The organism is Microbacterium sp. SZ1, assembly GCF_002362255.1.
GTDB lineage: Bacteria > Actinomycetota > Actinomycetes > Actinomycetales > Microbacteriaceae > Microbacterium.
On record NZ_LPVV01000004.1, the window covers coordinates 1 to 55,256 of the forward strand.

Sequence of the window (55,256 nt, forward strand, 5' to 3'; positions counted from 1 at the left end):
GCGCGCGGGGCGGGCAGGCGCGGCGCGCGGCGCGCCGGGGCGTCAGACCTGTACGACGTGGGGCGGCGGAGGCGGGGGCAGCTCCCGCCGGGGCACGCCGTGCGCCTCGCGGTGCAGACGCTCCATGCGGCTGTCGAGCTCGGCGGCGGCCTCCGCGGCATCCGTCAGACTCTCGACCAGGTGCGAGGGCACCTGGTTCGAGAACTTGTAGTAGATCTTGTGCTCGAGGCTGGCCCAGAAGTCCATGGCGATGGTGCGGAACTGCACCTCGACCGGCACCGAGAGCGCGCCGGTCGAGAGGAACACCGGCACCTCGATGATCGCGTGCAGGCTCTTGTATCCGTTGTCCTTGGGCTGAGCGATGTAGTCCTTGACCGTGCGGACTGTCACGTCGTCCTGGGCGGTGAGCAGGTCGAACAGGCGGTACACGTCGGCGACGAAGCTGCAGGTCACGCGCACCCCGGCGATGTCGGTGATCTCCGCCCTGATGCGCTCGAAGTCGGGCTCCTCGATGCCCTTGCGGGCGATCTTCTCGACGATGCTGTCGGGCGTCTTCAAACGGCTCTTGACGTGCTCGATCGGGTTGTACGAGTGGTGGTGCGTGAACTCGTCGCGGAGGATGCCGATCTTCGTCTCGACCTCCCGCATCCCGAACTCGTACTCCCGCAGGAAGCGCTGGAATTCGTCGCGGAGCTCCCGAGTCTGCTGAATCGCGTCGTCGGTGACCTGGAGGGACGTCATGGCTCCGACGTTACGCGTTCGTGATCGGAATGGGCTGTGGATCTTCCATGGCGCGTGTCGCGCAGACGTGACCCGTCGCGCACCCTTGACCCCGTCGCGAGGCCGGTCTAGAACGGAGCACATGACGAGCGCAGGCGAGAAGTGGACAGAGGCGTACATCGAGGCGTGGCGGTCGAACGATCCCGAGCAGATCGGCGCGCTCTTCGCCGTCGACGCGCGGTATCTGACCAGTCCGGACGCGGAGCCGCGGGTCGGGCGAGAGGCGATCGTGGCCGGCTGGCTCGACGACCTCGACGATCCGGGCACCTGGTCGTTCGAGTGGTGGATCGTCCGGGAGGATGCCGACTTCGTCGCCGTCGAAGGCCGCACGAAGTATCCCTCGGAGCGCGACTACCTCAACCTCTGGATCGTGCGATTGGATGCCGAGGGCAGGGCGACCGAGTTCACGGAGTGGTTCATGCCGCGTTCGCACGAGGACTGATCACGCGACGGGGACTGATCACGCGATCACGCGACGGGGACTGATCGCGCCACGGGCGTGAGGATTCCGTTAGGGCGGCACGACGTGCCGTAGGGATTCCGTGAGGATGGCGTGAGCGAAGCGTCAGCGGGCGTAGAGTCGCCCGACGTGTCAGATGAATCACGCGAGACCACGGACGCTCCTCCGCTCGCCAAACGCATCCTCATCGGCGAACCGCTGACGAGTCAGCAGGTCGACGATCAGCTGCTGCCCAAGAAGATGGCGCTGCCGATCTTCGCGTCGGATGCGCTGAGCTCGGTGGCCTACGCGCCGCAGGAACTCGTGATGATCCTGCTCATCGGCGGTCTGACCTTCCTCTCCTTCACGCCGCTCGTCGCGACCGCCGTCGTCGTGCTGCTCATCGTCGTGGTCCTCAGCTACCGGCAGCTCATCAAGGCGTACCCGTCGGGCGGAGGGGACTACGAGGTCGCGTCGAAGAACCTCGGCGAGATCCCGGGCGTCGTCGTCGCGGCCGCCCTGCTGGTCGACTATGTCCTCACGGTCGCCGTGTCGGTCTCATCGGGCGTCGACAACATCATCTCCGCCGTTCCGGGTCTCGACCCGCTCCGCGTCGAGCTCGCCGTCGGCTTCGTGATTCTCATCATCATCGTGAACCTGCGCGGGGTGCGCGAGGCCTCGCTCGTGTTCGCGATCCCCACCTACGTGTTCATCGGCTCGGTCGGCTTCATGATCGTGACCGGGCTGATCCGCACGGTCCTCGGCGATGCGCCCGTGGCGTCGAGCGCCGAGTTCGCCGTGCACTCCGAGGACCTCGGCCAGGCCGCGGTCATCCTCCTGATCCTGCGCGCGTTCTCGAGCGGATGCTCCGCTCTCACCGGCGTCGAGGCCGTGTCGAACGGCGTCCCGGCCTTCCGCACCCCGAAGATCCGCAACGCGCAGACCACTCTCGTGCTCATGGGGTCGATCGCGGCGTGCCTGTTCGCCGGGCTCACCGCGCTCGCGCTGATCGCCGGCGTGCACTACGCCGAGAACCCCTGCGACCTCGTCGGCTTCGACTGCTCGAACCCGCAGCCGAGCCTGATGGCGCAGATCGCCTCGGCGACGTTCGGCGGCGGCAGCATCCTGTTCTTCATCATCCAGGCGGCGACCGCCTGCGTGCTGCTGCTCGCGGCCAACACCGCGTTCAACGGCTTCCCGCTGCTCGGGTCGGTGCTCGCGCGCGACGGCTACGCGCCGAAGTCGCTGAACACCCGCGGCGATCGGCTCGTGTTCTCGAACGGCATGATCGTGCTCGGCATCGCCGCGATCGCCGTGCTCGTGGTGTTCCAGGCGCGGCTGACGACCCTCATCCAGCTGTACATCATCGGCGTGTTCGTGTCGTTCTCGCTCGGGCAGATCGGCATGGTCCGGCACTGGCGGCGCGTGCTGCGCGGGCCCGTGGAGAGCTCGAAGGATGCCGGAGTCGACGGCGCCTCGGCATCCGATCGCCGCTCGGCGAAGGTCGGACTCGTCATCAACTCCGCGGGCGCGACGCTGACGGTGCTCGTGCTCGTGATCGTGACGATCACGAAGTTCACGCACGGCGCTTACCTCGTGTTCTTCGCGATCCCGATCCTGGCGTTCCTCATGATGGGCGTGAAGCGGTACTACCGCGACGTGGAGCACGAGATCGCGATCGATGACACGACGAAGTTCGGGGCGACCGGCGACCTCGCGATCGTGCTGGTCAACCGCCTGCAGAAGCCCGTCGCGAAGGCCGTCGACTACGCGGTGGCCGCGAAGCACGACAAGACCATCGGACTGCACGTCGCCGTGGCATCCGACGACGTCGCCGAGCTGCAGCGCGAATGGCGCGACCACCTCGTGCCGATCCCGCTCGTGATCGTCGAGTCGCCCTACCGCGCCTTCGCGCAGCCGGTGGCGCAGTTCATCAAGCAGTACCGCGCGAAGCACGGCGCCTCGGTCGTGACCGTGTACCTGCCGCAGTACATCGTCGGGCACTGGTGGGAGACGTTCCTGCACAACCGCCGTGCCCGCCGCATGGCCAACCAGCTGATGCTCGTGCACGGGGTGACGATCACGCTCGTGCCGTGGCTGCTCGACTCGTCGGAGCTCATCTACGGACGCCGGTCACGCCCGCTTCCCGGACAGGAGCGCGCCGGTCGCCCCGTCGTCGTGAGCGGGCGTCGCGCGCACCGGCCGGAGGGCCCGCCCGAGGCGTGAGCGTGCGGGGCGCCGGGGCCTCGCGCGCCGAGACCCACCGCCCCCGGCGAAGCCCACCTTCCGCGACGTCGTTCGCGGTGGGTCTGGACGCGCGCGGTGGGTCTGGGCGCCGGGACCCCGCGCGCAGCACCCGCGTGCCTAGGCTGAGGGCATGAGCACGCCCGACGTCTGGCCCGTCCGCACCGAGCGACTGCAGGTGCGTCCGATGACCGAAGCCGACGTCGACGCGATGTGGGAGTGGCGGCGCCTGCCCGAGGTGAACCGCTGGTTGGGACTCGCGCCCGACACGATCGCGGCGTTCCGCGAGCGCTATCGCGACCCCGACCGGCTCGCGGCCATGTACCTGATCGAGCTCCTCCCGGGAGACGACAGCGACCCCCGACCGATCGGCGACGTGATGATCAGGATCGGCGACGGGTGGGCGCAGCTCGAGGTCGCCGATCAGGCGAAGGGCGTCGAGGCCGAGCTCGGCTGGGTGCTCGATCCGGCGTACACGGGTCGGGGCTATGCGACCGAGGCGATCCGCGCCGTGATCGACACCTGCTTCGGACCGCTCGGACTGCGACGCGTGCACGCCGGATGCTTCGCCGACAACGAGCCGTCGTGGCGCCTCATGGAGCGGCTCGGCATGCGGCGCGAGGAGTTCAGTCGCAAGACGGCCCTGCACCGGTCGGGCGAATGGCTCGACGGCCTGAACTACGGCATCCTCGCGGAGGAGTGGGCGGCGCGCTGAGCGCCGGACTCAGCCGGCGACGAGCGCGAGCACGAGAGTCGCGACCACCACGGTCGGCACGGCCACGGCCGCGCCCCACAGCATCAGGGTGCGCCAACGGATCTCGACGCCGAGCGACACGACGCGGTGGTGCCACAGCAGTGTGGCGAGCGACGCCCACGGCGTGATGAGCGGCCCGAGGTTGACGCCGATCAACAGCGCCATGAGCGCGACGGGATCGGATGCCGCGGGTTCGAGGATCAGGTACGCGGGCAGGTTGTTGACGCCGTTGGCGGCGAGCGCTCCGGCTGAGGCGAGTCCGAGCAGTCGACCAACACCATGTCCGTCGGTCGCGAGGGCGGAGAGGACGTCGAGGATGCCGTTCGCGTGCGCCGTCTCCACCAGCACGAACAGGGCGGTCGCGAGCCCGATCGCCTGCCACGGCACGAGCGACAGACGCAGCACGTGGCGCCGACGCACCGCGAACAGCACGACGAGCAGCACCGCGGCGACCGTCGCCGGGATCCACACGTCGTGCGTGAGCGCCAGCAGCGGCATGAGGAGCATCAGGATGCCGGCGGCTCCCCAGAACAGCACCCGGTCGGACGGGGCTGCGGCCGACGGCATCCGATACCCGCCGAACAGCGTGCGGCGGTGCACGATCGTGAGCAGGGCGACCGGCCCGACGATGCCGACGAGCGTCGGCGCCCAGCTGAGCGCGAGGAAGGATGCCGGTGACTCACCGATCGCCGGAGCCGCGAGCAGGTTCGTGAGGTTCGAGACGGGCAACGCGAGGGATGCCGTGTTCGCGAGCCACACGGTCGCGAGGGCGAAGGGCAGCGGCGAGACGCCGATGCTCTGCGCCAGCACGACGACCACCGGCGTCACGATGACCGCGGTCGTGTCGAGCGACAGGAACACCGTGCTCACGACCGCGAGCAGCACGACCGAGGCCCAGAGGGCGACGACGCGTCCGCGTCCCGCGCGGGCGAGGCGCTGCGCGACGACGTCGAACACCGCGGCATCGCGCGCCAGTTCGGCGACGATCGTGATCGCCACGACGAACCCGAGGACGGGTGTGATGCGGGCGCCGAGAGCCCCGGCATCCGATGCGGGCAGGATGCCGGTGACGAGGCAGATCAGCGCGACCGCGACGAGCACCAGGACGATGATGGTGCCCGGTCCCAGCCGGCGTCGTGTCGCGCTCACTTCGTGAGTGTACGGCCGGGAACGGCGGATGGCGTCGTGCGGCCGTGCACTCCGGGTGCCGATGCCGCCGCGGCCGACGGCCGGAGTCTAGGATTCAAGGGCGGGACCGGGGATTCCTCGGGGAGGCGCGCGCACGCACGACCGAGCCCGATCCGCGCCGATGACCGGGAGGGCGAATGGCGGCATCCGGCACGCGCGGCAGGCTCCGCGTCCTGCTCGGCGCAGCCCCGGGGGTGGGCAAGACGTTCGAGATGCTCGCCGAGGGGCGACGGATGCTCGATGAGGGCCGCGACGTCGTGATCGCGCTCGTCGAGACCCACGAGCGCGCTGCGACGAGGGCGCTGACCTCCGGCATCCCCGAGGTCCCCCGCCGCACCGCCCTGCACCGCGGGATGCCGGTGTCGGAGATGGATGTGGATGCGGTGCTCGCGCGGCATCCCGAGATCGCGCTCGTCGACGAGCTCGCCCACACGAACGCGCCGGAGTCGACGAACGCGAAGCGGTGGCAGGACGTCGAGGCGCTCCTGGATGCCGGGATCGACGTCGTCACGACCCTGAACGTGCAGCACATAGAGTCGCTGGGCGCCGTCGTGAAGAAGATCACCGGCGTCGCGCAGCAGGAGACCGTGCCGGATGCCGTGGTGCGGGCGGCGGACGAGATCGAGGTCGTCGATCTCGCCCCGGAGTCGCTGCGCGACCGTCTCTCCGCCGGCCTGGTCTACCCGGCCGAGCGGGTCGACGCCGCACTGTCGAATTACTTCCGCCTCGGAAACCTCACGGCGCTCCGCGAACTCGCACTGCTGTGGCTCGCCGACGAGGTCGACTCGGCGCTGCGCAGCTACCGCGCCGATCAGGGGATCGAGGGCACCTGGCAGGCGCGGGAGCGCGTGGTCGTGGCGCTCACCGGCGGCCCCGAGGGCGAGACGCTGCTGCGGCGGGGAGCGCGGATCGCCGCCCGCGCCGCCGGCGGCGAACTGCTCGCGGTGCACGTCGCCGCGCAGGACGGACTGCGTGACGCGACGCCGGGCGCGCTCTCGGCGCAGCGCTCGCTCGTCGAGTCGCTCGGCGGGACGTTCCACCAGATGGTCGGCGACGACATCCCCGGCACCCTCGTCGAATTCGCGCAGAGCGTCGACGCGACGCAGCTCGTGATCGGCGTCAGCCGACGGGGCCGCATCGCCGCCGCGCTGACCGGACCGGGTATCGGCGCCGAGGTGATCCGCCGCTCCGGCGACATCGACGTGCACATCGTCACCCACGCCGCGGCCGGCAACCGGGTGCGCCTTCCGCGCATCACCGGCGGCGCGCTGGGCTGGCGCCGACAGGTGCTCGGATTCGCCGTCGCCCTCATCGTCGGTCCCCTTCTGTCATGGGTGATGTTCACGCTCCGCAGCCCCGAGTCGATCACGGCCGAGGTGCTCGCCTATCAGCTGCTCGTCGTGGTCGTGGCGCTCGTGGGCGGCCTTGGGCCGGCCGTCTTCGCCGCTGTGCTCTCGGGCATCACCCTCGATCTGCTCTTCGTCGCGCCGCTGTTCACCATCACGATCGCGCACCCGCTGCACGTGCTCGCCCTGGCGCTGTACGTGCTGATCGCCGTGCTCGTCAGCATCATCGTCGACCAGGCCGCCCGACGTGCCCGCACCGCGCAGCGCGCCGCCGCCGAAGCCGAGCTGCTCGCCGCGGTCGCGGGCAACGTGCTGCGCGGCGACAACGCCGTGCTCGCCCTCGTCAGCCGCACGCGCGAGGCGTTCGGGCTCGCGGGCGTGCGGCTCCTGACGCCCGACGGCGAGGTGCTCGCGAGCGACGGCGAACCGGTACCCGACGGCCGCGTCACCCGCGTCGAGGTGCGCGGTGCATCGCCCGCGGTCCTCGAGCTCAGCGGAGACCCCCTCGATACCCCGGCCCGGCGACTGCTCGACGCGATCGTCGCGCAGCTCGCGGCGGCGATCGAGCACACCGACCTGCGGGCGACCGCGCGGGAGGCCGTGGCCCTCGCCGAGACCGATCAGGTGCGCACGGCGCTGCTGTCGGCGGTGAGCCACGACCTGCGGCGCCCGCTCGCCTCGGCCGTCGCCGCGATCGGCGGGCTCCGCGGGGCGCACGCGCTGTCGGCATCCGATCGCGAGGAGCTGCTGGCGACGGCCGACGAGAGTCTCGCGACGCTGTCGACCCTGGTCACCGATCTGCTCGACGTGAGCCGGGTGCAGGCGGGTGTGCTGGCGGTGTCGGCGCTGCCGATCGACGTGGCGGGACCCGTGCTCGCGGCGCTCGACGAGCTCGGCCTCGGTCCGAGCGACGTCGAACTGGCACTCGACTCGGAGCTTCCCCCGGTGACCGCCGACCCCGTGCTGCTGCAGCGCGTGCTCGTGAACGTGATCGCGAACGCGCGCCGCCATGCGCCGGACGGCAGCCGCGTGCTCGTGTCGACGAGCGCCATCGACGACCGAGCCGAGATCCGGGTCATCGACCGCGGCGCCGGCATTCCGGCCGAGAAACGGGATGCGATCTTCCAGCCGTTCCAACGCCTCGGCGACACCGACAACACCACCGGACTCGGCCTCGGGCTCGCCCTGTCGCGCGGATTCGCCGAGGGCATGGGCGGTAGCCTGACACCGGAGGACACCCCGGGCGGTGGACTCACGATGGTGATCTCGCTGCCGCTCGTCGGCGCCGACACGGAGGGCACGGAGTGAAGCTGCTCATCGCCGACGACGACCCGCAGATGGTGCGGGCGCTGCGCATCACACTGGCTGCGCACGGCTACGAGGTGGTGGTCGCGTCCGACGGCGCCGCGGCGGTGGCGACGGCCGCGCAGGCGCACCCCGACCTGATCATGCTCGACCTCGGGATGCCGCAGCTCGACGGCATCGAGGTCATCCAGGCCCTGCGGGGGTGGACGAGCGTGCCCATCATCGTCGTCTCCGGACGCACCGGCTCAGCCGACAAGGTCGAGGCACTGGATGCCGGCGCCGACGACTTCGTCACCAAGCCGTTCCAGGTCGACGAGCTCCTCGCGCGTCTCCGCGCGCTGTCACGGCGAGCGGCGCCGGCCGGGGAGTCCACCGTCGGATTCGGGGACGTGGTCGTCGACCTCGCCACGAAGACGGTCACGCGCTCGGGTGCGCGCGTGCACCTCACACCGACCGAATGGCGGATGCTGGAGCACCTCGCCCGGCACCCCGGCGCCCTCGTCACCCGGCAGGACCTGCTCAAGGAGATCTGGGGCAGCGAGCAGGTCGCCGACTCAGGGTACCTGCGGCTGTACATGTCGCAGCTGCGCAAGAAGCTCGAGCGCGAGCCCGGGTCGCCCGAGCACCTGCTGACCGAGTCGGGGATGGGCTACCGGCTCGTGCTCTGAGCGGGTCTCGCGTCGCTGCGGCTGCGCCTTCTGCGGCTGCAACTTCTGCGGCCTCAACCTTTTGCGGCCTCAACTTCGGCGGCCTCAACTTCTGCGGCCTTGGGCAACTTCTGCGGCCATGAAGCGGCGCGGAGGCCGCAGAAAGTGACTCTGGCCGTGAAAGTTCCTGCGCCGCGGTCGGCGGAGGCAGGGGCAGCGGACGCCTGCGCGAGTCAGACGGAGACGGATGCCGCGCGGCGGCGCCGCAGGACCCCGACGACCCCGGCGACGACCAGCGCCACGGCGACGACGATCCCGGCGATCGCGGTGACCGTGCTGTCGGGTTCGCCGGTGAGGCGCCCGACCGCGAGCCAGGAGAGCCCCCAGGCGGTGGCGAGCGCCGGGGCGATCCGCTTCAGCACGAGCGCGCTCGCGACGCCGATCACGAGCACGACGGCGAGCACGGCGACGGCCCAGACCTCGGCCTGCTCCGCCCAGTCGGCGGGAGCGATCTGCGTGAGCCAGGCCGCGGTGTTCGCGACGGTCGCGATCGTGACCCAGCCGAAGTGCAGCCCGTTGGCGCCGTCGACGACGATCCGCTCGGGCCAGGTGCGGGGGCTGCGCCGGTTGAGCAGCACCATGACGCGGGCGAGCGCCGCGAGGAGCAGCGCGATGACGAGAACCGTCAGAGGAAGGGTGAGGAACTGCGCCGTCACGAGCCACAGGCCGTTGAGCACCATGGTCGCCGCGATCCACCAGCCGGTCTCGCGCTGACGCTCGTTGTCACGCTGCGCTGGGAGAGCCTGCCACACCGTGTAGGCGATGAGCCCGAGGTAGATGAGCGACCAGATCGAGAACGCCGGTCCGGCGGGGGCGAGATACGACCCGGATGCCGAGAGCGCACCGTCCTGCAGCTCGTCGACGGACGTGCCTCCGACGGCACCCGACCCGACGGTTGCGGCGATCAGCATGAACACGGCTGCGGCGATGGTTGCGGCCTGACGGACGACGTCCTTCGAGCGGGATTCCATGCTGGCACGGTACGCGCCTGGGCGGCGGCCGCCCAGACCCTTGACTCTCGCTTGGCTAACGTCTAGCCTGGCTAGCTAAATGCGGGTGTGAAAGCCGACGCATGCTCTGCAGGAGATCGCTCGCAACGAAGGACGCGCACGCGGCATCCGTCCTTCGTTACAAGAGATCTCCTTTGTTACGGGTGGGCCCCCGCGGCGCGGGTGAGGCCCGCGGCGTGGGTGAGGCCCGCGGCGTGGGTGAGGGCCGCGGCGTGCGTGAGGCCCGCCGCGCGGGCGAGGGCCGCCGGGCAGACCGCATTACGGAGCCGGTCAGCGGACGGCGGCGTCGATCAGCACCTCAGCGGCATCCCGAGCCTGCGCCGCCACGGATGACTCACCGGAGATCGCGGCCGTGCTCTGCGCGCCCTCCGCCAGGATCGACAGCTGCGCAGCGAGGGAGGCGGGCGCCCCGGCATCCGTCACCAGTCCCGTCATGTAGCGCTGGAACGACGCCTTATGCTCGCGCACGAGCTCTGCGACCTCGGGGTTCGTGCCGCCGAGCTCTCCGAAGGCGTTGATGAACGCGCAGCCGCGGAAGTCGTCGGTGCAGAACCAGTCCTCGAGGTAGCCGTAGACGGCGAGCAATCGGTCGCGCGGCGCGCTCCCGGCATCCGCCACTGCGCCCGTGAGTCCCGACTCCCACTCTCCGTGCTTTCGAGCGAGGACGGCCGTGACGATGTCGGCCTTGGCCGGGAAGAGGGAGTAGAGGCGGCGCAGCGACACGCCGGACGCCGCGCGCAATTCGTCCATGCCCACGGCCGCGTATCCCTTGCGGTAGTAGAGCTCCTCCGCGGCGGAGAGGATGCGCTCACGAGCCTCTTCTTCGGTCATGTCCAAGAGTTTACTTGACATGAGAACGAACGTTCTCTAGATTGAACACATCGAGCGAGAACGATCGTTCTCACCGGAACCGAAAGGATCAGGATCATGGGTTACATCACCGTCGGAAACGAGAACAGCACTCCGATCGAGCTCTACTACGAGGACCAGGGTTCGGGTCAGCCCGTCGTCCTGATCCACGGGTACCCGCTCGACGGCCACAGCTGGGAGCGCCAGACCCGCGAGCTGCTCGACCAGGGCTACCGCGTCATCACGTACGACCGCCGGGGCTTCGGCGGCTCGTCGAAGGTGAACGCCGGCTACGACTACGACACCTTCGCCGCCGACCTCAACACCGTGCTCGAGACGCTCGACCTGCGCGATGTCGTACTCGTCGGCTTCTCGATGGGCACCGGCGAGCTCGCCCGCTACGTCGCGAAGTACGGACACGAACGCGTCGCGAAGCTCGCCTTCCTCGCCTCGCTCGAGCCGTTCCTCGTGCAGCGCGACGACAACCCCGAGGGCGTTCCGCAGGACGTGTTCGACGGCATCGCCGCGGCCGCCAAGGGCGACCGCTTCGCGTGGTTCACGCAGTTCTACAACGACTTCTACAACCTCGACGAGAACCTCGGCTCGCGCATCAGCCAGGAGGCCGTCACGGGCAGCTGGAACGTCGCGATCGGCAGCGCTCCCGTCGCCGCGTACGCCGTGGTGCCTGCGTGGATCGAGGACTTCCGCGGCGACGTCGAGGCCGTGGCCGCCGCCGGCAAGCCCACGCTGATCCTGCACGGCACGAAGGACAACATCCTGCCGATCGACGCCACCGCTCGCCGGTTCCACCAGGCCGTTCCCGAGGCCGAGTACGTCGAGGTCGAGGGCGCGCCCCACGGCCTCCTCTGGACCCACGCCGACGAGGTCAACGCCGCGCTGAAGAGCTTCCTCGCGAAGTAACCCCCGCTATACCCAGGTCGTTGAGCGAGGGGCCCAGCGCCCAGACGGAACGCGGTGAGCGTCACACGACGCTCACCGCGTTTAGTCTTGCGCCGCTCGCTCAACGACCCGCGGCGGCCCGAGCACCGTTCAGTTGGCACCTGATGCGGGAATCTCGCGGGAATTGCGGCATGAGGTGCCAAGTGAGCGTGGCGGACGCCGACGATCCGGGCGCGGGCCGCGGCCGCGGGCCGCGGGCGCGGACCCGCGGGGCGTCAGCCGCGCATGGCGACGCCGCGACGCCAGTAGCCCATGAAGGCCACCTGCCCGCGGTCGATCCCGAGGTCCTTCACCAGGTGCCGGCGCAGCGTGGTGACCACGCCGCTCTCCCCGGCGATCCAGAAATAGCGCTCGGGCGGAGCATTCGCCACCGCGATGTCCTCCCCGAGTCCGGAGTAGTCGGGCGTCTCCCACAGCAGGTCTTCGGATTCGATGTCGGTCACGTCGACGTCGTCACCGGCATCCGCGTCTCCGAGGTATTCGAGCACCGCCGGGATCAGCTGCAGCCCGTGGGCCTGCTCGCCCGTGCGGGGCAGCCACCGCACCTCGACGCCCGCCGGCGCCGCGATCGGAAGCACGTCGTCCGCCGAGGGCACCTCGATGAACGCGCACCCACGCAGGTCGCGCGGGGCGTCTTCGAGGATACGCGCGATCGCCGGCGCCGCTGTCTCGTCGCCGGCCAGCACGACGGATGCCGCGGTGCCCGGCTCGAACTCCGCTCCCCCGTGGGCGGAGGCGGGGATGCCGCGGCGCGGCCCCACGATGAAAAGCTCCTGCCCGACGGCCGCCGCGTCGGCCCAGCGAGAAGCGGGGCCGGAGAGCCCGGGTGCGAGATGCAGCACGAAGTCGACGTCGAGCTCGGTGCCGGCGTCCGTCACCCGCAGCTCTCGCACCGAGTAAGTGCGCATCGAACCGCGCTCGTCCTCGGGCACGGCGAGGTACGACGCCCACCAGTTGTCGGTCTCGCGGTCGAGGTCGGGCAGGATGCCGGAAGCCGGAGGGAAGACGATCTTGATGCGCGAGTCGAACACGTCGCCGGGGGTGCCGAACTCGAACAGCTCGTCGCCGCCGAACGTGACGCGCACGAAGTTCGGCGAGACGCGGGCGACCGCGCGCACCTCGGCGCGCGCCAGCACGTAGGTGGGGCGCTCGGTGGTGGTCTCAGCGGACATGGTGCCTCCCGATCGGGGTGACCATCGGCTTTCCTGATACCGGGTCTGTGGTGATCTGATTCGCGAGGCCGAAGACCTCTGCGACGTGCTCGGCCGTGACGACCTCCTGCGGCGTGCCCGTCACGTGCACGCGTCCGTCCTTCATCGCCACGAGCTCGTCGGAGTACCGCGCCGCGAGGTTCAGGTCGTGCAGCACCATGACGATCGTCGTGCCGCGCGAGACGCTGAGGTCGGTGAGCAGATCGAGCACCTCGACCTGGTGCGCGACGTCGAGGAACGTGGTCGGCTCGTCGAGCAGCAGGATGTCGGTCTCCTGCGCGAGGGCCATCGCGATCCACACGCGCTGACGCTGCCCGCCGGAGAGCTCGTCGACGCTGCGGTCGGCGAGGTCGGCGGTTCCGGTCACCTCGAGCGCGTCGGCGACCACCTCGTAGTCATGGGTGCTCCACCGCGACAGCATCTTCTGATGCGGATGCCGGCCGCGACCCACCAGGTCGGCCACCGCGATGCCCTCCGGCGCCGTCGGCGACTGCGGGAGCAGACCGAGGATGCGCGCGACCTCCTTCGTGGGTCGCGTGTGCACCGAGGTGCCGTCGAGCACGATCTGCCCCTCCGAGGGCGAGAGCAGCCGGGCGAGCGAGCGGAGCAGCGTCGACTTGCCGCATCCGTTCGCTCCGACGATCGTCGTGATCCTGCCCGGCGCGATCTGCAGGTCGAGCCCGTCGATGACCGTGCGGTCGCCGTAGGAGAGGGTGACGGACTCCGCCGCCAGGGTGTGCGCTTCGGTCACAGAGAGCCTCCCGAGCGGTTGGTGCGGACGAGCAGGTAGATGAGGTACGGGGCGCCGAGCACGCCGGTGATGACGCCGACCGGGTAGCGCTCGCCGAACGCGAACTGGCCGAGCAGGTCGCTGCCGAGCACCAGCACTGCTCCGACGAACGCGCTGGGCACGAGCAGGTTCGCGCCGGGGCCGGTGATGCGGGCGGCGATCGGGCCGGCCATGAACGCGACGAACGCGATGGGCCCGGTAGCGGCGGTGGCGAACGCGAGCAGGGCCACGGCGCCGAGGATGCAGAGCACGCGCGTCGTGTTCACCCGCACGCCGAGCCCGGACGCCGAGTCGTCGCCGAGCTGCATCGCGCCGAGCGCACGGCCCTGGGCCAGCAGCAGCGGCACGATCACGATCGCCGCGATCGCGAGGGGGGCGACGCGCTCCCAGGAGGCGCTGTTGAGGCTGCCGGTGAGCCACTGCATCGCGGTCTGGATGTCCCACGATGCGGCCCGCGACAGCACGTACGAGATGACGCTCTGCAGCATGAGCGAGACGCCGATGCCGATGAGGATCAGCCGCGTTCCGGCGAATCCGCCGCGGATCGACAGCAGGTAGATGGCTCCGGCCGTGAGCAGCGCTCCGCCGAGTGCCATGAGCGAGACGAGCGGACCGTCGAGCGACAGCACGATGATGCCGATCACGGCGGCCGCGCCCGCGCCGTTCGAGATGCCGATGATGTCGGGGGAGGCGAGCGGATTGCGCAGCAGCGTCTGGAACGAGACGCCGGCCATGCCGAACGCGATGCCGGCGAGGATCGCCAGTACCGCCCGGGGCAGACGAAGCTCCCCGACCGTGAACGAGGCCCCGGGCACGGTCTCACCGAGGATGACGCGCACCACGGCGTCGAGCGGATAGAACGTGTTGCCGACCATGAGTGCGACCGTGAACAGCGCGAGCAGCAGGACGCCGAGCACGATCGTCGCGACCCCGTGCCGGCGGTGGCGTGCGCGGCGGCCTGCGATGATCGCGGCGACGCGGTCGTGCGTCGAGGTCTGCGTGGGAGCGGTGCGGTCCATGGTGCTCACAGCTCACGCACCTTCTGGCGACGCACGATCCAGATGAAGAACGGCGCCCCGATGACCGCGGTGATGATGCCCACCTGGATCTCCTCCGACGACGGCGAGATGACTCGGCCCACGATGTCGCTCGCGAGCAGGAGCGCGGAACCGGCCACCGCCGAGAACGGCAGCAGCCAGCGGTGGTCGGTGCCGATCAGCATCCGGCATACGTGGGGGATGACGAGCCCGATGAATCCGATCGGACCGGCGATCGCGGTCGCCGCGCCGGCGAGGATGACGGCGCCGAGGGCCGACACGAGCCGCGTGCGGAAGACGTGCTCGCCGAGTCCCTTGGCCATGTCGTCGCCGAGTGCCAGCGAGTTCATACCGCGCGCGCTCGCGATGCAGATCAGTGCACCGAGTGCGAGGACGGGTGCCGTCAGCGCGATGCGCGGCCACTCGGCACCGCCGACTCCGCCGATCTGCCACGACTGGAAGGCCTGCAGCAGGTCGACGCGCGGCAGCATGACGGCGCTGATGAGAGAGGCGAAGGCGGCCGACGTCGCGGCACCGGCGAGGGCGAGCTTGAGCGGGGTCGCCCCGCCGCGGCCGAGCGAGCCCACCGTGTACACGAACGCGGCCGCCAGCGCGGCGCCCGTGATCGCGAGCGCCATCTGTCCGTACGGGTTGGTCAGGCCGAGGAACGCGAGCCCCAGCACGACGGCGAAGGAGGCGCCGTTGGAGACCCCCAGGATGCCGGGGTCGGCGACGGGATTCCGGGTGACCGCCTGCATGGTCGCCCCCGAGAGCGCGAGGGCTGCTCCGACGAGAAGGGCGAGCACCGTGCGCGGGATGCGCTTGACGACGGCCGCCTCGGCGATCGTGTCGGCGTGTCCCGAGAACGCTGCGCCGATGTCGTCGAGCGTGACGGCTGCCACCCCGAAGCTGACTGACAGCGCGCACAGCACGAGTAGCACCCCCGCGCCCACGAGAAGCCAGAGGGTACGCACCCACGCCGGGCGTCGCAGGTCTGCGATGCCCGGCGCGGGAGCGGTGACAGCGGTCACGGGTCAGAGCGGGTGGTGCCGGCGATCACTGCGCGAGCGGCGCAGCCATGGCCTCGAAGTACTTGTCGATGCCCCACGGGATGGAGAGCGGCGTCGGGTTCGCCGATGCGGCGAGCGGGGTGGAGTCCGGAAGCACGGCCACGCGGCCCTCGGCGATCGCGGGGATCTTCGAGAGGAGCGGGTCGCCCTGCAGCAGGGCGAGCGTCGAGTCGTCGCCGTAGGTGATGATGAGATCGACGTCGTCGAACTTCGCCGCGTCCTCGGCGCTGACCTGCAGGTAGAACTGGTCGGTGTCGGCATCGGCCTCGAGCAGCGAGGAGAGCGGCATCCCGAGCTCGTTCAGGTAACCGACGCGCGGGTCGATCGGGGTGTAGTACCCGATCTGGCTGAGGTCGGTCGGGTCGACGAAGAAGAACATCGCCTTCTTGTCCTTGAGGTCGCCCTGAGCCTCGAGGGCCGTTGTCGCCTCGGAGTTCAGCTCTTCGACGAGCGCCTCGCCCTCGTCTTCGAGGCCGAGGGCCTTCGAGTTCATCTCGATCATCTCGTCGACGGTCGTGCCCCAGGGGATGTCGGGGTACGCGACGACGGGAGCGATCTTGGAGAGGGTGTCGTACTCCTCCTGCGTCAGCGCGGAGTACGAGGCGAGGATGACGTCGGGCTGCGTGTCGGCGACGGCCTCGAAGTCGATGCCGTCGGACTCGTCGAACAGCACCGGGGTCTCGCCGCCGAGCTCGTCGAGCTTCTCCTCGACCCACGGCAGGATGCCGTTGTCGTCGTCGTCGCCCCACGTGGCCTTGCTCATGCCGACCGGCACGATGCCGAGGGCCAGCGGCACCTCGTGGTTCGCCCAGGCCACCGTCGCCACGCGCTCGGGCTTCTCGGTGATCGTGGTCTCGCCGTAGACGTGCTCGATCGTGACCGGGAAGGCGCCGTCGTCGGCCGGGTTGCTCCCGGCGGAGTCGGAGTCGCCACCGGACGGGGTGGAGCAGGCGGCGAGGCCCACGGCGAGCGCCGCGGCGACACCGGCGGCGAGGAGACGGGAGGTGCGCACGGGCGTTCCCTTCGGTTGGAGATGGAGGGTACGGCGCACGGAGGGGCGCCAGGGCTTTGGTAAGCCTGGCCTAATCTAACAGAAAGTAAGGCGACCCTCATCTCGGGCCGAGGCGCGAGGGATGCAGAAAGCCGGTCGGATCCGTGAGGATCCGACCGGCTTCAGGAAGTCAGCGCGTGCTCAGAGAGCGCGGATGTTCGCCGCCTGCATGCCCTTGGGGCCACGCTCAGCGTCGAATTCGACCTTCTGGTTCTCGCGGAGCTCCTTGAAACCGGAGCCGGCGATAGCCGAGTAGTGAGCGAAGAGGTCTTCCGAACCGTCATCAGGAGCGATGAAGCCGAAGCCCTTCTCCGCGTTGAACCATTTCACAGTGCCAGTGGCCATGTGTTTTCTACTTTCTGTTGATACGGCCGCTGAAGCGACCTGTGCCGCCCCGGATCATCCGGCGCGCACACTCCGTCAACGTATCACGGCGGGCTGACGAACGGTCGGGGCGTTCTCGCGGTGGAGCACGGCGGCCTCGGTGCGACTCGCCACCCCGAGCTTGCGGAGGACGGCCGACACGTGCACGCTCACCGTCTTGACGCTGATGAACAGGCGCTCGGCGATCTGGCGGTTGCTGAGCCCTTCGGTGATGAGTTCGAGCACCTGGAGCTCGCGCGCGGTGAGCGCCTCGGTGTCGCCGGACTCGATGCTCCGACCCTGTGGGCCGTCGGCCACGCGGAGCCCGGCGGCTCGTGCGAACTCGGCGACCGCGTGCTCGAGAGGCACGTGTCCGAGATCTTCGGCCGTGCGCCCGGCGGCGTCGAGGACGGATGCCGCGGTCGTTCGGTCTCCGATGTCGACGAGCATCCGGGCGAGTTCGAGACGGGTCATGACACGCACGGTCACCGGCACGTCGTCGCCGTCGGCGAGATCGACGGCGGCCTGAAGCGCGGGGAGCGAGGGATCGAGGAACGCCGAGAGGATGCCCCACCAGGCGTCGTCGAGGAGTTGCTCGGGCTGGCTGAGCCAGGCGTCACGCACCTCGAACACCGCGTCGTCGACCGCTTCTCCGGTCGCCCGGAGCTCGGCGATGAGCCACCCCGCCTCGAGCATCAGGCGACGCTCGTGCAGCAGTCGCGGGCCGTCGTCGCGCAGCATCGCTCGTACCTCGTCGAGCGCAGTCCGCAGGTCTCCCCCGGCCTCGGCGACCGAGAGGCGCATCATGATCTCGTCGTACCAGATCTGCCGCTCGTCGACCCCGGCCTCCGCGAACACGGGATGCCACTCACGGACGATCTCGGCGGCCTCGACATGGCGGCCGCGCCACGAGAGCACGCGCACCCGCGTCATGGTGGAGTAGGCGTGGAAGATGCGCAGCGTCGCCTGCGCGAGCTCGCGCGCCAGCATCCCCTCGACACGCTCGATCTCACCCATCTCCAGCAGCGGCACCGCCATGTTCTGCGTCATGATCGCCCCCGTGGTGCGCTCGACGCCGTACTCTCGGGCTCGCTCCATTCCCTCCTCGGCGACGCGCACCGCGTCGTGGTAGCGCCCGAGCAGACCCAGCAGGTCGGAGTAATTGACGCGGTACCTCAGCTCCGCGTTCGTCGTGTTCGCGCGGGCCAGCGCCAGTGCGTACTGCTCGTGCGCTTCGGCGACCCTGCCCAGATGAGCGAGGGAGGCGCCACGGATGTTCGCCGCGATCGACGTCTCCTCAGCCGACCCCACCGCCTTTCCCCGCCCCTCCGCCTCGGTCGCGATCTCGATCGCTTCGTCGAGACGCCCCGCGACCATGTACCGGCTGCCGAGCTGATTGAGGATCGAGGCATGCAGTCGGTCGTCGCTGACGCGCCCGTCGAGCACGGCGAGCGAGTCCTGCAGCAGCGGCACCGCCCCGTTCCGCCCGAGGTTCATCGTGTAGTACGCCTTGTCTCGGAGCAGCCGCGCGTGCGTGCGCGGGTCGACGGTCGCGGGGTCGACCTCCGACAGGGCGAGGTTGACCACGCTGAGCGCGCGCTCCCCATCGCCGGCGTTGCGCAGCACCGAGCCCAGCGATCGCAGGAACTCCAGGCGCGGGACGCCGACGAGCACCTCGGCGTCGGGCACCTGTGCCCAGAGGTCGAGGACGAGCTCACCGAACCGCGCGGCACTCGCGAACGCGAACCGCGCCTTGGCATCGCTCATCGCCGTCATGGCCGCCGCCAGTGCCCGCCGTGGGTCCTGCGCGAGCTGCCAGTGGTACGCGAGAGCCGCTGTCTCGCCGCTCTCCGCGCCGGCACCCTGCTGCTCCATGAGCTCGGCGTACGAGCGGTGCAGTCGGGCGCGCTCTCCGGGGAGCAGGTCGTCGTGCACGGCCTCGCGCAGCAGCGCATGACGGAAGCGGTACTCGTCGTCCACGACGACCAGGATGCCGCTCTGCGTCGCCTCCCGGATCGCGTCGTCGAGCCTCCCGTCGGCGAGGCCGGCGAGCGCGGCGATGGTCGGATGACTCAGCGCGCGATCGGCACCCGAGGCCACCTGCACCACGCGCCGTGCCTCGTCGCCGAGACGGTCGAACCGGGCGAGCAGCAGGTCGCGCAGGGTGCCGGGAAGCGGACCGGCCGAGCATCCCGCGATCTCCTCGATGAAGAACGGCACCCCCTCCGCCCGCGACTGGATGCGCTCGATCGCGGTGTCGCTCAGCGGCCGACCCGTGATCGCCTCGGCGAGCTCGCGCGCCGCATCGGTGCCGAGGCGGTCGACCTGCACGCGGTCGAGCAGACGCGCCCGCGTCGACTCGCCGATGAAGGAGCTCACCGCATCGCCGCGACGGACGTCGTCGCTGCGGCACGACAGCAGCAGCATGATGCGTCCGCGCGACAGGGTGCGCAGCAGGAAGGCGAGGATCGCGAGCGTCGAGTCGTCGGCCCAGTGCAGGTCTTCGACGATCAGCACCTGCGGGTTGCGCTCGGCCGCGACCTCGATGAGCGCGGCGATCGCATCGCGCACCCTGTCGGGGCTCGTCTGACTGCGCTCAGTGGGGGTCAGCTCGGGCAGCAGCATCCCGAGCGCCTCGGCCCCGACGCCCAGCTGCGCGCGAACGCTCTCGGCGCCCAGCTGCGACACGATCGAGCGCAGGATGCCGACGAGCGGCCCGAACGGCGTGCGCGACGCCCCGAGGTCGAGGCACCATCCGACGTGCACGTCGGCGCGGTTCGCGACGTCGGCGGCGAACTCGCGCAGTAGACGCGACTTGCCGATGCCCGCTTCGCCCTCGACGAGCAGCGCCACCGGTGTGCCCTCGAGCGAGCGTTCGAATGCCGCGCGCACGACCTGCGATTCGGCCTCGCGGCCGACCATCGCGGTGCTCGGAGCAGCGGGGGGCATGGACTCATCGTGCCACTCCCCTCCGACATCCGGCAGGGCCGCTGCCGTCGGCAGAGGATCGGTCGCAGTCACCGCGCGGGGGCGGTTTCGCAGGGCGTCGCGCAACGGCCGGCGACAGCATCCCGCGCGCCCTCGCGAGATGCGGCGGAGCCGCGCAGCATCCGCCCCATCAACCGCCGCAGCGGGCCCGCAGGCCGGGGGACGATCTGATCGGCGTGCTCCGCGAGGAACCGGCGGCGCTCGGCGGCGCGCTCCAGCTCCCGCCGGTCGAACTCGGTGACCTGGTAGCTGAGGTAGGGGTGCTCGAACATGACATCTCCTCGGTTGGGATGTCCCTACACTCCGCTCTGAGGCGACCCTCCGGCATCGGGAGGATGCCCTATCTTCGCGGCATCCGATCCCTACACGGCTGGCCCTGCCGCGCGTACGCGACGAGGCCCGGAGGCAGCATCCGCTGCCTCCGGGCCTCGTCAGGAGAACGCGTGTGTCAGGCGTCCACGTCGCCGCGCCAGGCGCCGGTCTCGGCTCCGCGCTTCTCGATGAACTCCTTGAAGTTCTTGAGGTCCTTCTTCACGGCGTGCGACCCGGCGCCGACGAGAGAACCGACCTTCTCGAGCAGGCCCTCCGGCTCCCAGTCGATCTGCACGGTGACGCGCGTCGTCAGGTCCTCCAGCTTGTGGAACGTCACGACGCCGGCGTGCTCGGTGTCGCCGCCCGTGCTCTTCCACGCGACGCGCTCGTCGGGGTGCTGCTCGGTGATCTCGGCGTCGAACTCGCGCGTCGCGCCGCCGACGTTCACCTTCCAGCGATTGTGCGTGTCGTCGATCTGCACGATCGACTCGACCTCGTCGAGGAACTCCGGGAAGCTCTCGAACTGGGTCCACTGGTTGTAGGCGACGTCGACGGGGACGTGAACGTCGATGGTCTCGATGATCTGCGCCATGTGATGCTCCTCACTGATTCGACTTGTGTTCCGTTGCTCTATTCGACGCCCCCGAGCGTTCGGATGCGAAGGGGTTGACAGGGTACGGGGCGAGAGCGCAAGGGGGCCGGATGCCGTTGCCGCCGCGAGTAGCGTTGCAGCATGCGCATCCCCGCCGCGATCCGCGCCTCGAAGCGCTCCCCGTTGCTGCAGGTGGTCAAGTCCGCCGCTGCGACGATCGCGGCCTGGCTGCTCGCGGGGTGGGTCGTGCCGGGACAGCTGCCGGTGTTCGCCGCCATCGCGGCCCTGCTCGTCGTGCAGCCGAGCATCAACCAGTCGCTGTCGAAGGCGCTCGAACGCAGCATCGGAGTGATCGTCGGGGTCGTGATCGCCGTCGCCCTCGGTCTGCTGCTGGGCTCCCCCAGCTGGATCGTGCTGCTCGCGATCGTGGTCGCCATGCTCGTCGCGTGGGTCTTCCGCGCGACGCCGGGCACCGGCAACCAGGTCGCGATCTCGGCGATGCTCGTGCTGGCACTCGGATCGACCCCTGACTACGCTCTCGCGCGGATCTTCGAGACCCTCATCGGGGTGGCCATCGGCATCGTCGTGAACGCCCTCATCGTCCCGCCGGTGCTCGTCGCCCCCGCGAAGCGCGACCTCGGACTGCTCGGCGGAGAACTCGCCGCGAGCCTGGACCGCCTCGCCGATGCGCTCCCTCAGCCGCAGTCAGCCGCACAGCTGCAGGAACTCATGCTCGAGGTGCGGCTGCTGCGGCCGATGCGCGACGCCGCGGAGGCGTCGATCGCCGCAGGCGAGGAGTCGCTGACCCTCAACCCGCGCCGTTCGACGCACCGGGTCGACCTCGCCGAGATGCGGGCTCTGCTCGACAAGCTCACACCGATCGTCACGCAGACCATCGGCATGACGCGCGCGTACTTCGACCACTACGACGACTCGATCGGCGAGGAGCCCGCTGTGGCTGCGATCGCCGACCAGCTGCGGCGCGCAGGACACGACGTGCGCCTCGCGGTGCAGATCGCCGACGTCGCGCGGGAACCAGAGGCCCTCACTTCGACGATTCCCGCGCTCACGGCGCCCCTCGTCATCCGTCCACCGTCGTCGGCGCACTGGATCCTCATCGGCTCGCTGATGGAGGACCTGCGCCGCATCCGCGGAGAGCTCGTCGACGAGGACTGAGCGCGGATCAGTCCCGCTCGGCCTCGATGTCGCTGCTGTGCCGACCGTCGTCATCGCCGTCAGACGGAAGCTCTCGCGGCGGGTCGCTCTTGTTGTCCTCGGTGCCGAGGTTGTCGTTCTCCTCCGCGCCGGGCGACGGCTCGGAGCTGATGTCGGTGCGGTCGGTGTCGATGCCGTCGGTGTCGTTCTCGGTGCCCATGTTCGGTCCTCTCGGTCGGGTCGATGTTCAGTGCGACATTATCGGGGCCGCCGCAAGGGGGCAGCGGTCTTGACAAGCCCCGCTGCGCGGCCTCGCGCCCTACCCTGGGAGCATGTCGGAGATGACCGTCGACGCCGCCCTCGCCGAACTCGCGGCGCTCGAAGACCCGAAGATGCGCGCCGCGAACGAGAAGCGCGGCGACGACCACGGCATGAACCTCAGCCGTCTGCGCGCCCTCGCGAAGCGCATCAAGACCGATCACGCGCTCGCGCGCGAGCTGTGGGCCACCGGAGACACGGGCTCCCGGCTGCTCGCCCTGCTGCTCTGCACCCCGAAGGCCTTCAGCGCCGACGAGCTCGACGCGATGCTGCGCGAGACCCGGGCGCCCAAGGTGAACGACTGGTTCGTCAACTACGTCGCCAAGAAGACGCCCTTCGCCGAGGAGATGCGGGAGCGCTGGTTCGACGACGCCGACCCGACGGTGGCCGCGGCGGCCTGGGCGCTCACGACCGTGCGAGTGCAGAAGGATGCCGCAGGGCTGGACCTGCCGCACCTGCTGGACCTCATCGAGCGGGATCTCGCCGGCGCCGCACCTCGCCTGCAGTGGTCGATGAACGAGACGCTCGCGAACATCGGCATCTTCCATCCGGAGCTCCGGGCCCGGGCGCGAGACATCGGCGTACGGCTGCAGGTGCTCGCCGACTACCCGACCGCGCCCGGATGCACGTCGCCGTTCGCACCCATCTGGATCGACGAGATCGTCCGGCGGCGCGAGGGCTGAGCATCCTCGCGCGCCGAGCCACCCCCTTCTGCGCGAGCCACCCCCTTCTGCGCGAGCCACCCCCTCCTGGAACGTCCGCAAAGGGGTGGGCGGGATCGAAAGGGGTGGGTCGGCGCGAAGACGTCGGGCGAAAGGGGGCCGGTCGGCGCGAATACGCTGGGCTGATGAGCACGCACATCGCCGCAGAGCCCGGTCAGATCGCCCCCGTCGTCCTCTTTCCCGGCGACCCGCTGCGGGCGAAGTGGATCGCCGAGACCTTCCTCGACGACGCCGAGCTCTACTCGGAGACCCGCGGGATGCTGGGATACACCGGTACCTGGGAGGGACACCGCGTCTCGGTGCAGGGGTCGGGCATGGGGCAGCCGTCGATGGCGATCTACGCGAACGAGCTGTTCGACTCCTACGGCGTCGAGACCATCGTTCGCGTCGGCTCGTGCGGAGCCCTGACCGAGAAGCTCGCGGTGCGCGACATCGTCATCGCGAACGGCGCGTGCACCGACTCCGGGATCAACCGGGTGCGGTTCCACGGCCTCGACTACGCGCCCGTCGCCGACTTCGGCCTGCTGCGCGCGGCGGTCGAGGCGAGCGAGTCCGAGCCGATCGACTCCGCCGTGCACGTCGGCCTGCTCTTCTCGAGCGACCAGTTCTACAGCACCCGCCCTGAGCTCACGGAGCCCTTCGTGAAGCACGGGGTGCTCGGCGTCGAGATGGAGGCCGCCGGCCTGTACACGCTCGCCGCGTACTACGAGCGCCGCGCTCTCGCGATCTGCACGGTCTCCGACCACATCGTGACGGGCGAGGAGACCACCGCTCAGGAGCGGGAGCAGACATTCGGCGACATGATCCGCATCGCGCTGCGCGCCGCGACCTCGGCCTGAGGCCGCGCCTCTCGGACTTCGCAGGAGATCTCTCAACGAAGGACGGATGCCGGCATCCTGTCCTTCGTTGCGTGAGATCTCCTTCGCAACGGTCGAAGAGAACGCACCGGCCGCGGGATGAAAGGATCGGAGGATGCTCCTCGACCCGACGACCCTGACCGACGGCTCCGACGCGGATGCCGTCTACACGGCGTTCGTCGACTGGGTCGAGTCGACGGGCATCAGCCTCTACCCCGCGCAGGACGAGGCGCTGATCGAGATCGTCTCGGGCAACAACCTGATCCTCTCGACGCCCACCGGCACCGGCAAGTCGCTCGTCGCGGTCGGCGCGCACTACGCCGCCCTCGTCACCGGTCGCCGCTCCTTCTACACCGCCCCCATCAAGGCGCTGGTGAGCGAGAAGTTCTTCGCGCTCGTCGACGTGTTCGGCGCCGCCAACGTCGGCATGATCACCGGTGACTCGTCGGTGAACCCTGATGCTCCGATCATCTGCTGCACGGCCGAGATCCTTGCGAACCTCGCGCTGCGGCAGGGACCGGATGCCGCGGTGCAGCAGGTCGTCATGGATGAATTCCACTTCTACGCCGACCCCGACCGCGGGTGGGCGTGGCAGGTTCCGCTGCTCGAGCTGCCGCAGGCGCAGTTCATCCTCATGTCGGCGACCCTCGGCGATGTCACGCAGCTCGCGTCCGACCTCACCCGGCGGACCGGCCGCGAGACGGCATCCGTCACCGGCGTCGAGCGACCGGTGCCCCTGCACTTCTTCTACGAGACGACGCCGATCCACGAGACCATCGACGACCTGCTGAACACCGGGCAGGCGCCGATCTACGTCGTGCACTTCTCGCAGGCGGCGGCGATGGAGCGCGCGCAGGCCCTGTCGAGCACGAAGGTCGCCAGTCGCGAGCAGCGCGACGAGATCGCCGCGCTCATCGGCGGATTCCGCTTCACCACCGCGTTCGGCAAGACGCTCTCGCGCTTCCTCCGGGCGGGCATCGGCGTGCACCACGCGGGGATGCTGCCGAAGTACCGTCGCCTCGTCGAACAGCTCGCGCAGCGCGGCCTGCTGCGCGTGATCTGCGGCACCGACACCCTCGGCGTCGGCATCAACGTGCCGATCCGCACAGTGCTGCTCACGGCGCTGACGAAGTTCGACGGCAGCAGGATGCGACAGCTCAACGCGCGGGAGTTCCACCAGATCGCCGGGCGCGCCGGTCGCGCAGGATACGACACCGCCGGTACGGTCGTCGCCCAGGCCCCGGAGCACGAGACCGAGAACATCGCCGCGATCAAGAAGGCCGGCGACGACCCGAAGAAGAAGCGCAAGATCATCCGCAAGAAGGCCCCAGACGGATTCGTGTCATGGGGCGAGCCGTCGTTCCGCAAACTGATCGACGCGGAGCCCGAGACGCTGACCTCGCATATGCAGATCACCAGCGCCATGATGCTCAACGTGATCGCCCGCGGCGGCGACGTGTTCGCGAATATGCGCGCGCTGGTATACGACAATCACGAACCGCGGAAGAGGCAGCGGGAGCTCGCCCGGCGCGCGATCGGCATCTACCGCACACTCCTCGAGTCCGGGGTCGTGGAGCGGACGGACGCCGGCGACATCCGCCTCACCGTCGACCTGCAGCCGAACTTCGCGCTCAACCAGCCGCTGTCGCCGTTCGCCCTCGCGGCGTTCGAGCTGCTCGACCCTGACCCCGCCGCGGGCACCGGCACCGGCTCGTACGCACTCGACATGATCTCGATCGTCGAGGCGACCCTCGACGATCCGCGGGCGGTGCTGAGCCAGCAGGAGTTCCTCGCCCGCGGCGAAGCCGTCGCCGCGATGAAGCGCGAGGGCATCGAGTACGAAGAGCGCATGGAACTGCTCGAAGAGGTGACGTACCCGAAGCCGCTGGAGGAGCTGCTGACGGCCGCGTTCGAGACGTACAGCGCGGCGCAGCCGTGGATCCGCGATTTCGAACTGAATCCGAAGTCCGTGGTACGCGACATGTATGAGCGAGCCATGTCGTTCGGGGAATACGTCGCCGAGTACAAGATCGCCCGATCCGAGGGCGTCGTGCTGCGCTACCTCTCCGACGCCTACCGCGCCGCTTCGCAGACCATCCCCGAAGAGCTCAAGGACGAGGATCTGCGCGACCTCATCGAATGGCTCGGCGAGCTCGTCCGCCAGGTCGACTCGAGCCTGCTCGACGAGTGGGAGGAGCTCGTGGCCGGCGTCCCGCAGGACCACGACGACGAGCCGATCGTGCCGCCCGCGCCCAAGCGCCTCACCGCGAACGTCCGCGCCTTCCGCATCCTCGTGCGCAACGAGCTGTTCCGCCGGGTGCAGCTCGCCGCGCGGGAGGACGTCGCGGCGCTCGCCGAGCTCGACCCGTCGTTCGGCGCCGACGCGTGGTCCGATGCGCTGGACGCGTACTTCACCGAGCACGACGAGATCCTCACCGGACCGAACGCCCGCAGCTCGCAGCTGGTCCTCCTCACCGAGGGCGCGACCGAATGGACCGTGCGTCAGATCATCGACGATCCCGCCGGCGATCACGACTGGGGCATCTCGGCCACTGTCGACCTCGCGGCCTCCGACGAGGAGGGTGCCGCGGTGATCACCGTGACGACCGTAGACAGGCTGTAGTCCCCCCGCCGGGGTGACGACCGGTCAGCCGAAGGACTCGACGCCGCCCCATCCGCCGACCCAGGCCTCGACCCGCGGATCGGCTCGCAGCGCATGGATGCCGTCGGCCGGCATCCGAACGGTCTCGAACCCCTCTTCCGTTCCCCAGCGCGTCGCGCGCCGCGTCGCGCGACGGGAGCGCAGAGACCCGAGCGACGAGCCGTCCTCGGCGAGGAGCTCGACCGACCCGATCCGCCCCGCCCCGAGGCGCGTGACGAGATCCACGATCCACGCGGCCTTCAGGACGACGACGGGGCGAGGCATCTCCCAGACGACCCGGGCGTCGACGTCACCCGCCGAGACAAGCACGCGGGGGTCGTCGGCGAGCTCAGCCGGCACGTCGTCCAGGAGCAGCCGCGCACGAGGGAAGGCCGCGAACACGGAGTCCGCGGCGATGAACAGCGCCGCGGCCGAGTGCTCCCCCGGCAGTCGAACCGCGAGATCCGCGGCTTCGGACCACAGCGCGCGCGGCGAGGAGCCGGGCACCGGGATCGACGACTGCAGCCGGAGCGTCTGGGCGTTGGCGCGCTCCATCCCCGAGCCATCGCGGTCAGCCCACTCCGGGCCGTCGTGCCAGGCCACGGCATCCGGCACGTGCGCGAGCACCGCGCCAGCCTGCCACATGCGGTGCGCCCACTCCCAGTCCTCGCCGCCGTACGTCGTGAACGTCTCGTCGAATCCGCCGACCTCGTCGAACAGCCGCCGCGAACAGCCCATGACCGCGCCGATCACGAACCGGTACGAGCGGTCGTCGGCGTCGAGCAGGTCGCGGCTCCGCGCGTACTCCTCGGCCAGCCACGCGGGTTCGGCCAGCTCTCCTCCCGCAGCGGCTTCCACCACAGGCACGTCCGGCGAGATGCCCGTGAAGTCGGCGTGACGGCGCCGCCCCACCACGACCGCCTCCGTCAGCAGAGCGGGCAGGCGGGTGAGCGCACGCACGTATCCGGGTTCCGGCGCGGTATCGGCATCGAGGAAGCACAGCACCTCCCCGTTGCTCGCCCGAACGCCGAGATTGCGCACGGCGGCGAGCCGGAAGCCGCGATCCTCCTGCCGCACGAGGACCACGCCCTCGGGCACGTCGATCTCACCGGGCGAGCCGTCGTCCGCCACGACGATCTCGAGGAGCTCGCGCGGATAGTCCTGCGCGGCGAGCGCATGCAGGGTGCGAGCGAGCTCACGGGGCTGGTCGTAGTGCGCGACGATGACCGAGACGCGCGGCAGTGGATCGGGCACGACGCCGTCCACTGCATCCCACCCGTTGCCCACGACGTACGGAGTCGTCACGATCCCAGCCCATCCCACAGGCGCAGGTACGCGTCCGCGGCATCCGCCCGCGAGTGCGGCAGCCGAGCGAGTCCGTGCCAGGTCGTGTCGGGATCAGCCGCCGCCCCGCGCAGAGCGTCGGCGAGGCCGGTTTCGTCGACCGCGTCAAGGGTTCCCGGGCGCAGAGCGGCCATCTCGTCGATGTAGCGGTTGCGCACGGCCACCGGACGCCGCCCCCATCCGATCCACGAGGCCAGGGAACCGGATGCCGAGATGTGCCGATGCGCGATCACCGGCACCGTCACCGCCCGCCCGCGACGGGCGATCTCGTCGTCGTCCAGCCACCCGGTGACCTCGACGTCGACACCGAGGCCGGCGGCGCGCCGGACGAAGGTCTCGAGCTCGCTCGCGTGCCCGTCGGAAGCGCGCCCCAGCACGGTGAGCCTCCGGATGCCGGCCGCGGCCGCGGCATCCGCCGCCTCGTCATGTCCCTTCCCCGGGTAGAAGTAGCCGAGGACGCCGACCGATCCGTCGGGACGCGGCCGCTCGGCATCCCTCCCGAGTTCGACGGGCAACGGGATGGCGGATGCCGGCCCCGTCCACACGTCCTCCTCGCGGAGCAGCGCCAGCTCGTGCTCGCTGTTCACGACGACCGCCTGGGCGGCAGCCGCGACGAGAGCGTACGCGGCCCGACGCCGCGGACGGTTCTGCTCGCCGTCGGATTCCTGCGGCACGTCATGCAGGGTGACGCTCAGACGCAACCGGGTCGTGAGATCGGCGAACGTCCGCGAGGCCTCCTCGGGGGAGTCGCCCCAGAGCCGGTCGGTGAAGTGCGCGTGCACGGCGGTGCCGTCGGGCACGTGCGCGAGTCCGGCCGGATCGACCGTCCGCACATCTGCGAGGGTGCCGATCGCGGACGCCATGTCGCGGGCGTAGACGGCGACGCCGTGCTCGCCGGGGTGGACGAGCAGCAGAGGCGCGCGGCTCATGCGGCGCGCCAGACCGCGAGCAAAGGCGCGAGTCGGTCGACCGCCGCCGCGACGAACTCAGGGTGGGCGGCGTACCAGGCGGTGTGCGCCTCGCGCACCTCCGCGTCGTCGAGCGCCTCCCCCTCGACGAGCCACTCCGCCCGCGGCTCGTCGGGCAGATCCCATGCCTCGACGACCTCGGGGGCGAGCGGAGCCCGCACGGCGTCGAGCAGCGGCCGCCCTGGATCGACGTGCCCGTCGGTGTCGCCCAGCGCGTCGAGCACCCGCGCTCCGAGCGGGAGCCAGACCGCGTTCCCCGGGTGGTTCACGGTGCGCGCGTGATCGGCGGTGACCGTGTCGAAGAGGTCGGACACCCGGACGTCGGCGGTCGCTTCGCGGGTGCGGAGGATGTCGATCGAGGATCGACCGATCGCGCGCACCGCCTCCGGCGAGATCGACGAGGACACCGGGATGCCGGCGGCCACCGCGAGGGTGCGGATGTCGTGATAGGCCACGACGGGCGGTTCCTCCTCGACGCCGGGGACCCGGATCGCCGCCTGGAACGGATGCAGTCCCGCGAACCGCACGGGAGGCACCGTGAGCACCCTCGCCGACGTCGCCGCGGTGACCTGCCGTGTGCCGAGAGGGAGGTCGTGATAGTCGTCGCGGACCGGCTGCGTGACGACGGTGTGCGCTGCGGGAGCGAGCTCGTGCAGACGTCGAGCGTCCTCCTCGGTCATCTCGTGCACCGGGGGGACGCGGATGAAGCGTCGCTGCGGGGTGTCCATCACGAGCCGCAGTGATTCGGCCTGGCAGTTGCCCAGCACGACGCCGAAACTCTCGGGGAGCGGGGCGAGACCGTAGAACTCCCCGTAGTGCCGACGGCGTCCTAGCATCGCCGCCCCGGCGGGCGCAACGGTCGTGACGTCAGGGGAAGGGTGGTTCATGCTTCGAACGTATACCTCCTCCTTTCCCTCCCTGACCCCGTTGCATTTCGGCGCTTCCGCCCCTGCGATTTGTGAATTCAGAGCGCTCAGACATGCAAGGAAGACTCCCATCGCTACAGCCTCAGCGCCCATTCGGGTCGCCTCCATCCCGTCCGCCCACCCCTACATCCACGCGATCACCGACCCGCATCGGGTCGCGCTGCTGCCCGACCCTCCGGTACCGGGTGCCCCGCCCGAGCAGTGGTGGCCGCCGGTCGCGATGACCGCGCCGTGGCTCAGCGAGAACGCCGCCGAGTACGACGTGCTGCACGTGCACTTCGGACTGGAGTCGTTCTCACCGGACGACCTCCGAGCGGGCCTCGATGCGGCTCGGCGGGCCGGGCACCCCGTGGTCTTCACAGTGCACGATCTCGACAATCCGCAGATCGTCGACCAGGAGCCGTACCGCGCTCTGCTCGACGTGATCGTCCCCGCAGCCGACCGGCTCGTGACGCTCACGCCGTCCGCGGCGGCGGAGATCGAGCGACGATGGGGTCGCGAGAGCTCGGTGCTCGCCCACCCGACGCTCCTCGACGAGGCTGCGGCGCCGGAGCGAGAGACCGAGCCCGACGCCGACGCCGACGCCGACGCCGACGCCGACGACACGGTGCGCGTCGGCATCCATCTGCGCGATCTGCGTCCGAACATCGACGCGGAGAGCGCGGTGCGCGCGGCGGTGGACGCGGCGCGGATGTGGGAAGGAGCCGGTCGACGGGTCGCGGTCGAGGTGCTGCTGAACGAGCGGGTGCGCGACGACCGCCTCGCCGACCGCGTCGTCGCCGCGGCCGCTGGGCAGACCGCCGTGCGGGTGCGACGCACCCCGTACCTCGACGATGCCGAGATCCAGGCGTGGCTCAGCGGGCTGGACCTGTTCGTCCTGCCCTACCGTCACGGAACGCACTCCGGGTGGGTGGAGCTCTGCTACGACCTGGGCGTGCGCGTGGCCGGCACCGACGTCGGACACATCCGCTCACAGCATCCGTCCGAGTTCCGGGTCGTCGATCTCGGCGATCCGCGTACGCTGGCGGACGCCCTGACCTGGGCGGGTGATGCGCGGCATCCTTCCTCCGTCGTCGGCGACCATCTCGCGAACCGCCGGGCCGAGCGGAGCGAAGAGCGACGGGCTGTCCGCGAGGCGCACGCCCGCCTCTACTCCGACGTCATCGCCGGGGTACCGGCGTGAGCGCGGGACAGCGGTTGCGGGTGCTGGTTGTCGCGCCCGAACGGCACGCGCTCCGCCAGCCGCACGCCGGCGGCCTCGAGGCGGTCGTGTGGAACCGGGTGCGATGGCTGCGGAGCCGCGGGCACCACGTCGATCTGTGCGCTGCCGAGGGGTCGGACTTCCTCGACTCCTCCGCTGATCTGCGTCTGCCGCGCCCCCGCTGGCATCACGCGCGCGACGTGTCGGACACCGAGAACCCCGCAGGACACCGCCGGCGAATGTCGGATGCTTTCGCCCGCGTCCGCGCACGCCTCACCGACCCGCTCGATCGCGTCGACGTCGTCGACAACCACAGCCTCCACGGCGATCCGATCCTGTGGAGCAGGGACGTGGGCGTGCCGGTCGTGACCACCCTGCACACACCGCCGCTCCCCGACATGGTGCACGCCTCACGCTCGCTTCCGCCGTCGGCACCGCACCGCTTCCTCGCGGTGAGCCAGTTCACGGCTCGCGCGTGGTCGGCGGAAGGGGTCGACGCGTTCGTCTTCCCGAACGGGGTCGACAGCGCCCAGTGGCAGCGAGGGCAGGGCGGCGACCACTGGGTCTGGTTCGGCCGCATCGTCCCCGAGAAGGCCCCGCACCTCGCGATCCGCGCGGCCCGTCTGGCCGGCGCCCGGATCCGGATCGCCGGTCGCATCGGCGACGCGGAGTACTTCGCGCGCGAGGTCGAACCGCTCCTCGGCGACGGAGTGGAGTACGTCGGTCCGCTGCGTCAGCCCGAGCTGTGCGCCCTCGTCGGCACCTCGTCGGTCGCGCTCGTGACCCCTGTGTGGTCTGAGCCCTTCGGACTGGTGCTGGCCGAGGCGCTGATGACGGGCACTCCCGTCGTCGCGTTCGACGAGGGCGGCGCGAGCGAGGTGCTGGCCGGTCTGCCCGGATGCTCCGTCGTCGCGCCCGGAGACGTCGCCGCGCTCGCGCAGGCAGCCGTCGCGCTCGCCCGCGGCTCGTCATCGAGTGAGCTTCGCGATCGGGTGCGGGCTGCCGCGACCGCCCGTCATTCGCTCGCGCGCCGTCACCGCGAGGTCGAACGCGTGCTGGCCGTGGCGGCGCAGAGTCCTTCCGTGATCGCCGAGGAGATCCGGCCCGTCGAAGAAGTGGAGGCGGTCGGCGCATGATCGGCTGGTACGTGCATCATCACGGGTGGGGACACGTGACGCGGATGCGGGCGATCCGCCGCCATCTCGGCGAGGAGGTCACCGTCTTCTCGTCCCTCCCCGCACCCGAAGCCCTCGACGAGGGAACGACATGGGTCCGCCTGCCTGAGGATGCCGACCCCGTGGTCGGATCCGACGGCCTGAGCCGCGAGGCGCACGAGCTCGGCGACGTCACGGCGGGCGGCGCCCTGCACTGGGCTCCCATCGGACACCCCGGCCATCAGGAGCGCCTCGCGATCATCGCCGACTGGATCGCCAGAAACCCGGTGTCGGTGTTCGTCGTCGACGTCAGCGTCGAGGTCACCGCGTTCGTCCGGCTGCTCGGTGTGCCGACGGTCGTGTTCGCGCAACCCGGCGACCGCACCGATTCCCCGCACCGCCTCGGCTACGACGTCGCGGATCGGATCGTGGCGCCGTGGGCGCCCGGCACGATCGACGCGGCGGAGCTGGCGAGCCGGGTCGATCGGGTGCGTCATGTCGGAGCGATCTCGCGGTACGACGGACGAGACCGAGACGGAATCGCGGATGACACGGCGCGGCGAGTGCTCTTCCTCAGCCGCACACTCGATCAGCCGGAGCTCGCGGCGACGGCCGACCTGCTGGCGGCGCGGGGCTGGGTCGTCGAGACGGCGGGCGCTCGGGGCGACGACCGGGTCGACGACGTCTGGCCGATGCTGTGCCGGGCGACCGTGGTGGTGAGCGCAGCCGGCCAGAACGGCGTGGCCGACCTCGCGGCCGTCGGAGCCCGTGCCGTCGTCCTCCCGCAGGACCGGCCCTTCGGCGAGCAGGAGCACACCGGGCGGGTGCTGCAGTCCGACGGCTACGCGTGGACGGGTCCGGCCGATTCGACGCCGGCGCAGATCGTCGAACTCGTCGAGCGGGCCGCCGCCTCGACACCGGACTGGACGGGCTGGGGCGTCGCGGGCGCCGCCGCGCGCGCCGCCAGGGCGATCGAGGAGGTCGCGTCATGACGGCGCGCATCGCCGTGATCACCCCGGCATCGGAGAACCGGCTCGCCCACCTGCACCGCCAGCGCCGGTTTCTCCGCGAGGTCTCGACACCGGAGCACGAGGTCGTGCGCATCGAGGCCTGGCTCGATGAATCCGAGCCGCCCGCGTTCGACGGCGCCGTGCACGTGCACCTGCCCCCGGGGCGCGACGGCATGCGGGTCGGGGCTGCGCGCAACGCCGCCGCCGAGGTGGCGCTCGCCGGCGGCGCCGACCTGCTCGTCTTCCTCGACGTCGACTGCCTGCCGGGGCCCGACCTCATCGACCGATACGTCGCCGCTTCGCTCACGCATCCCGATGGCCTGCTCTGCGGCCCCGTGACCTACCTGGAGAGCGTGCAGCGCCCGTCATCGCCCGACGAGCTCGGCGCTGCGACCAGACCTCACCCGGTGCGCCCGAACCCGGCGAGCGGGGCTCTCGAGACCGCCGGCTTCGCCGACTACGACCTGTTCTGGTCGCTGTCCTTCGCCGTGACGCCCGCCACCTGGGGGCGTCTCGGCGGGTTCGACGAGCGGTACGAGGGCTACGGCGCGGAGGACACGGACCTCGGACGTCGCGCGCGGTCGCTCGGCATCCCGCTCCACTGGGTCGGCGGAGCGCACGCGTACCACCAGTGGCACCCAGCCGGCGCTCCGCCGTGGCGTCACCTCGACGACATCCTGCGGAACGGCGCGCTGTTCGCCGAGCGCTGGGGCGAGTGGCCGATGGGCGGCTGGATCGAGGAGTTCGTCGCCGCGGGCGCCGTCGAGGAGTACGCGGGCGGGTACCGCCGCACGACGGTCTGACGACGGTCTGACGACGGTCTGACGACGGTCTCACGAATGGGATCTCGGGCTGTCCGGCTCGCGGCGGCCTGACGAAGGCAGACGAAGGGATCGGACGCGGTCGACGAGCAGCAGCGGGTCGAACAGCATCCCGAGCCCGGACCGCACGAGCAGTGCGTGCAGCGCGAGGCAGATCCCGACGACGGCGGCGGTGATCACGACGGGACCGACCGCCTCGACGACCGGGTTCGGCCGCCACCCCGCGGCCCGGACGCCAGCGTCGATGAGCGCGAGCGGGATCATGTGCAGCACGTAGATCGGCAGGGTTCGTCGGCCGATCCAGCGCAGCGGACGGGCGAGCGGCGCCGCACTCCGGTCGACGAGGGCGCAGGCCGTCACCCCGAGCGCCACCGCCACGATCGCGAGCACCGGCCACACCCCCGGCCACTGTCGCATGCCCAGCACCCCGACGACCGCCGCCAGCGCCACGTACAGCGCCCCCAGCGCCAGCAGGCGCACAGGACCGGATGCCGAGGCGAACCGCTCGACCGCATCGCGAAGTCGCACCCCGGCGAGGAAGAAGAACAGGTTCTGCGCGACCTGCCAGAGGTTGCCGAGATCGGGGATGAGTCCGGCCGCGGCCACCGCCGACACCGCGAAAGCCACCGTCAGCACCGCCGCGGTCGGCACGTCGCGGGTGAGCCGCGCCACGGCGAGGTAGGCGGCGAGCGCCAGTAGATACCAGAGGTTCGTCGGGCTGATGGTGAGCTGCGCGAGCAGCTCCCATCCGTTCGTCGCTCTCGCCGTGTCGAAGTCGGGGGTGAGCGCGAGCACGGCTGTCTGGATGAGCACCCAGATCACGTACACCGCGAGCAGCCGGCCCGCCCGGCGCCGCCACGACCCGTCGGCGGCCAGCACGGCCCGCCCCGCGAACATCCCGGAGATGAGGAAGAACAGCGGCATGCGCAGCGGCAGCAGCTGAGCGTTCACCGTCGCCCACACGTCGGTCACGGCGCCGGCCCCCGGCATACCCACCGCGTGCTTGGTGACGACGTGCCACAGCACGACGAGGATGATGCACACGCCCTTCGCGACGTCCGGCCAGCCGACCCGTGCGCTCACCGCCCCGGCACCTCGGCGGCGCGCACGAGGCGCTCCACCAGGTCGGGGTAGGCCACGTCGGCGGCGGCGAACATGCGTGGGACCTGGGATGCCGCGGTGAGGCCTGGCATCGTGTTGACCTCGTTCAGCACCGGCCCGTCGGCGGTGAGGAAGAAGTCCATGCGCGCGACGCCCGCGCACCCGAGAGCGTCGAACATCGTCAGCGCCGCCCGCGTCAGACTCGTGTGCTCCGCGGTCGTGAGCGCAGCGGGCACCGTGAACCGCGCCGTGCCGTCGTACTTCGTCGCGGTGTCGAAGAGCCCCTCCGTCTCGATCTCGAGCGGCGGCGCCGCCCACCGCACACCGCCCGCCTCACGGATCACGGCGACGTCGATCTCGCGCCCCCGCACGACCTCCTCGACGAGCACCCTCCGGTCGTAGCGCGCCGCCTCGCCCAGCGCCGTCGCGAGCTCTCCCTCCTCGCGCACGAGCCCGACCCCGTAGCTCGATCCGCTCGACACGGGCTTCACCACGACGGGACCCTCGAACTCGGCATCCCCCAGCGCGGCGGCGTCGACCACTCGGCCGCGCGCGATCCGGAGACCGGCAGCCTGCGCGACCAGCTTCGTCGCCCATTTGTCCATGCCGATGGCCCCCGCGCGCAAGCCGGAGCCGACCACCCGCACGCCCGCGAGGGCGCACAGCGCGGCGAGCGCTCCGTCCTCGCCGAGCGGACCGTGCACCGCGGGGAACACCACGTCAGCGGCACCGAGCAGCGGCAGCGCGGCGGCCAGCGAGCCCGCGGCATCCGCCCCCTCCGCAAGCCCGGGCACCTGCCACACCCCCTCCGGCGAGATCGTCACCTCGGTCACCGCGTGCCCACGCGACCGCAGCGCCTCCGCGACCGCCGCCGCCGAGGCGAGCGACACCGCGTGCTCGGCGTTCTGTCCCCCTCCGATCACGAGCACCCTCATGCGAGCCCCTCCTGCTCGCGCGCGCACTGCAGGAGATCACGCGTTTCGAAGGAGGAGAAGCCCGTATCCGTCCTTCGATACGCGAGATCTCCTGCAATACCGCGCCGCACCCGCGTCCCCACCCCCGTGATGATGGTGTGCGGGATCGTCCCCGCCCACCGCGCCCACTCCTGCACACTCGGCACGGCTCCGCCCTCCGGCCCGAACACCACCGCGGTCGCACCGCGCGGAACGCGACGATCACCCGTGTCGACGACGATCTGGTCCATCGACACCCGCCCGACGAGCGGACAGCGGATGCCGTCGATCGCGACCGCCGCACCAGGCGACAGCTCACGCGGGATGCCGTCGGCGTACCCGACCCCGATCACCGCGAGGTGCGTCCGCCGCTCCGTCACGAACGCGCCGCCGTACCCGACCGAGGTGCCCGCCGCGACGATGCTGCTGTGCACGACGGATGCCGTGAGCCGCGCCGCTCCGTGCAGCTCGACGGTCGCCGACGGGTCGATGCCGACGAGCCCCGCACCCACGCGCACCAGGTCGAAGTGCGTGGCCGGATCGGTGAGCGCCCCTGAAGTCGCGGCGAGATGCACGAGCAGCGGCCCGAACCCTGCGCGCAGCACCGCGTCGCGACCGTGGCGGAGACGCAGCACCGCCGCAGCATTCGCCGCGGGATCGGCCTCGTCGGCGCGCGGCAGATGCCCCATCACTCCCACGACCAGGATGCGGTCGCTCGCCGCCCGGGCCACGCGCAGCAGCTCGGCCCAGTCCGCGAGCGGCACCCCGCCGCGGGTCATGCCGGTGTCCAGGTGCAGATGCACGCTCAGCAGCGGTGCGCCCGGCACCGCATCCGCCACGAGCTGGCGGAGCTCGTCGACCGACCCGACGGCGATGTCGATCCGGTCGGCGGCGGCCTGCGCGGCATCCACTCCCGACGGGTTCAGCCACGCGAGGATCGGCGCCTCGATCCCGGCCGCGCGCAGAGCGCTGCCCTCTGCGGCATCCGTCACCCCCAGCCACTCGGCCCCTGCGGCGAGCGCGGCCCTCGCGACGGTGAGCGCGCCCAGGCCGTAGCCGTCGGCCTTCACGACGGCCATGATGCGAGCGTCGGTCGAGGCGCGGATCCGCGCGACGTTCGCCGCGACCGCGGCGGGGATCGTCTCGAGCGTCGGGGCGTGCAGCCTCGACAGCGTCAGGCGCGCGACCGGCGCCGTGAGGGTCATCGCTGCACCCGCGGGTCGGCCGTCGGGTCCGCGTACATGAGCGGGCAGCCGTTGGCGACGGCGCCCGGTCGCAGCTCGAAGTGCCAGCGCTCATTGGCGTAGATCTGGCAGAGGCCGAACTCGTCGCCGTGCTGCGACAGCCAGTCCTGCGCGGCCACAGGGCCAAGGTCGACGGCATCCCCCGACACGTGCTCGGAGTTCTCCGGCGTGGCCACCCAGCGCGCGGCCTCCTCCTCGGAGCCGTACTGCGCGACGGCATCCTCGCGCAGCTGCTGCTGGTACGCGGCCGACCGCCATCCGCTGTTGACGTGCATGGTCACGCCGTCGCGCTCGGCGGCCGTCGCCGCCGCGCGCACCGCCGTCAGCAGCTCGGCGTCGAGGTTCGACACGGCAGGCACATCGTCGAACACCGAGACGGCTCCCTCTTCGCGGATCAGTCCGTCGGCCTCGGTCACGGGTCCGGAGAGGAGCGGGGTGGATGCCGCGGCCAGCGACTGCTGACCGATCAGCACGGCCGACCCGGCGATCACGGCGGCCAGCACCACGGCGCCGATCACCGTCACCAGCCGGCGCCGTCTGAGAGCGAGGGAAGTGTTCATGGCACTCAGTCAACGAGCGCCGCTGTTGCGAGGTCGTATGCGGATTTGCATACGCTCGCGATATGTCGGGGTGCGTAAGCTCTCAGCACATGGGAGTCCTGTCGTGCGCGTGCTGATCGTCGAGGACGAGCCGTACCTCGCGGAGGCCGTGCGCGACGGACTCCGCCTCGAGGCGATCGCCGCCGACATCGCCGGGGACGGCGACACCGCGCTCGAACTGCTCGGCATCAACAGCTACGACCTCGCCGTGCTCGACCGCGACATCCCCGGCCCCTCCGGCGACGACGTGGCCCGCTCGATCGTGGCGTCGGGCAGCGGCATCCCCATCCTCATGCTCACGGCCGCCGACCGCCTCGACGACAAGGCGACCGGGTTCGAGATCGGCGCCGACGACTACCTCACCAAGCCGTTCGAGCTGCGCGAGCTCGTGCTGCGGCTGCGTGCCCTCGACAGGCGTCGACAGCGCGCGCGGCCGCCGGTGCTCGAGATCGCAGGTCTCCGGCTCGACCCTTTCCGCCGCGAGGTCTATCGCGACGGACGCTACGTCGCCCTCACCCGCAAGCAGTTCGCCGTGCTCGAGGTGCTGGTCGATGCGGCCGGCGGAGTCGTCAGCGCCGAGGAGCTGCTCGAGCGCGCGTGGGACGAGAACGCCGACCCGTTCACGAACGCCGTGCGCATCACGGTGTCGTCGCTGCGCAAGCGCCTCGGCGAGCCGGGACTCATCGCCACCGTGCCCGGAGTCGGGTACCGGATCGACGCGGAGGGACGCGCGGATGCCGGCGCCGAGGCGTAGACGGCGCGGCATCAGCGCCCGCTGGAAGCTGACGCTCAGCTACGCGGGAGTGGTCGTCGTGGCGGGTGTGCTGCTGCTGACGGCCGTGGCGCTGTGGCTGCTGCGATACGTGCCCGACACCAACCTCTTCACGCAGCTCGGTCAATGGGTGCCGAACCGCTCCGACCTCATCCGCGCGTTCATCCCCGCCGCGGTCGTGGTGATGCTCGTGCTGCTCGCGATCGGCATCGGCGGGGGCTGGCTGCTCGCCGGCCGGATGCTGGCGCCGCTCGACCGCATCGGCCGCGCCGCCGAGCTCGCCGCGCAGGGGTCGCTCTCGCACCGCGTCGATCTGGAGGGGCCGCGCGACGAGTTCCGCGACCTCGCCGACGTGTTCGACGCGATGCTCGAACAGCTCGAGGCGCACGTGGCCGAGCAGCAGCGGTTCGCGGCCAACGCGTCGCACGAGCTGCGGACCCCGCTCGCCATCTCGCAGACCATGCTCGAGGTCGCGCGCGACGACCCGCATCGCGACGTCGACGGCCTCATCACCCGCCTGCAGGAGGTGAACACGCGCGCGATCGAGCTGACCGAAGCGCTGCTGCTGCTCAGTCGCGCTGAGCGCCGGGTGTTCACGCGCGAGCCGGTCGACCTGTCGCTGCTGGCCGAGGAGTCGGTCGAGACGCTGCTGCCGCTCGCCGAGCGCCGCGGCGTGACGATCGACGAGGGCGGCGACACCGCGAACGTCCTCGGCTCCCCCGCCCTGCTGCAGCAGCTGATCACGAACCTCGTGCACAACGCGATCGTGCACAACCTGCCGACCGACGGCACTGTCGTCGTGCGCACACACGTGCTGCCGGAGGCCGTCGCGCTGGTCGTCGAGAACACTGGCGGGGTGCTCGCGCCGCACGTCGTCTCGACCTTGGCCGAGCCGTTCCAGCGCGGGTCGGAGCGCACGCGAGGCGAGGCCCGTTCCGGGGATCACGTCGGAGTCGGACTGGGGCTCGCGATCGTGCACCGCATCGCCCAGGCCCACGACGGGAGCCTCGTGCTGACCCCGCGCCAGGGCGGCGGGTTGAACGTGACGGTGTGGCTGCCGCATCCGTATCCTCCGTCGCGGCCGGCACCCGGCGCCTGACGCCCCGCGCTCAGTTGGCACCTGCTGCCGCAATTCCCGGAGGATTCCGGCAGCAGGCGCCAACTCAAGCGGGAGGATGCCGCGGACAGGCGATCACGCCCCGCGCTCAGTTGGCACCTGTTGCCGCGTTTCCCGGAGGATTCCGGCAAGAGGTGCCAACTGAACCGGAGGGATGCGGCGCGTCAGGCGACCTGCGACCCCCGCAGCGCCGCGATCTCGCGACCGTAGGTGCGCGCGTCGGACTCGGCGTTCTCCTTGAGCTCGCGGGCCGTGTCGGCGAAGGCGTCGAGCGCAGGGTTCACGCCCACGAGAGTGAACGGACGCTGCACGACGCGTAGGTCGAGGCCCCAGACGTCCTCGAGCACGCGGCACAGCCATCCGGTGGAGTGGTCCCAGCCCTCCTTGGGGGTGCCGGGTGCGTAGTTGCCGCCGAGCACCGTCACAAGGGTGGCCGGCTTGCCGCGCAGCGCGGTGCCCTGCGGGTCGATGCGCGGGTCGGTGTAGGCCAGGTCGAACCAGGTCTTGAAGTGCTGCGAGACGCCGTAGTTGTAGAGCGGCACGGCGAAGAGCAGCGCGTCGGCCCCGATGAGCTCGTCCGCGAAGGTCGTGGCGAGGGCGCGGGCCTCGTTCTGCGCCGGAGTGCGCTGCGCCTCGTCGACGAAGCCGCCGGTCACGGCATCGGCCCACGCGGTCGCGGGCACGGGGTCGGCAGCGAGGTCCCGGCGGGTCACGGTGGAGTCGGGGTGGGATGCCGTCCACTCGGCCTCGACGAGGTCGGCGAGCGATCGGCTGGCGGACGACGCGGGAAGGATGCTGGCATCCAGGCGGAACAGGGACATGTGTGGCCTTTCGTTTTTCGTAGTCGCTCTGTTTTTCTTAGCGACTCGCGTTAACGTAGCACAGGTAGAATGAGGTCGTGTCCGAGACAGCTCACGAGATCCAGCGGTGCGACGCCGCCGTGACCCTCGCGTTCAGCGTGCTCGGCAAACGGTGGAACGGCATGATCGTGTCGACCCTCGGCGGGGGACCGTCGACCTTCGTCGCCCTGCGCCGCGCCGTCGCCGGGATCAGCGACACCGTGCTGTCCGATCGCCTCGGCGAACTGGCCGACGCCGGACTCGTCGAGCGGTCGGTCGACGCCGGCCCGCCCGTCACGGTCTCCTACGCGCTCACCGACGGCGGACGCGGATTGCTCCCGATCCTCGACCAGCTCGGCGAGTGGGCCTCCGCGAACCTCGCGGTGCGGGCGCACTAACCCCCGGCATCCGGCGCCTGCGGCATCCGACCGACGTCGCATCCGACCGACGTCTCATCCGGCTGGACGCAGCCCGTCCGGCAGTCCGCAGACTGCCGGATCACCAGCCATCCGGGAAATAGTCAGCCACCCGAACGGGCGACCCGCCGTCACCAGGGACTGGGCTCGTAGTCCTTCAGGAACACGCCCTGGATGTCTTCGCCGGCCTCGCCGCGCACGATCGGGTCGTACACGCGGGCGGCGCCGTCGACGAGGTCGAGCGGAGCGTGGAAGCCTTCCTCCGCCAGGCGCACCTTCGTGTAGTGCGGCCGCTCGTCGGTGATCCAGCCGGTGTCGACGGCGGTCATGAGGATGCCGTCGGTCTCGAGCATCTCCCCCGCGCTCGTGCGCGTGAGCATGTTGAGCGCGGCCTTCGCCATGTTCGTGTGCGGGTGACCGGGCCCCTTGTACCGGCGGGAGAACTGCCCCTCCATCGCCGACACGTTCACGACGTACTTGCGACGCGCAGGCGACGCCGCCATCGATGCGCGCAGCCGGCTGATGAGCAGGAACGGCGCGGTCGTGTTGGCGAGCTGCACCTCGAGCATCTCGAGCGGATCGACCTGATCGACCGACTGCACCCAGCTGTTCACGCGGTTCACGTCGGGCACGAGTCCGCCGGCGTCGATCGCCGTGCCGTCGGCGTGCTTCTCGAGCGACGACGAGCCGGGTGCCATGGCGAGACGTGCGAGGTCCTCGGCCGTGAGCGCCTGGCCGCCCTGCTCGGCGACGGTGCCGCCGAGCGCCGCCACCGACAACAGCGGATGCGCGTCGACCGACGCCTGCAGCGCCTGGGGATGCGGGTCGGCGGTGTGCCCGAAGGTCTCCATCTCGGGCAGCGGACCGTCGGGAAGCGGCTGCAGCTCGGCATCCGCCAGCAGCGAGTACGCACCCGGCGAGCGCCGCACGGTCTGCGCGGCGTTGTTGATGAGGATGTCGAGGGGTCCTTGCGCGGCGACCGAGTCGGCGAGTCCGATCACCTGGGCGGGGTCGCGCAGGTCGATGCCGACGACGCGCAGGCGGTGCAGCCAGTCGGCGGCATCCGGCAGCGCGGAGAAGCGCCGCACGGCATCGCGCGGGAAACGCGTCGTGATGGTGGTGTGGGCGCCGTCGCGCAGCAGTCGCAGCGCGATGTGCATGCCGATCTTGGCGCGACCGCCCGTGAGCAGCGCGCGCCTGCCGGTCAGGTCGGTGCGGGCGTTGCGCTTGCCGTGGCTGAAGCGGGCGCAGTCGGGGCAGAGCTGGTGGTAGAACGCGTCGACCACCGTGTACGGCTGCTTGCAGATGTAGCAGTTGCGCGGCTTGAGCAGCTCGCCCGCGATCGGGGCGTCGACGACGCTCGAGGCGAGGTCGTTGCCGCGGGTCTCGTCGTCGATGCGGTCGGGCGCGCCGGTCGCGGTGCGGGCCACGACGGCCTTGTCGGCCTCGGCGATCGCGTCGCGGATCTGCTTGCGACGTACGCGCTTGACGTCTTTGAACATCGCGGCGGTCGCCTGGCGCACGGCGATGAAGTCGGGATGCTCGTTGTCGATCGTGTGCAGCTCGCGGAGCACGCGCAACGTCGTGGCGAGGTCTGCGGGGTCGATGCCGGGGCCGAGGTCGGGTGAGTCGTCGGGGGCATCGGTCATTGTGCCGATTTTACGCGAGTGACCTGGGCGTCGGCCGCCGACACGTTCGCCTGGCGCCCCTGACCCGCTCGATTGGCACCCCTGCCCCGCTCGGTTGGCACCCCTGCCCCGCTCGGTTGGCACCTCTGCCCCGCTCGGTTGGCACCTCCTGCGGGAATCGGCGCGGAATTCCCATCACAGGTGCCAAGCGAACGACGAGACGAGGAAGCCGAACACACGGCGCCCTCGAGCCGACGTCCGACCCCCGGCGTATGGTCGGATCATGAGCAGCCACGTCGCATCCCCCGGAGTCGTCCCGTCCTACCTGCTCGCGCGCCTGGCCGAGTCGGGCCGCTACCCGCGCGCGGCCGCCGCCGCCCGGCAGACCCTCACCGCCGGCCGCCCTCCGTTCCGTGCCCGCATCGACCTGTCGATCGACGAGAACGGCGACCTCGTGGCGCAGCTCTCCGACGCCCCGAACCGCACGATCAGCGACGCCGGCAACACGCAGAACCTCCCCGGCGCGGTCGTCCGAAGCGAAGACGAGCCACCGGTCGACGACCCCTCCGTGAACGAGGCCTACGACGGGCTCGGCGCCACGTTCGAGCTGCTGCTCGCGGCGTTCTCCCGCAACTCCCTCGACGACGCCGGCGCTCCACTCGAAGCCACCGTCCACTACGGGGTCGACTACGACAACGCGTTCTGGGACGGTCAGCGCATGGTGTTCGGCGACGGCGACGGCGAGGTGTTCACCGGGTTCACCCGATCGACCACCGTGATCGGTCACGAGCTCGCCCATGGCGTCGTGCAGTTCACTGCGAACCTCGAATACCAGGGGCAGCCGGGCGCACTGAACGAATCGATCGCCGACGTGTTCGGCGTGCTGACCGAGCAGTACCTCCTCGGCCAGACGGCCGACCAGGCGACGTGGCTCGTCGGCGCCGAGATCTTCACGGATGCCGTCGAGGGCGTTGCACTCCGATCGATGATCGCCCCCGGCACGGCCTACGACGACGACGAGCTCGGCAAGGACCCGCAGCCCGACCACATGAGCGGCTTCGTGCGCACGACGGAAGACAACGGCGGCGTGCACATCAACTCCGGCATCCCCAATCGAGCTTTCGCGGTCTTCGCGAAAGACCTGGGCGGCAACGCCTGGGAGACCGCCGGCACAGTCTGGTACCGCGCTCTCACCGGCGGCCTGTCGAGCACCGCGGACTTCACCGAGTTCGCCGATGCGACGGTCGCCGCGGCCGCCGGGATCGACGAGGCGACCGAGGCTGCCGCTCGACGGGCGTGGACGACCGTGGGAGTCTATGGAGATGAGCGAGTCCCCTCGACAGACTGACGGTCCCGTCGTCATCGCGGTGGTGCGCACCGGCGGAATCGCCGGCATCCGCCGTCAGTGGACGGTCGAACCCGAGCCCGACGAGGCGCCCCGGTGGATCACCATGGTCGAGCGCCTGCCCTGGGACGACGACGCGGATGCCGGGCGCGGCGCCGATCGCTTCGTCTGGCTGATCCGCGTGCGGACCCCGTCGGAGCGCCGCGAACGAGAACTCCCCGACTCGGCTCTCGACGGCCCCTGGCGCGAGCTGGTCGACGCCGTGCGTGCGGCATCCTCCTGATTCGTCGACCCCTCAGTCGGCGGCGTCGCTCGCGCCGATGCTGACCCTCGTGCGCGGCAGCGCTTCGGGGTGCTCGCGCTGCAGCCAGGTCATCAGCTGCTCTCGCACCTCGCACCGCAGGTCCCACTGGTCGGATGAGTCCTTCGACGACATGACGAAGCGCACGGTCACGTACCCTCCCTGTGAGTCGGTCACCAGCGCGCTCGACGAGCGGCCGTCCCATGCCGGAGAAGCCTCGATGATCCGCTGGAACTCGGCACGCACCTCCGCCATCGGCACGCGCCAATCGAGGTCCATGTACACCGTGCCGAGAATCGCATCGGACTTCCGTGTCCAGGTCTCGATCGGCGTGGTCGTGAAGTAGCTGCACGGGACGACCAGCCGTCGCTCGTCCCAGATGTAGACGACCACGTAGGAGAGGTTGATCTCTCCGATCCGCCCCCACTCTCCCTCGACCACGACGACGTCTCCGACCCGGATCGCGTCGGTGAAGGCCACCTGCACACCGGCGATGAGATTGCCGAGGATCGACTGCGCCGCCAGGCCCGCGATGATGCTGACGATCCCGGCCGACGCGAGGAGACTCGTGCCCACCGCGCGCATCTCGGGGAACGTGGCCAGCACCGTACCCAGTGCCAGCACTGCGATGGCCACGAGGAGCAGGCGATGGATCACGAGCAGCTGCGTACGGCGGCGGCGCGCGTCAGGTCCGACGAGGTGGGTCTCCTCGCGAGCCATGAGCCTCTCGAAACCGAAGGACACCAGGGCTCCGAGCAACCAGGACCCCGCGAGGATCGTCGCGATGAGGAACATCCGCGAGAGCGACGGCCACCACTGCGCCGTCGCCGGCTCTGATACCGCGCAGGCGATCCAGACGGCCACCACCGCCGTCGTCGCGAGCAGCGCGTTGCGCGAGCGGCGAGCGATGTCGCGTACCCAGGCGACCTTGCGACTGATCAGCGCCATGGCGAGTGCCATCAGTCCGATGGCGGCCGCTGCAGCGACGAGCGCGATGCCGATCGCTGCGACGGTGCCGATCCAGGATTCCCATACGATTCCGGCCATCACCCCACCCTAGGTGCGGTGCTCTGACCGGGGGCTGGACGTCGCGTGACGAGCTCCCGGCGACCTATCTCCGATGACGATCCGTGCACCACGCCGGCCGGCGGAGTCAGAATGGTCGCATGGGACTGTTCCAGCAACGACCTGAAGAGGAAGAGAAGCAGTGGGCGCTGCCGTCCGAGCCGCTCGAGCGCGGTGCTTCCGACGTGCTCGACACGGCACCTGAGCTCGACCCGCTGTCGATCGGCATCGGCGCCGAGACCGGCGGGAGCGTGAGCTCGATCGTCTTCCCGGTCGCGCCCCCGGTGCCGTCGACCGAGGCGACCGGGAACCGCGAGCCCGACCCCGAGGACTGACCGCTCGGACTGTCGCTCCGCTCGGCCTTCTGCTCCTCCCTCGGCCCGATGCGACGAGAACGGCCGAGGCAGGCGCGAAAGCCCGAGCCGGGTGCGGTGCACGGGCGGGGAGTGTCGCCCGCCGCGGCTACGGTGGAGGGATGACGATCACCGCCGCGGCAGACGGTTCCGCCCTGGGCAACCCGGGTCCCAACGGATGGGCCTGGTACATCGACGACTCGAACTGGGCCGCCGGCGGATCCCCGCACGGCACCAACAACCAGGGCGAGCTTCAAGCGGTGCTCGAGCTGCTTCGCGCGACGGCGGGCACGAACGAGAAGCTCCTCATCGAGTGTGACAGCCGCTACGTGATCGACTCGGTGACCAAGTGGATGCCGGGGTGGAAGCGCAAGGGCTGGCGCAAGTCCGACGGAGGTCCGGTGCTCAATCGCGAGCTGCTCGAGGGCATCGACGAGGCCATCCGCGGGCGTGATGTCGAGTTCTCGTGGGTCAAGGGCCACGCCGGACACCCGCTCAACGAGGCCGCCGACGAGCGGGCGAACGCCGCCGCGAAGGCCTACCAGCAGAAGCAGGAGCCGCGCCGCGGTCCGGGTTTCACGATGGCGACGGATGCCGGGGCCGCCGTCGCGGCATCCGCACCGATCGCTGCGAATGCCGGCGGCTGGTCGCCCTCCGACGACGATGTGGCCTGGGCGGATGCCGTGGAAGCCGACGCCGCACGGGTCGCCTCCGACGACTCGGCCGGTCCCACCGTCGCCGCCGCTGCGGCATCCGCTCCGTCTCCCGCCGCCGCGGCGTCGCTCGCCGAGCCGCTGTGGGCGGAGGCCCCCGACCTGTTCGACGGCTTCGACGACGAACCGAGCTCCGACCCGATCGAGCTGCGCGTGCAGCTGTCGGGGGAAGAGCACGCGCGTCTCGCCGACCGCGCCGACGCGCAGGGCGTCTCGCTCGAAGAGGCTCTCCGCCGCCTCATCTGAGCCGGGCCGCAGACGGCCGCGGCGTAGACTCGCGCCATGTCGACATCTGCGCGCACGATCGGCCGCCTCTTCCTCGGATCCTCGCTCGTCTTCGCGGGCGTCTCGCACCTGACGTTCGCGCGGGACGAGTTCCAGGCGCAGGTGCCGGAGTCACTGCCGCTCGATCCGGACACGACCGTGCTCGCCTCGGGCGTCGTCGAGATCGGACTCGGCACCGCGCTACTGTTCGCCCACGGACAGCGGCGACTGGTCGGCGTGATCGCGGCGCTGTTCTTCATCGCCGTCTTTCCCGGCAACGTCGCCCAGTGGATGCACCACCGCGACGGCTTCGGCCTCGACACCGAGATCAAGCGGTTCGCGCGTCTCTTCTTCCAGCCGGTTCTCGTGCTGCTCGCGCTCTGGTCGACGCGCGAGCCACGGCGCTGACACCGTCGCACCGCCCGGCTCGCGAGAGCCGGGCGGTGCGACTGCGGCGAGGCGAGCTCAGACCGTGAGCAGCTCCCGCTCCAGTCGGTCGTACGACGCCTCCATGCCGTCGGCCATGCCGGTGGCGAGGATCATGTCGCGCGTCTCCTTGTCGGGGTACTCGATGAAGAGCGTGATGAGGGTCGCGCCGTCCTCTTCGTAGAGGTTGAGGTCGTTCAGCGTCTCGACCGGCATCCCGATCATCCGCTCCGTCTGCACCGACCGGCGCGGGGCGTCGATCACGAGCGCCTCGCCCTCGAAGCCGAACGGCTCGCCCTCGGTGTCGCCGACCGGAGCCCACGAGTTCCGGTACTTCTGGCCGACCTCCGTCGCGACGACGCACTCGGTCATCTCCCACCCGTCGGGTCCGAGCAGCCACTTCTTCATGAGCTCGGGATCGTTGTGCGCCCGCCACACGAGCTCGCGGGGTCCGTTCACGAGCCGAGTGATGCGCACGTGCGTGTCGTCGAGGATGTCGACGACAGTCCCCTTGCCCTGCGCGTAGTCGCGGAGATCCTGCAGCACCGCGTCGAGCTGGCTCATCGCCATGCGGATGCCCTCGACCTGACCCATCTCGACGACCTGCTCGAGCGCCTCGACGGAGTCGAAGTGGCTCGTCGTGACCATGCGGGTGCCCTCGGCGATGGACTCGAACGCGAACGACATGCGCTGCGCGGGAAAGCCGTCGAGCGGCGTGCCGTCGGCATCCGCGAACGAGTCGAGCACCTCGAAACCGCGCGGCTCGTCGATCGACAGGAACTCCCAGGAGCCCGAGGATGTCTCGCCGCGCGGGCCGTTCATCGTGTAGTTCGCGCGTCCGCCGACCGTGTGGTCCCAGGCGGTGAACGTCGCCGGCCATCCGGGAGGGCCCCAGAAGCGCTCGAGCTGGCGCGGATCGCTGTACGCGCTCCAGACCCGCTCGATCGGGGCCGCGAAGTCCGCGACGACGGTCATGGTGAGGGTGTCGGCATCCGTGGTGATGTCGGTGACAGGCATGATCAGTCTCCTTCTTCGGTTCGTGAGGTGCTGCTGGTGTCGGTGGCGTCGGATGCGGTCGGGCGCGAAGGCTCGGCCAGCAGGTCGTCGAGTCGGGCGATGCGCGACCGCCACAGCTCTTCGTATCGGGCGAGGAGCGCCCTGGCGCGGGCGATCATCTCGGGGTTCGCGCGGACGAGCCGCTCGCGTCCCTCGGCGCGCTTGACGATGAGATTCGCCGCTTCGAGCACGGACACGTGCTTCTGCACCGCGGCGAACGACATCTCGTATTCGGAGGCGAGGGTCGAGACGGACTGCTCCCGCTCGATCGTCCGACGCAGGATGTCGCGTCGGGTCGACGTCGCCAATGCGTGGAACACACGGTCGACCTCCGCTTCGCTCAGTTCTCGTTGTGCAACCATTTGGTTGTACGTTAGACCCGGCGGAAGCGGGTGTCAAGAGGCGGTCTGTGACTTGCGGCTTTAGATCGGACTAGATGCTTTACATCGGACTACCCGAGGCTGAGCCGGACTGAGTCCGATCTAAAGCAGAGTGCTGGGGGCCGCCTCCCTTCGGAGTGGCAATGAAGCCAGCTGCGGTCGCGAGGAAAGTCAGATCGTCAGGCCGACTCATGCAGGACGACGGTCAAAACGCGCGCACATCCAGACCCCGAATACGGATGGTTGGCGGTCGGCAGAACCTGCGCCGAAACCCATACACCACCCGTTTCGGCGCCCTAACGTTTCGGCAGGGGGTTACGGCGGGGCGACGCTCGGCGTGTCGCACTTCCCCAGCACCACCACGGGTGCCCGGCCGCAAACGATCGTTTTCGGTGGTAGCCCGGGCACGACATCAACAGCGAAGTCGAGGATGATTGAGTCGTGGAGATTGAGCTGCTTTATATCGCCGGTTGCCCCAGCTGGGTTGAGGCTGGCCGTCGTGTTTCTGAGGCGCTACGAGAAACAGGCCACGACGAATCGGAGGTTCACTACCGACTCATCCGGACGGAGGAGGACGCGGGCGCAGTCTCGTTCGCGGGCTCCCCCACGATCACCCTGGATGGAAACGATCTCTTTCCGGGGTCGGGGCGAAGCAATGACCTCGCCTGCCGTATTTACAGCACCCCTGCTGGGCTGGCCGGGATGCCAACGGTTGAACAGATTCGAGAGGCGCTCTCCGCTCATGGCGACTGACGAGGACGTTGCGTGCACGTGCTGCGGGCGACATCTGCCACGCAAGAAGCTGCACGCACTCGGAGACGATCGCGCTTTCATCTGTCGACGATGCGGCTGGTGGGTGGCTCTGCGCCTACATCGCGACCGCCCGCCTGCCTAAGCGTGAACTCACTCAACGGCTGCCCACGGCGATCGCGCCGATGTAGAGGGCGAGTTGATGGGTGTCCCACCACCGCACAACGGATCTCACTCGGTGCTCTCATCCCCGGCGCGGATCATGAAAACTGCTCCGGTGATCGCTGCGGCGAAGATTACGATGTCGGCGATGTTGCCGATGAACCAGTTTCCGTAGGCGAGGAAGTCCACGACGTGACCACGGGCGAATCCGGGGTCCCGGAAAAGGCGGTCGCCTGCGTGTGAGGCGGAAGCGCCGCCGAGCGCGCCGATGACGATCGCCCATCTCACGCGTTGCACTCGGAACGCGAACACGATCGCTGTGACCGTGGCGGCGACAGCGAGCAGCGCGAACACCCAGGTGAAGCCTTCCCCGAAGGAGAATGCCGCTCCGGGGTTATAGGCGAGCTGCAAACCCAGCAGGTCACCGATCAGCGGGATGCGCTCACGGTCGGTGAGGGTCGCTTCGGCCCACACCTTGGTTCCCTGATCGATCAGCACGACGACCACGGCGATCAAGAGCGCTCCACCAGTGAGCTGCCGCCGCCGGGTCGACGACAGCTTGCGCGCAGCGGGCGGATGAGCCTCTGACTGGGAGGAGGTCATGCGAGCACCTCGATCAGACGGACGATGACCCCAGATTCGATCAGGATGAACAGGCCCAGGCCGATGAACACGGCCGGTACGAGCCAGTGCTCGACGCGCTCCAGCCCCTCGGTAACAGCCTTGTTGGTGCCGATCAGCCGGCCGGCCGCGCACCAGACCGCGACGAGGATCAGGAATACGACGATCATGATCGCGACGTCGCTGGGGGCGCTGGTGCGGAAGATCGGCGTGTAGAGGGAGATGTTGTCGGCCCCGTTGGCGATCGTGATCCCTGCGACGCCCCATAGTCCGACCGCGGTGATCTTGGAGTCGTCATCATCGTCATCGCTGTTACGGCGCAGGCCGCGAATGAGCGTCCAGATGCCGATGCCGAGCGGGATCAGACCCAGGAAACCGACCCATTCGTCCGGAACGATGGTGAGACCGAGAGCGGCGATCACGCTGATCACGACGAGGGTGATGAACCCGAGATACTGGCCCGCGACGATCTGCCACGGCCGGGGCTTCCCTCGACTGGAAGCCAGGAACAGCACGGTGAGCACGACAATGTCGTCGATGTTGGTTGCCGCGAACAGGCCGATCGCTGAACCGATAGTTGCGAGCATCAGCTTTCCAGTCGTGGCGTGCGGGTGCGTGCGGCGCGCAGACCGTTGAGGATCACGATGACCTCCGCGACCTCGTGGACCAGGACGACGGCCGCGAGCCCCAGGACGCCGAAGAGCGCGAGCGGGAGCAGTGCAGTGATGATCAGCAGCGACAGGATGATGTTCTGGTTGATGATCCGTCGACCGCGGCGGGCGTGATCGAACGCTCGCGGGATGAGGCGCAGATCATGGCCGGTGAAGGCCACGTCGGCGGATTCGATTGCCGCGTCGGAGCCGGTGGCGCCCATCGCGATACCGATGTCTGCGCCAGCGAGGGCCGGTGCGTCGTTGATTCCGTCGCCGATCATCGCGACCGGCCCCGCCTTTGACAGCTCGCCGATCGCGGTTGCCTTATCCTCGGGACGCAGTTCCGCGCGCACGTTGCTGATCCCGGCCCGCGCGGCCAGTGCACGAGCGGTGCGGGCGTTGTCTCCGGTGAGCATCGTCACGCCGACGCCTTGGTTGGTGAGCGTCCGGACTACCTCGGGGACTTCAGGGCGCAGTTCGTCGCGGACGCCGATCGCGGCGACGGGGGTTCCATCGCGGTGGACGATCACGACGGTCATGCCCTGCTCCTCCAACTCCGCGACCTGCTTCCCGAGGTCGCCCGCGTCCAGCCAGCGAGGACTGCCGACGGTGATTCTCGATCCGCCGACAGTGCCGTCGATGCCGTGCCCGGCCTGCTCGGTCACATCTGCAGCTGCCGGTGTGCCCGGGGCCGCGGCGGTGATCGCAGAGGCAAGGGGATGCGTGCTGTGCTGCTCCAGTGCGGCCGCCCAGGCCAGCGCCTGTGTCTCGGTCACGCCGTTCGCAGTGAGCACCGCGGTGACCGCAGGTTCGTTGCGGGTGAGGGTGCCGGTCTTGTCGACCGCGACGTGGCGGACCGTGCCGAAGCGCTCGAAGACGGCGCCGGACTTGATGATCACGCCGAACTTGCTTGCTGCGCCGATCGCGGCGACGACCGTCAGCGGCACCGAGATCGCCAGCGCACACGGAGAAGCGGCGACCAGCACGACAAGCGCGCGGGTGATCCACACCTCTGGATCGCCCAGCAGCGACCCGATGATCGCGACGAGCGCTGCGAGGATCAGAACGCCGGGTACGAGCGGGCGGGCGATCCTGTCCGCGAGACGTGCACGCTCGCCCTTCTCGGTCTGCGCCTTCTCGACCAGCTCCACGATCGTGGTGAGCGAGTTGTCGGTGCCCGCAGCGGTCGTTTCGACCTCCAGCGCGCCGGCGCTGTTGATCGCACCGGCCGACACCGCATCGCCGGGCTCGACCTCGACGGGGATCGACTCCCCGGTGATCGCCGAGGTGTCCAGGCTGGAGCGGCCAGAACGGACGATCCCGTCGGTTGCGATCCGCTCGCCGGGACGGACCACCATGACCTGGCCGACCGTCAGCTCTCTCGCGGGCACCTGCGCAGAGACGCCGTTCTGCAGCACGGTCGCTGTCTCCGGCACGAGCTTCAGCAGCGCCCTCAGCCCGCCCCGGGCACGGTCCATCGCCTTGTCCTCGAGCGCCTCAGCAATCGAGTACAAGAACGCCAGAGCCGCAGCCTCCTCCACGTAGCCGAGGATGACCGCGCCGATCGCGCTGATCGTCATCAGCAGCCCGATACCGAGCTTGCCCTTGAACAGTTTCCGGATCGCGCCGGGCGTGAACGTCGACGCACCGAGGAGCAGACCGGCCCAGAACAACACCAGCGCCGGGATCTCGAGGCCGGACCATTCAAGGATCAGACCGGCCAGGAATGCGACACCGGAGAAGACCGGCACCATAATCCCACGGTCCCTCCACCAGGGCCGCACAACCTCTTCGGTCTCATCCTCCGCCGCAGTGGCAGGCTGGGCAGGCTCGTGCTCGCAGCCACACGCCGCGCTCACGCGTCCGCCCCCGTCCCACAGCAGCCAGCCACCGTGCACGCAGAGTCCACGCACGGCGCGTGCTCATCGACCGCCAGCGTCACGTCCACGAGCGCGACGAGCGCAGCCGTAAGATGCGGGTCGGCGATCTCGTAACGAGTCTGGCGACCCTCCGGCTCGGCAACGACAATCCCGCAGTCACGCAGGCAGGTGAGATGGTTCGACACGTTCGAACGCGTCAGCTCCAGCTCACGAGAGAGCACAGCCGGGTAGCTCGGTCCACCGAGCAGAGACATTAGGATTCGGGAACGCGTGGGATCGGCCATGGCCCGGCCGAGCCGGTTCATGACATCGAGGCGTGAGGAAATAGTCAGCACACACTGAACTATACAGTGATTGATGACCTATTGGAACGGCTTCACCCCAGGCGACATCTCTGGGGCCTGGGTGTAAGTACATCCGGCTCACACCCCACCGAATACGCCTACCGAAACCCGCTTACGGCGCACGTTTCTGGCATTCGATCTGGTGTGCCTTCACTCACCGCGCCGCAAACGATCGTTTTCGGCAGCTCTCGCGTAAGGCTGAGGCGTAAGGTTGCCTGGTCGACCCGGACCCTGTCGACGGCGGTGATCCGGTCCGCTCGTCATGAGCGCGGTAGCCGGTCCACTCGTCGCAAGGGTGGTGCCGACGCCCCACTAATCGTCGAGACGGTCGAGAATCTCATTCATCTGGTCGATCTCTTCCTGCTGTGACGAGATGATCTGCTCACAGAGATCTTGGATCTCCGGGTCGCTGATGTCTGATTGCTCACACACCAGAATCGCTCGAGAGTGATGCGGGATCATGGAACGGAGGAACTGGTCGTTACCGACGAACGCTTCCGAGCGTCCCATGAAGAAGGCGACAAGGAAAAGCGCGGCGAAACCTACGAGCAAGCTGATGTTCGCGGCCTTGTTCGGGAACATCTTCCACATGACGATGACCATGATGATGCCCATGGGGAAGACCATCATCAGTGCCATGTAGAGGTTGCTGATGTTGAGGAAGAGATCGTCCAGGACGTTGATCATCGCAAACGTGAGGAAGTACATCACAACGAAGCTGAGCGATAGCGAGACGGCGAGCTTAAGGTAGCTCGACATCCCGCCCTGATTCTTCCCCTGGGAGTGGCCGGCCGGCGGGCGTGAACCGTTGTCGGCGTGCTGGCTTGTCATAGCGACTCCAGCAGTGCAACGCACGCCTGTTCGCAGCGTCGGCATGCCTCAGCGCAGATCGTGCAGTGTTCGTGCATGGTGTGCTGTTCACATTCGTTAGCACAGCTCAGGCACGCCGCTCGGCAAGCTTCGAGCGCGGCACGGGTGACGCTGGCGTCGTGCCCGGTGCGACGGGAGAGGATCCGGGCGGTGGTTATGCAAAGGTCTGCACAGTCCTGGTTCGCGCGAATGCACTTGATTAGGTCAGCAACCATGTCCTCGCTGAGGCAAGCGTCGGCACATGCGGTGCAGGCTTGCGCGCACGCGAGACACGCGTCGATGCAGTCGACGAGCTTCTTCTGATCAATTCCGCCCAGATCTTTCGGATACGTGCTGAGCATTTCTTCGGTGACGGTCATGAGAGAACTCCTTTCGTGAGCCACGAAAGTACGCTCGCATCGCCCGCGCACTGAGGCCCTTGAATACCCCGCTGGGGTCTGGTAACCCGGTATTGATAAGCCGCCGCGCTGCGCAGATCAGCCTGTGAGCTGAACAGAGTCGGCGACCACGTTCGCCTAGCGGGAATAGAAGCGAAAACATTGAGTTACATACCCCCAGGGGGTATGCTCGAGGCATGAACGGGTACGACGGAAGCAAGGACGACCTGCGCAAGCGGTTGAATCGCGTCGAAGGCCAGGTGCGGGGGATCTCCCGGATGGTTGATGAGGACAAGTACTGCATCGACATCCTTACGCAGGTCTCTGCGGCGACGAAGGCCCTGGAGACGGTGGCGTTGTCGTTGCTGAGCGATCATCTGAGTCACTGCGTCGCTCAGGCAAGTGCTGAGGGTGGCGACTTCGCAGCGGAGAAGGTTCGTGAGGCCAACGAAGCCATCGCCCGCCTGGTTCGTTCATGACCACACGTCTGTTTAGTAAAGGAGAACACCATGACTGATCGCATCGAGCTGAGACTGACGGATGCGAACGCTGGTTGCGCATGCTGCGCTGCCCCATCGAACACAGAGACAGCCGTCCACGACGATTCTGCGGTCACATCGGAGGTGCTCGTCGACGGGATGACATGCTCGCATTGCGCATCGAGCGTCAGTGAGGAGCTGGGCGCTGTCGACGGTGTCGAGTCCGTCACCGTGGATCTCAACGCGGGTGGCACCTCCCGGGTGACCATCCGCAGCACCGCCCCGGTTGACCCCGCCGCTGTGAAGGCTGCGGTGGAGGAGGCCGGCTACGCTCTCGCGACCAGCCAGCCCTGAGTTGCATCTTTCGGCGTCCGGCTTACCCCGGGCGCACCTGAGCAAGGAGTCTCCGATGAGCCAGCACGACGAACACACCGA

General features: G+C 69.8%; 58 protein-coding genes (1 of these 58 running past the window's edge). 25 read left to right on the forward strand and 33 right to left on the reverse strand.

Features of this window, described 5'->3' with window-relative positions; translation table 11 throughout:
* Positions 1-42: 42 nt before the first annotated feature.
* Positions 43-741 (reverse strand): GTP pyrophosphokinase, encoded by a 699-nt coding sequence (locus tag AUC47_RS03490; RefSeq protein ID WP_096713865.1) that lies wholly within the window; start codon positions 739-741, stop codon positions 43-45.
* A 121-nt stretch (positions 742-862) separates the two neighbouring features.
* Here AUC47_RS03490 and AUC47_RS03495 point away from each other — a divergent pair, with 121 nt between their 5' ends.
* The 3 genes from AUC47_RS03495 to AUC47_RS03505 all read left to right on the forward strand — a co-directional run bounded on the left by AUC47_RS03495 (position 863) and on the right by AUC47_RS03505 (position 4,178).
* Entirely contained in the window at positions 863-1,222 is a 360-nt protein-coding gene (locus AUC47_RS03495; protein WP_096713866.1) for a nuclear transport factor 2 family protein, read from the forward strand.
* A 258-nt stretch (positions 1,223-1,480) separates the two neighbouring features.
* A complete protein-coding gene (locus AUC47_RS03500) occupies positions 1,481-3,445 on the forward strand; it encodes an APC family permease (RefSeq protein WP_256999455.1) in 1,965 nt (654 codons plus the stop codon).
* 151 nt (positions 3,446-3,596) lie between these two features.
* Entirely contained in the window at positions 3,597-4,178 is a 582-nt protein-coding gene (locus tag AUC47_RS03505) for a GNAT family N-acetyltransferase (RefSeq protein ID WP_096713867.1), read from the forward strand.
* 9 nt (positions 4,179-4,187) lie between these two features.
* On the opposite strand, the gene AUC47_RS03510 is transcribed toward AUC47_RS03505, so the two are convergent.
* Complete coding sequence (locus AUC47_RS03510) at positions 4,188-5,366, reverse strand: SLC13 family permease (protein WP_256999431.1); 1,179 nt, start codon at positions 5,364-5,366, stop codon at positions 4,188-4,190.
* A 176-nt stretch (positions 5,367-5,542) separates the two neighbouring features.
* Here AUC47_RS03510 and AUC47_RS03515 point away from each other — a divergent pair, with 176 nt between their 5' ends.
* Positions 5,543-8,059 carry an ATP-binding protein gene (locus tag AUC47_RS03515; protein WP_096713868.1) on the forward strand — a complete coding sequence of 839 codons (2,517 nt, stop codon included), beginning with the start codon at positions 5,543-5,545 and terminating at the stop codon, positions 8,057-8,059.
* A complete protein-coding gene (locus AUC47_RS03520; RefSeq protein WP_096713869.1) occupies positions 8,056-8,724 on the forward strand; it encodes a response regulator in 669 nt (222 codons plus the stop codon). Before AUC47_RS03515 ends, AUC47_RS03520 begins: the two co-directional genes overlap by 4 nt.
* Positions 8,725-8,936: 212 nt before the next feature.
* Here the strand turns inward: AUC47_RS03520 and AUC47_RS03525 are convergent, their stop codons facing one another.
* Positions 8,937-9,734: a tryptophan-rich sensory protein gene (locus tag AUC47_RS03525; protein ID WP_096713870.1), complete on the reverse strand. Its 798-nt coding sequence runs from the start codon at positions 9,732-9,734 to the stop codon at positions 8,937-8,939.
* Positions 9,735-10,043: 309 nt separating this feature from the next.
* Positions 10,044-10,604, reverse strand: a complete 561-nt coding sequence (locus tag AUC47_RS03530; protein WP_096713871.1) for a TetR/AcrR family transcriptional regulator — start codon at positions 10,602-10,604, stop codon at positions 10,044-10,046.
* A 96-nt stretch (positions 10,605-10,700) separates the two neighbouring features.
* Here AUC47_RS03530 and AUC47_RS03535 point away from each other — a divergent pair, with 96 nt between their 5' ends.
* Complete coding sequence (locus tag AUC47_RS03535; RefSeq protein ID WP_096713872.1) at positions 10,701-11,543, forward strand: alpha/beta fold hydrolase; 843 nt, start codon at positions 10,701-10,703, stop codon at positions 11,541-11,543.
* Positions 11,544-11,797: 254 nt separating this feature from the next.
* Here the strand turns inward: AUC47_RS03535 and AUC47_RS03540 are convergent, their stop codons facing one another.
* From AUC47_RS03540 to AUC47_RS03580, 9 genes are all read right to left on the reverse strand, one after another.
* Complete coding sequence (locus AUC47_RS03540; protein WP_096713873.1) at positions 11,798-12,754, reverse strand: siderophore-interacting protein; 957 nt, start codon at positions 12,752-12,754, stop codon at positions 11,798-11,800.
* Positions 12,744-13,544, reverse strand: a complete 801-nt coding sequence (locus AUC47_RS03545; protein ID WP_096713874.1) for an ABC transporter ATP-binding protein — start codon at positions 13,542-13,544, stop codon at positions 12,744-12,746. The genes AUC47_RS03540 and AUC47_RS03545 overlap by 11 nt, the downstream gene beginning before the upstream one ends.
* Positions 13,541-14,602 carry a FecCD family ABC transporter permease gene (locus tag AUC47_RS03550; protein ID WP_096714181.1) on the reverse strand — a complete coding sequence of 354 codons (1,062 nt, stop codon included), beginning with the start codon at positions 14,600-14,602 and terminating at the stop codon, positions 13,541-13,543. Before AUC47_RS03550 ends, AUC47_RS03545 begins: the two co-directional genes overlap by 4 nt.
* Before the next feature lie 5 nt (positions 14,603-14,607).
* A complete protein-coding gene (locus AUC47_RS03555; protein ID WP_096713875.1) occupies positions 14,608-15,651 on the reverse strand; it encodes a FecCD family ABC transporter permease in 1,044 nt (347 codons plus the stop codon).
* A 25-nt stretch (positions 15,652-15,676) separates the two neighbouring features.
* Positions 15,677-16,702 carry an iron-siderophore ABC transporter substrate-binding protein gene (locus AUC47_RS03560; RefSeq protein ID WP_096713876.1) on the reverse strand — a complete coding sequence of 342 codons (1,026 nt, stop codon included), beginning with the start codon at positions 16,700-16,702 and terminating at the stop codon, positions 15,677-15,679.
* A gap of 180 nt (positions 16,703-16,882) precedes the next feature.
* Positions 16,883-17,086: a cold-shock protein gene (locus AUC47_RS03565; RefSeq protein ID WP_050723174.1), complete on the reverse strand. Its 204-nt coding sequence runs from the start codon at positions 17,084-17,086 to the stop codon at positions 16,883-16,885.
* Between the two features lie 75 nt (positions 17,087-17,161).
* Positions 17,162-20,053, reverse strand: coding sequence for a helix-turn-helix transcriptional regulator (locus tag AUC47_RS03570; RefSeq protein WP_096713877.1), 2,892 nt, complete (start codon positions 20,051-20,053; stop codon positions 17,162-17,164).
* A gap of 68 nt (positions 20,054-20,121) precedes the next feature.
* Positions 20,122-20,364: a hypothetical protein gene (locus AUC47_RS03575; RefSeq protein WP_096713878.1), complete on the reverse strand. Its 243-nt coding sequence runs from the start codon at positions 20,362-20,364 to the stop codon at positions 20,122-20,124.
* A gap of 176 nt (positions 20,365-20,540) precedes the next feature.
* Positions 20,541-20,996, reverse strand: coding sequence for an SRPBCC family protein (locus AUC47_RS03580; RefSeq protein ID WP_096713879.1), 456 nt, complete (start codon positions 20,994-20,996; stop codon positions 20,541-20,543).
* A gap of 141 nt (positions 20,997-21,137) precedes the next feature.
* Between AUC47_RS03580 and AUC47_RS03585 the strand changes: the two genes are divergently transcribed.
* Positions 21,138-22,172 (forward strand): FUSC family protein, encoded by a 1,035-nt coding sequence (locus AUC47_RS03585; RefSeq protein ID WP_096713880.1) that lies wholly within the window; start codon positions 21,138-21,140, stop codon positions 22,170-22,172.
* A 7-nt stretch (positions 22,173-22,179) separates the two neighbouring features.
* Here AUC47_RS03585 and AUC47_RS03590 read toward each other — a convergent pair whose 3' ends face one another.
* A complete protein-coding gene (locus tag AUC47_RS03590; RefSeq protein WP_096713881.1) occupies positions 22,180-22,371 on the reverse strand; it encodes a hypothetical protein in 192 nt (63 codons plus the stop codon).
* Between the two features lie 112 nt (positions 22,372-22,483).
* Here AUC47_RS03590 and AUC47_RS03595 point away from each other — a divergent pair, with 112 nt between their 5' ends.
* The 3 genes from AUC47_RS03595 (at position 22,484) to AUC47_RS03605 (ending at position 26,671) form a co-directional block, all read left to right on the forward strand.
* Positions 22,484-23,152 (forward strand): DNA alkylation repair protein, encoded by a 669-nt coding sequence (locus AUC47_RS03595; protein WP_096713882.1) that lies wholly within the window; start codon positions 22,484-22,486, stop codon positions 23,150-23,152.
* Positions 23,153-23,316: 164 nt separating this feature from the next.
* A complete protein-coding gene (gene deoD, locus AUC47_RS03600) occupies positions 23,317-24,030 on the forward strand; it encodes a purine-nucleoside phosphorylase (RefSeq protein ID WP_096713883.1) in 714 nt (237 codons plus the stop codon).
* Positions 24,031-24,163: 133 nt separating this feature from the next.
* Positions 24,164-26,671 carry a DEAD/DEAH box helicase gene (locus AUC47_RS03605; RefSeq protein WP_096713884.1) on the forward strand — a complete coding sequence of 836 codons (2,508 nt, stop codon included), beginning with the start codon at positions 24,164-24,166 and terminating at the stop codon, positions 26,669-26,671.
* A 24-nt stretch (positions 26,672-26,695) separates the two neighbouring features.
* Here AUC47_RS03605 and AUC47_RS03610 read toward each other — a convergent pair whose 3' ends face one another.
* From AUC47_RS03610 to AUC47_RS03620, 3 genes are read right to left on the reverse strand one after another with little or no spacing between them, the layout of a single operon-like run.
* Positions 26,696-27,994, reverse strand: coding sequence for a glycosyltransferase family 2 protein (locus tag AUC47_RS03610; RefSeq protein ID WP_256999432.1), 1,299 nt, complete (start codon positions 27,992-27,994; stop codon positions 26,696-26,698).
* Complete coding sequence (locus AUC47_RS03615; RefSeq protein WP_096713886.1) at positions 27,991-28,962, reverse strand: hypothetical protein; 972 nt, start codon at positions 28,960-28,962, stop codon at positions 27,991-27,993. Before AUC47_RS03615 ends, AUC47_RS03610 begins: the two co-directional genes overlap by 4 nt.
* Positions 28,959-29,888 (reverse strand): WcbI family polysaccharide biosynthesis putative acetyltransferase, encoded by a 930-nt coding sequence (locus AUC47_RS03620; RefSeq protein WP_096713887.1) that lies wholly within the window; start codon positions 29,886-29,888, stop codon positions 28,959-28,961. The genes AUC47_RS03615 and AUC47_RS03620 overlap by 4 nt, the downstream gene beginning before the upstream one ends.
* On the opposite strand from AUC47_RS03620, the gene AUC47_RS03625 reads away from it, so the two are divergent.
* The 4 genes from AUC47_RS03625 to AUC47_RS03640 are packed head-to-tail and all read left to right on the forward strand — an operon-like array spanning position 29,887 to position 34,095.
* Positions 29,887-31,110, forward strand: a complete 1,224-nt coding sequence (locus AUC47_RS03625) for a glycosyltransferase (protein ID WP_096713888.1) — start codon at positions 29,887-29,889, stop codon at positions 31,108-31,110. The two genes, AUC47_RS03620 and AUC47_RS03625, sit on opposite strands and share 2 nt — an antisense overlap.
* Positions 31,107-32,264 (forward strand): glycosyltransferase, encoded by a 1,158-nt coding sequence (locus AUC47_RS03630; protein WP_096713889.1) that lies wholly within the window; start codon positions 31,107-31,109, stop codon positions 32,262-32,264. Before AUC47_RS03625 ends, AUC47_RS03630 begins: the two co-directional genes overlap by 4 nt.
* Positions 32,261-33,274: a hypothetical protein gene (locus AUC47_RS03635; RefSeq protein ID WP_096713890.1), complete on the forward strand. Its 1,014-nt coding sequence runs from the start codon at positions 32,261-32,263 to the stop codon at positions 33,272-33,274. Before AUC47_RS03630 ends, AUC47_RS03635 begins: the two co-directional genes overlap by 4 nt.
* Positions 33,271-34,095, forward strand: coding sequence for a galactosyltransferase-related protein (locus tag AUC47_RS03640; RefSeq protein WP_096713891.1), 825 nt, complete (start codon positions 33,271-33,273; stop codon positions 34,093-34,095). The genes AUC47_RS03635 and AUC47_RS03640 overlap by 4 nt, the downstream gene beginning before the upstream one ends.
* A gap of 30 nt (positions 34,096-34,125) precedes the next feature.
* On the opposite strand, the gene AUC47_RS03645 is transcribed toward AUC47_RS03640, so the two are convergent.
* From AUC47_RS03645 to AUC47_RS03660, 4 genes are read right to left on the reverse strand one after another with little or no spacing between them, the layout of a single operon-like run.
* Positions 34,126-35,196 carry an acyltransferase family protein gene (locus tag AUC47_RS03645; protein WP_179297499.1) on the reverse strand — a complete coding sequence of 357 codons (1,071 nt, stop codon included), beginning with the start codon at positions 35,194-35,196 and terminating at the stop codon, positions 34,126-34,128.
* Positions 35,193-36,149: a D-alanine--D-alanine ligase family protein gene (locus AUC47_RS03650; RefSeq protein ID WP_096713893.1), complete on the reverse strand. Its 957-nt coding sequence runs from the start codon at positions 36,147-36,149 to the stop codon at positions 35,193-35,195. Before AUC47_RS03650 ends, AUC47_RS03645 begins: the two co-directional genes overlap by 4 nt.
* Positions 36,146-37,372: an alanine racemase gene (gene alr, locus AUC47_RS03655; RefSeq protein WP_096713894.1), complete on the reverse strand. Its 1,227-nt coding sequence runs from the start codon at positions 37,370-37,372 to the stop codon at positions 36,146-36,148. The genes AUC47_RS03650 and alr overlap by 4 nt, the downstream gene beginning before the upstream one ends.
* The gene (locus AUC47_RS03660) at positions 37,369-37,971 is read right to left on the reverse strand and encodes a M15 family metallopeptidase (protein WP_096713895.1); all 603 of its coding nucleotides are present in this window, start codon (positions 37,969-37,971) and stop codon (positions 37,369-37,371) included. The genes alr and AUC47_RS03660 overlap by 4 nt, the downstream gene beginning before the upstream one ends.
* Positions 37,972-38,074: 103 nt before the next feature.
* On the opposite strand from AUC47_RS03660, the gene AUC47_RS03665 reads away from it, so the two are divergent.
* Positions 38,075-38,764: a response regulator transcription factor gene (locus AUC47_RS03665; protein ID WP_096713896.1), complete on the forward strand. Its 690-nt coding sequence runs from the start codon at positions 38,075-38,077 to the stop codon at positions 38,762-38,764.
* Positions 38,745-39,881, forward strand: coding sequence for a sensor histidine kinase (locus AUC47_RS03670; protein ID WP_179297500.1), 1,137 nt, complete (start codon positions 38,745-38,747; stop codon positions 39,879-39,881). The genes AUC47_RS03665 and AUC47_RS03670 overlap by 20 nt, the downstream gene beginning before the upstream one ends.
* A gap of 182 nt (positions 39,882-40,063) precedes the next feature.
* On the opposite strand, the gene AUC47_RS03675 is transcribed toward AUC47_RS03670, so the two are convergent.
* A complete protein-coding gene (locus AUC47_RS03675; RefSeq protein ID WP_096713897.1) occupies positions 40,064-40,720 on the reverse strand; it encodes an FMN-dependent NADH-azoreductase in 657 nt (218 codons plus the stop codon).
* 77 nt (positions 40,721-40,797) lie between these two features.
* On the opposite strand from AUC47_RS03675, the gene AUC47_RS03680 reads away from it, so the two are divergent.
* Entirely contained in the window at positions 40,798-41,136 is a 339-nt protein-coding gene (locus tag AUC47_RS03680; protein ID WP_096713898.1) for a winged helix-turn-helix transcriptional regulator, read from the forward strand.
* 149 nt (positions 41,137-41,285) lie between these two features.
* Here AUC47_RS03680 and AUC47_RS03685 read toward each other — a convergent pair whose 3' ends face one another.
* The gene (locus tag AUC47_RS03685) at positions 41,286-42,803 is read right to left on the reverse strand and encodes an SDR family NAD(P)-dependent oxidoreductase (protein WP_096713899.1); all 1,518 of its coding nucleotides are present in this window, start codon (positions 42,801-42,803) and stop codon (positions 41,286-41,288) included.
* 262 nt (positions 42,804-43,065) lie between these two features.
* Between AUC47_RS03685 and AUC47_RS03690 the strand changes: the two genes are divergently transcribed.
* The gene (locus tag AUC47_RS03690; protein ID WP_096713900.1) at positions 43,066-44,130 is read left to right on the forward strand and encodes a M4 family metallopeptidase; all 1,065 of its coding nucleotides are present in this window, start codon (positions 43,066-43,068) and stop codon (positions 44,128-44,130) included.
* Positions 44,105-44,410 carry a protealysin inhibitor emfourin gene (locus tag AUC47_RS03695; protein WP_096713901.1) on the forward strand — a complete coding sequence of 102 codons (306 nt, stop codon included), beginning with the start codon at positions 44,105-44,107 and terminating at the stop codon, positions 44,408-44,410. Before AUC47_RS03690 ends, AUC47_RS03695 begins: the two co-directional genes overlap by 26 nt.
* Positions 44,411-44,422: 12 nt before the next feature.
* Here the strand turns inward: AUC47_RS03695 and AUC47_RS03700 are convergent, their stop codons facing one another.
* A complete protein-coding gene (locus tag AUC47_RS03700; RefSeq protein ID WP_096713902.1) occupies positions 44,423-45,475 on the reverse strand; it encodes a mechanosensitive ion channel family protein in 1,053 nt (350 codons plus the stop codon).
* A 119-nt stretch (positions 45,476-45,594) separates the two neighbouring features.
* Between AUC47_RS03700 and AUC47_RS03705 the strand changes: the two genes are divergently transcribed.
* From AUC47_RS03705 to AUC47_RS03715, 3 genes are all read left to right on the forward strand, one after another.
* The gene (locus AUC47_RS03705) at positions 45,595-45,828 is read left to right on the forward strand and encodes a hypothetical protein (protein ID WP_096713903.1); all 234 of its coding nucleotides are present in this window, start codon (positions 45,595-45,597) and stop codon (positions 45,826-45,828) included.
* Positions 45,829-45,968: 140 nt separating this feature from the next.
* Positions 45,969-46,805 (forward strand): ribonuclease H family protein, encoded by an 837-nt coding sequence (locus AUC47_RS03710; protein WP_096713904.1) that lies wholly within the window; start codon positions 45,969-45,971, stop codon positions 46,803-46,805.
* Positions 46,806-46,841: 36 nt separating this feature from the next.
* Positions 46,842-47,231: a DoxX family protein gene (locus AUC47_RS03715; protein ID WP_096713905.1), complete on the forward strand. Its 390-nt coding sequence runs from the start codon at positions 46,842-46,844 to the stop codon at positions 47,229-47,231.
* A gap of 57 nt (positions 47,232-47,288) precedes the next feature.
* Here AUC47_RS03715 and AUC47_RS03720 read toward each other — a convergent pair whose 3' ends face one another.
* Positions 47,289-48,266: an SRPBCC family protein gene (locus tag AUC47_RS03720; RefSeq protein WP_096713906.1), complete on the reverse strand. Its 978-nt coding sequence runs from the start codon at positions 48,264-48,266 to the stop codon at positions 47,289-47,291.
* A gap of 2 nt (positions 48,267-48,268) precedes the next feature.
* Positions 48,269-48,667: an ArsR/SmtB family transcription factor gene (locus tag AUC47_RS03725; protein ID WP_096713907.1), complete on the reverse strand. Its 399-nt coding sequence runs from the start codon at positions 48,665-48,667 to the stop codon at positions 48,269-48,271.
* A 459-nt stretch (positions 48,668-49,126) separates the two neighbouring features.
* On the opposite strand from AUC47_RS03725, the gene AUC47_RS03730 reads away from it, so the two are divergent.
* Entirely contained in the window at positions 49,127-49,438 is a 312-nt protein-coding gene (locus AUC47_RS03730; RefSeq protein ID WP_029153956.1) for a hypothetical protein, read from the forward strand.
* A gap of 228 nt (positions 49,439-49,666) precedes the next feature.
* Here AUC47_RS03730 and AUC47_RS03735 read toward each other — a convergent pair whose 3' ends face one another.
* The 6 genes from AUC47_RS03735 to AUC47_RS03760 all read right to left on the reverse strand — a co-directional run bounded on the left by AUC47_RS03735 (position 49,667) and on the right by AUC47_RS03760 (position 54,324).
* The gene (locus AUC47_RS03735; RefSeq protein ID WP_029264099.1) at positions 49,667-50,200 is read right to left on the reverse strand and encodes a signal peptidase II; all 534 of its coding nucleotides are present in this window, start codon (positions 50,198-50,200) and stop codon (positions 49,667-49,669) included.
* The gene (locus tag AUC47_RS03740; RefSeq protein WP_036275918.1) at positions 50,197-50,805 is read right to left on the reverse strand and encodes a cadmium resistance transporter; all 609 of its coding nucleotides are present in this window, start codon (positions 50,803-50,805) and stop codon (positions 50,197-50,199) included. Before AUC47_RS03740 ends, AUC47_RS03735 begins: the two co-directional genes overlap by 4 nt.
* A complete protein-coding gene (locus tag AUC47_RS03745) occupies positions 50,805-52,730 on the reverse strand; it encodes a heavy metal translocating P-type ATPase (protein WP_218838203.1) in 1,926 nt (641 codons plus the stop codon). Before AUC47_RS03745 ends, AUC47_RS03740 begins: the two co-directional genes overlap by 1 nt.
* A complete protein-coding gene (gene cmtR, locus AUC47_RS03750) occupies positions 52,727-53,086 on the reverse strand; it encodes a Cd(II)/Pb(II)-sensing metalloregulatory transcriptional regulator CmtR (RefSeq protein ID WP_036275916.1) in 360 nt (119 codons plus the stop codon). The genes AUC47_RS03745 and cmtR overlap by 4 nt, the downstream gene beginning before the upstream one ends.
* Before the next feature lie 321 nt (positions 53,087-53,407).
* Positions 53,408-53,926 carry a DUF305 domain-containing protein gene (locus AUC47_RS03755; protein WP_200838872.1) on the reverse strand — a complete coding sequence of 173 codons (519 nt, stop codon included), beginning with the start codon at positions 53,924-53,926 and terminating at the stop codon, positions 53,408-53,410.
* A complete protein-coding gene (locus AUC47_RS03760) occupies positions 53,923-54,324 on the reverse strand; it encodes a hypothetical protein (protein WP_058631433.1) in 402 nt (133 codons plus the stop codon). Before AUC47_RS03760 ends, AUC47_RS03755 begins: the two co-directional genes overlap by 4 nt.
* Positions 54,325-54,539: 215 nt before the next feature.
* On the opposite strand from AUC47_RS03760, the gene AUC47_RS03765 reads away from it, so the two are divergent.
* Both AUC47_RS03765 and AUC47_RS03770 read left to right on the forward strand, forming a co-directional pair.
* A complete protein-coding gene (locus AUC47_RS03765) occupies positions 54,540-54,821 on the forward strand; it encodes a metal-sensitive transcriptional regulator (RefSeq protein WP_053095982.1) in 282 nt (93 codons plus the stop codon).
* Positions 54,822-54,851: 30 nt separating this feature from the next.
* Positions 54,852-55,175, forward strand: coding sequence for a heavy-metal-associated domain-containing protein (locus tag AUC47_RS03770; protein WP_067120989.1), 324 nt, complete (start codon positions 54,852-54,854; stop codon positions 55,173-55,175).
* 22 nt (positions 55,176-55,197) lie between these two features.
* Here the strand turns inward: AUC47_RS03770 and AUC47_RS16840 are convergent, their stop codons facing one another.
* Positions 55,198-55,256, reverse strand: partial view of a hypothetical protein gene (locus AUC47_RS16840; protein WP_218838205.1) — the end only. Its footprint extends 145 nt past the window's final position; only the last 59 of its 204 coding nucleotides appear in the window; its start codon lies beyond the right edge, outside the window — the gene reads right to left on this strand; it ends in the stop codon at positions 55,198-55,200.

Coding starts and splice junctions, on each gene's coding strand:
- AUC47_RS03660 (WP_096713895.1), bottom strand. CDS start 37,971: ATGAACACTTCCCTCGCTCTCAGACGGCGCCGGCTGGTGACGGTGATC.
- AUC47_RS03710 (WP_096713904.1), top strand. CDS start 45,969: ATGACGATCACCGCCGCGGCAGACGGTTCCGCCCTGGGCAACCCGGGT.
- AUC47_RS03570 (WP_096713877.1), bottom strand. CDS start 20,053: ATGCCCCCCGCTGCTCCGAGCACCGCGATGGTCGGCCGCGAGGCCGAA.
- AUC47_RS03540 (WP_096713873.1), bottom strand. CDS start 12,754: ATGTCCGCTGAGACCACCACCGAGCGCCCCACCTACGTGCTGGCGCGC.
- AUC47_RS03720 (WP_096713906.1), bottom strand. CDS start 48,266: ATGCCTGTCACCGACATCACCACGGATGCCGACACCCTCACCATGACC.
- AUC47_RS03615 (WP_096713886.1), bottom strand. CDS start 28,962: ATGAGCCGCGCGCCTCTGCTGCTCGTCCACCCCGGCGAGCACGGCGTC.
- AUC47_RS03760 (WP_058631433.1), bottom strand. CDS start 54,324: ATGACCGTCACCGAAGAAATGCTCAGCACGTATCCGAAAGATCTGGGC.
- AUC47_RS03525 (WP_096713870.1), bottom strand. CDS start 9,734: ATGGAATCCCGCTCGAAGGACGTCGTCCGTCAGGCCGCAACCATCGCC.
- AUC47_RS03635 (WP_096713890.1), top strand. CDS start 32,261: ATGATCGGCTGGTACGTGCATCATCACGGGTGGGGACACGTGACGCGG.
- AUC47_RS03715 (WP_096713905.1), top strand. CDS start 46,842: ATGTCGACATCTGCGCGCACGATCGGCCGCCTCTTCCTCGGATCCTCG.
- AUC47_RS03625 (WP_096713888.1), top strand. CDS start 29,887: ATGCTTCGAACGTATACCTCCTCCTTTCCCTCCCTGACCCCGTTGCAT.
- AUC47_RS03505 (WP_096713867.1), top strand. CDS start 3,597: ATGAGCACGCCCGACGTCTGGCCCGTCCGCACCGAGCGACTGCAGGTG.
- AUC47_RS03675 (WP_096713897.1), bottom strand. CDS start 40,720: ATGTCCCTGTTCCGCCTGGATGCCAGCATCCTTCCCGCGTCGTCCGCC.
- AUC47_RS03740 (WP_036275918.1), bottom strand. CDS start 50,805: ATGCTCGCAACTATCGGTTCAGCGATCGGCCTGTTCGCGGCAACCAAC.
- AUC47_RS03695 (WP_096713901.1), top strand. CDS start 44,105: ATGAGCGAGTCCCCTCGACAGACTGACGGTCCCGTCGTCATCGCGGTG.
- AUC47_RS03550 (WP_096714181.1), bottom strand. CDS start 14,602: ATGGACCGCACCGCTCCCACGCAGACCTCGACGCACGACCGCGTCGCC.
- deoD (WP_096713883.1), top strand. CDS start 23,317: ATGAGCACGCACATCGCCGCAGAGCCCGGTCAGATCGCCCCCGTCGTC.
- alr (WP_096713894.1), bottom strand. CDS start 37,372: ATGACCCTCACGGCGCCGGTCGCGCGCCTGACGCTGTCGAGGCTGCAC.
- AUC47_RS03685 (WP_096713899.1), bottom strand. CDS start 42,803: ATGACCGATGCCCCCGACGACTCACCCGACCTCGGCCCCGGCATCGAC.
- AUC47_RS03700 (WP_096713902.1), bottom strand. CDS start 45,475: ATGGCCGGAATCGTATGGGAATCCTGGATCGGCACCGTCGCAGCGATC.
- AUC47_RS03495 (WP_096713866.1), top strand. CDS start 863: ATGACGAGCGCAGGCGAGAAGTGGACAGAGGCGTACATCGAGGCGTGG.
- AUC47_RS03585 (WP_096713880.1), top strand. CDS start 21,138: ATGCGCATCCCCGCCGCGATCCGCGCCTCGAAGCGCTCCCCGTTGCTG.
- AUC47_RS03735 (WP_029264099.1), bottom strand. CDS start 50,200: ATGACCTCCTCCCAGTCAGAGGCTCATCCGCCCGCTGCGCGCAAGCTG.
- AUC47_RS03650 (WP_096713893.1), bottom strand. CDS start 36,149: ATGAGGGTGCTCGTGATCGGAGGGGGACAGAACGCCGAGCACGCGGTG.
- AUC47_RS03620 (WP_096713887.1), bottom strand. CDS start 29,888: ATGAACCACCCTTCCCCTGACGTCACGACCGTTGCGCCCGCCGGGGCG.
- AUC47_RS03770 (WP_067120989.1), top strand. CDS start 54,852: ATGACTGATCGCATCGAGCTGAGACTGACGGATGCGAACGCTGGTTGC.
- AUC47_RS03565 (WP_050723174.1), bottom strand. CDS start 17,086: ATGGCCACTGGCACTGTGAAATGGTTCAACGCGGAGAAGGGCTTCGGC.
- AUC47_RS03725 (WP_096713907.1), bottom strand. CDS start 48,667: ATGGTTGCACAACGAGAACTGAGCGAAGCGGAGGTCGACCGTGTGTTC.
- AUC47_RS03530 (WP_096713871.1), bottom strand. CDS start 10,604: ATGACCGAAGAAGAGGCTCGTGAGCGCATCCTCTCCGCCGCGGAGGAG.
- AUC47_RS03590 (WP_096713881.1), bottom strand. CDS start 22,371: ATGGGCACCGAGAACGACACCGACGGCATCGACACCGACCGCACCGAC.
- AUC47_RS03670 (WP_179297500.1), top strand. CDS start 38,745: ATGCCGGCGCCGAGGCGTAGACGGCGCGGCATCAGCGCCCGCTGGAAG.
- AUC47_RS03515 (WP_096713868.1), top strand. CDS start 5,543: ATGGCGGCATCCGGCACGCGCGGCAGGCTCCGCGTCCTGCTCGGCGCA.
- AUC47_RS03595 (WP_096713882.1), top strand. CDS start 22,484: ATGTCGGAGATGACCGTCGACGCCGCCCTCGCCGAACTCGCGGCGCTC.
- AUC47_RS03535 (WP_096713872.1), top strand. CDS start 10,701: ATGGGTTACATCACCGTCGGAAACGAGAACAGCACTCCGATCGAGCTC.
- AUC47_RS03765 (WP_053095982.1), top strand. CDS start 54,540: ATGAACGGGTACGACGGAAGCAAGGACGACCTGCGCAAGCGGTTGAAT.
- AUC47_RS03640 (WP_096713891.1), top strand. CDS start 33,271: ATGACGGCGCGCATCGCCGTGATCACCCCGGCATCGGAGAACCGGCTC.
- AUC47_RS03605 (WP_096713884.1), top strand. CDS start 24,164: ATGCTCCTCGACCCGACGACCCTGACCGACGGCTCCGACGCGGATGCC.
- AUC47_RS03575 (WP_096713878.1), bottom strand. CDS start 20,364: ATGTTCGAGCACCCCTACCTCAGCTACCAGGTCACCGAGTTCGACCGG.
- AUC47_RS03500 (WP_256999455.1), top strand. CDS start 1,481: ATGGCGCTGCCGATCTTCGCGTCGGATGCGCTGAGCTCGGTGGCCTAC.
- AUC47_RS03690 (WP_096713900.1), top strand. CDS start 43,066: ATGAGCAGCCACGTCGCATCCCCCGGAGTCGTCCCGTCCTACCTGCTC.
- AUC47_RS03580 (WP_096713879.1), bottom strand. CDS start 20,996: ATGGCGCAGATCATCGAGACCATCGACGTTCACGTCCCCGTCGACGTC.
- AUC47_RS03490 (WP_096713865.1), bottom strand. CDS start 741: ATGACGTCCCTCCAGGTCACCGACGACGCGATTCAGCAGACTCGGGAG.
- AUC47_RS03755 (WP_200838872.1), bottom strand. CDS start 53,926: ATGACAAGCCAGCACGCCGACAACGGTTCACGCCCGCCGGCCGGCCAC.
- AUC47_RS03705 (WP_096713903.1), top strand. CDS start 45,595: ATGGGACTGTTCCAGCAACGACCTGAAGAGGAAGAGAAGCAGTGGGCG.